This window comes from Kineococcus lubricus (assembly GCF_050871965.1).
Classification (GTDB): Bacteria; Actinomycetota; Actinomycetes; order Actinomycetales; family Kineococcaceae; genus Kineococcus.
Genome location: NZ_JBJLSK010000005.1, coordinates 1 through 54,755 on the forward strand (window position 1 = coordinate 1; position 54,755 = coordinate 54,755).

Annotated in this window: 63 protein-coding genes; 32 read left to right on the top strand and 31 right to left on the bottom strand. The window is 74.4% G+C overall.

What is annotated here, in order from left to right; genetic code table 11:
• Positions 1–63: 63 nt before the first annotated feature.
• The 3 genes from gdhA to ACRYRX_RS04755 all read right to left on the bottom strand — a co-directional run bounded on the left by gdhA (position 64) and on the right by ACRYRX_RS04755 (position 3,301).
• Entirely contained in the window at positions 64–1,413 is a 1,350-nt protein-coding gene (gdhA, locus tag ACRYRX_RS04745) for an NADP-specific glutamate dehydrogenase (RefSeq protein WP_432510674.1), read from the bottom strand.
• 197 nt (positions 1,414–1,610) lie between these two features.
• Positions 1,611–2,141, bottom strand: coding sequence for an SRPBCC family protein (locus ACRYRX_RS04750; RefSeq protein WP_432510675.1), 531 nt, complete (start codon positions 2,139–2,141; stop codon positions 1,611–1,613).
• A 17-nt stretch (positions 2,142–2,158) separates the two neighbouring features.
• The gene (locus ACRYRX_RS04755; RefSeq protein ID WP_432510869.1) at positions 2,159–3,301 is read right to left on the bottom strand and encodes an MFS transporter; all 1,143 of its coding nucleotides are present in this window, start codon (positions 3,299–3,301) and stop codon (positions 2,159–2,161) included.
• A gap of 98 nt (positions 3,302–3,399) precedes the next feature.
• Here ACRYRX_RS04755 and ACRYRX_RS04760 point away from each other — a divergent pair, with 98 nt between their 5' ends.
• The gene (locus ACRYRX_RS04760) at positions 3,400–4,080 is read left to right on the top strand and encodes a GntR family transcriptional regulator (protein ID WP_432510676.1); all 681 of its coding nucleotides are present in this window, start codon (positions 3,400–3,402) and stop codon (positions 4,078–4,080) included.
• 6 nt (positions 4,081–4,086) lie between these two features.
• Here ACRYRX_RS04760 and ACRYRX_RS04765 read toward each other — a convergent pair whose 3' ends face one another.
• Complete coding sequence (locus ACRYRX_RS04765) at positions 4,087–4,524, bottom strand: acyl-CoA thioesterase (RefSeq protein WP_432510677.1); 438 nt, start codon at positions 4,522–4,524, stop codon at positions 4,087–4,089.
• A gap of 663 nt (positions 4,525–5,187) precedes the next feature.
• Between ACRYRX_RS04765 and ACRYRX_RS04770 the strand changes: the two genes are divergently transcribed.
• On the top strand, positions 5,188–5,823 hold the full coding sequence (locus tag ACRYRX_RS04770) for a hypothetical protein (RefSeq protein WP_432510678.1): 636 nt from the start codon (positions 5,188–5,190) through the stop codon (positions 5,821–5,823).
• A gap of 371 nt (positions 5,824–6,194) precedes the next feature.
• Here ACRYRX_RS04770 and ACRYRX_RS04775 read toward each other — a convergent pair whose 3' ends face one another.
• On the bottom strand, positions 6,195–7,934 hold the full coding sequence (locus ACRYRX_RS04775) for a putative bifunctional diguanylate cyclase/phosphodiesterase (RefSeq protein WP_432510679.1): 1,740 nt from the start codon (positions 7,932–7,934) through the stop codon (positions 6,195–6,197).
• 108 nt (positions 7,935–8,042) lie between these two features.
• Positions 8,043–9,554, bottom strand: coding sequence for a CYTH and CHAD domain-containing protein (locus ACRYRX_RS04780; protein ID WP_432510680.1), 1,512 nt, complete (start codon positions 9,552–9,554; stop codon positions 8,043–8,045).
• A 132-nt stretch (positions 9,555–9,686) separates the two neighbouring features.
• Between ACRYRX_RS04780 and ppk2 the strand changes: the two genes are divergently transcribed.
• From ppk2 to nhaA, 7 genes are all read left to right on the top strand, one after another.
• Complete coding sequence (ppk2, locus tag ACRYRX_RS04785; protein WP_432510870.1) at positions 9,687–10,553, top strand: polyphosphate kinase 2; 867 nt, start codon at positions 9,687–9,689, stop codon at positions 10,551–10,553.
• Positions 10,554–10,771: 218 nt separating this feature from the next.
• Complete coding sequence (locus ACRYRX_RS04790; protein ID WP_432510681.1) at positions 10,772–11,989, top strand: inorganic phosphate transporter; 1,218 nt, start codon at positions 10,772–10,774, stop codon at positions 11,987–11,989.
• Between the two features lie 10 nt (positions 11,990–11,999).
• A complete protein-coding gene (locus tag ACRYRX_RS04795) occupies positions 12,000–12,299 on the top strand; it encodes a hypothetical protein (RefSeq protein WP_432510682.1) in 300 nt (99 codons plus the stop codon).
• 11 nt (positions 12,300–12,310) lie between these two features.
• Complete coding sequence (locus ACRYRX_RS04800; protein ID WP_432510683.1) at positions 12,311–12,616, top strand: DUF3349 domain-containing protein; 306 nt, start codon at positions 12,311–12,313, stop codon at positions 12,614–12,616.
• Positions 12,617–12,692: 76 nt separating this feature from the next.
• Positions 12,693–13,106, top strand: a complete 414-nt coding sequence (locus ACRYRX_RS04805; protein ID WP_432510684.1) for a fluoride efflux transporter FluC — start codon at positions 12,693–12,695, stop codon at positions 13,104–13,106.
• Positions 13,103–13,465 carry a fluoride efflux transporter CrcB gene (gene crcB, locus ACRYRX_RS04810; protein ID WP_432510685.1) on the top strand — a complete coding sequence of 121 codons (363 nt, stop codon included), beginning with the start codon at positions 13,103–13,105 and terminating at the stop codon, positions 13,463–13,465. Before ACRYRX_RS04805 ends, crcB begins: the two co-directional genes overlap by 4 nt.
• An 81-nt stretch (positions 13,466–13,546) precedes the next feature.
• Positions 13,547–14,851 (top strand): Na+/H+ antiporter NhaA, encoded by a 1,305-nt coding sequence (nhaA, locus tag ACRYRX_RS04815; RefSeq protein ID WP_432510686.1) that lies wholly within the window; start codon positions 13,547–13,549, stop codon positions 14,849–14,851.
• Between the two features lie 4 nt (positions 14,852–14,855).
• Here nhaA and ACRYRX_RS04820 read toward each other — a convergent pair whose 3' ends face one another.
• Positions 14,856–15,122 (bottom strand): hypothetical protein, encoded by a 267-nt coding sequence (locus ACRYRX_RS04820; protein ID WP_432510687.1) that lies wholly within the window; start codon positions 15,120–15,122, stop codon positions 14,856–14,858.
• Between the two features lie 255 nt (positions 15,123–15,377).
• On the opposite strand from ACRYRX_RS04820, the gene ACRYRX_RS04825 reads away from it, so the two are divergent.
• The 6 genes from ACRYRX_RS04825 to ACRYRX_RS04850 are packed head-to-tail and all read left to right on the top strand — an operon-like array spanning position 15,378 to position 21,400.
• On the top strand, positions 15,378–16,052 hold the full coding sequence (locus ACRYRX_RS04825; RefSeq protein ID WP_432510688.1) for a class I SAM-dependent methyltransferase: 675 nt from the start codon (positions 15,378–15,380) through the stop codon (positions 16,050–16,052).
• Between the two features lie 48 nt (positions 16,053–16,100).
• Complete coding sequence (locus tag ACRYRX_RS04830) at positions 16,101–17,687, top strand: CYTH and CHAD domain-containing protein (protein WP_432510689.1); 1,587 nt, start codon at positions 16,101–16,103, stop codon at positions 17,685–17,687.
• Between the two features lie 20 nt (positions 17,688–17,707).
• Positions 17,708–18,298 carry a GNAT family N-acetyltransferase gene (locus ACRYRX_RS04835; protein ID WP_432510690.1) on the top strand — a complete coding sequence of 197 codons (591 nt, stop codon included), beginning with the start codon at positions 17,708–17,710 and terminating at the stop codon, positions 18,296–18,298.
• On the top strand, positions 18,253–19,047 hold the full coding sequence (locus ACRYRX_RS04840) for an ABC transporter ATP-binding protein (RefSeq protein WP_432510691.1): 795 nt from the start codon (positions 18,253–18,255) through the stop codon (positions 19,045–19,047). The genes ACRYRX_RS04835 and ACRYRX_RS04840 overlap by 46 nt, the downstream gene beginning before the upstream one ends.
• Positions 19,044–20,636 carry a hypothetical protein gene (locus ACRYRX_RS04845; RefSeq protein WP_432510692.1) on the top strand — a complete coding sequence of 531 codons (1,593 nt, stop codon included), beginning with the start codon at positions 19,044–19,046 and terminating at the stop codon, positions 20,634–20,636. Before ACRYRX_RS04840 ends, ACRYRX_RS04845 begins: the two co-directional genes overlap by 4 nt.
• On the top strand, positions 20,633–21,400 hold the full coding sequence (locus ACRYRX_RS04850; RefSeq protein ID WP_432510693.1) for an ABC transporter permease: 768 nt from the start codon (positions 20,633–20,635) through the stop codon (positions 21,398–21,400). The genes ACRYRX_RS04845 and ACRYRX_RS04850 overlap by 4 nt, the downstream gene beginning before the upstream one ends.
• Before the next feature lie 72 nt (positions 21,401–21,472).
• Here the strand turns inward: ACRYRX_RS04850 and ACRYRX_RS04855 are convergent, their stop codons facing one another.
• From ACRYRX_RS04855 to ACRYRX_RS04865, 3 genes are all read right to left on the bottom strand, one after another.
• Entirely contained in the window at positions 21,473–21,676 is a 204-nt protein-coding gene (locus tag ACRYRX_RS04855; RefSeq protein WP_106211855.1) for a cold-shock protein, read from the bottom strand.
• A gap of 257 nt (positions 21,677–21,933) precedes the next feature.
• The gene (locus ACRYRX_RS04860) at positions 21,934–23,136 is read right to left on the bottom strand and encodes a glycoside hydrolase family 15 (protein ID WP_432510694.1); all 1,203 of its coding nucleotides are present in this window, start codon (positions 23,134–23,136) and stop codon (positions 21,934–21,936) included.
• Positions 23,137–23,209: 73 nt separating this feature from the next.
• Positions 23,210–24,196: an FAD-dependent oxidoreductase gene (locus ACRYRX_RS04865; protein ID WP_432510695.1), complete on the bottom strand. Its 987-nt coding sequence runs from the start codon at positions 24,194–24,196 to the stop codon at positions 23,210–23,212.
• A 77-nt stretch (positions 24,197–24,273) separates the two neighbouring features.
• On the opposite strand from ACRYRX_RS04865, the gene ACRYRX_RS04870 reads away from it, so the two are divergent.
• Positions 24,274–24,861, top strand: coding sequence for a helix-turn-helix domain-containing protein (locus ACRYRX_RS04870; protein ID WP_432510696.1), 588 nt, complete (start codon positions 24,274–24,276; stop codon positions 24,859–24,861).
• Here ACRYRX_RS04870 and ACRYRX_RS04875 read toward each other — a convergent pair.
• The 3 genes from ACRYRX_RS04875 to ACRYRX_RS04885 are packed head-to-tail and all read right to left on the bottom strand — an operon-like array spanning position 24,848 to position 27,115.
• A complete protein-coding gene (locus ACRYRX_RS04875; RefSeq protein WP_432510697.1) occupies positions 24,848–25,402 on the bottom strand; it encodes a GNAT family N-acetyltransferase in 555 nt (184 codons plus the stop codon). The genes ACRYRX_RS04870 and ACRYRX_RS04875 overlap by 14 nt on opposite strands.
• Before the next feature lie 34 nt (positions 25,403–25,436).
• Positions 25,437–26,198 (bottom strand): ABC transporter permease, encoded by a 762-nt coding sequence (locus ACRYRX_RS04880; RefSeq protein ID WP_432510698.1) that lies wholly within the window; start codon positions 26,196–26,198, stop codon positions 25,437–25,439.
• Positions 26,195–27,115: an ABC transporter ATP-binding protein gene (locus ACRYRX_RS04885; protein WP_432510699.1), complete on the bottom strand. Its 921-nt coding sequence runs from the start codon at positions 27,113–27,115 to the stop codon at positions 26,195–26,197. The genes ACRYRX_RS04880 and ACRYRX_RS04885 overlap by 4 nt, the downstream gene beginning before the upstream one ends.
• Positions 27,116–27,248: 133 nt before the next feature.
• On the opposite strand from ACRYRX_RS04885, the gene ACRYRX_RS04890 reads away from it, so the two are divergent.
• Positions 27,249–27,665: a phosphatase domain-containing protein gene (locus tag ACRYRX_RS04890; protein WP_432510700.1), complete on the top strand. Its 417-nt coding sequence runs from the start codon at positions 27,249–27,251 to the stop codon at positions 27,663–27,665.
• 88 nt (positions 27,666–27,753) lie between these two features.
• On the opposite strand, the gene ACRYRX_RS04895 is transcribed toward ACRYRX_RS04890, so the two are convergent.
• Positions 27,754–28,011, bottom strand: a complete 258-nt coding sequence (locus tag ACRYRX_RS04895; RefSeq protein ID WP_432510701.1) for a type B 50S ribosomal protein L31 — start codon at positions 28,009–28,011, stop codon at positions 27,754–27,756.
• 87 nt (positions 28,012–28,098) lie between these two features.
• On the opposite strand from ACRYRX_RS04895, the gene rpmB reads away from it, so the two are divergent.
• From rpmB to ACRYRX_RS04935, 8 genes are all read left to right on the top strand, one after another.
• Positions 28,099–28,335 (top strand): 50S ribosomal protein L28, encoded by a 237-nt coding sequence (gene rpmB, locus ACRYRX_RS04900; protein WP_432510702.1) that lies wholly within the window; start codon positions 28,099–28,101, stop codon positions 28,333–28,335.
• Complete coding sequence (gene rpmG, locus ACRYRX_RS04905) at positions 28,335–28,502, top strand: 50S ribosomal protein L33 (RefSeq protein ID WP_432510703.1); 168 nt, start codon at positions 28,335–28,337, stop codon at positions 28,500–28,502. The genes rpmB and rpmG overlap by 1 nt, the downstream gene beginning before the upstream one ends.
• Positions 28,502–28,807, top strand: a complete 306-nt coding sequence (rpsN, locus tag ACRYRX_RS04910) for a 30S ribosomal protein S14 (RefSeq protein WP_432510704.1) — start codon at positions 28,502–28,504, stop codon at positions 28,805–28,807. Before rpmG ends, rpsN begins: the two co-directional genes overlap by 1 nt.
• 10 nt (positions 28,808–28,817) lie before the next feature.
• Positions 28,818–28,940, top strand: coding sequence for a type B 50S ribosomal protein L36 (ykgO, locus tag ACRYRX_RS04915; RefSeq protein WP_432510705.1), 123 nt, complete (start codon positions 28,818–28,820; stop codon positions 28,938–28,940).
• 15 nt (positions 28,941–28,955) lie between these two features.
• Positions 28,956–29,435, top strand: a complete 480-nt coding sequence (locus ACRYRX_RS04920; RefSeq protein WP_432510706.1) for a GNAT family N-acetyltransferase — start codon at positions 28,956–28,958, stop codon at positions 29,433–29,435.
• Between the two features lie 91 nt (positions 29,436–29,526).
• A complete protein-coding gene (locus ACRYRX_RS04925) occupies positions 29,527–30,303 on the top strand; it encodes an SDR family NAD(P)-dependent oxidoreductase (RefSeq protein WP_432510707.1) in 777 nt (258 codons plus the stop codon).
• 77 nt (positions 30,304–30,380) lie between these two features.
• Complete coding sequence (locus ACRYRX_RS04930; protein ID WP_432510708.1) at positions 30,381–30,668, top strand: putative quinol monooxygenase; 288 nt, start codon at positions 30,381–30,383, stop codon at positions 30,666–30,668.
• Between the two features lie 336 nt (positions 30,669–31,004).
• Positions 31,005–31,148, top strand: coding sequence for a hypothetical protein (locus tag ACRYRX_RS04935; RefSeq protein WP_432510709.1), 144 nt, complete (start codon positions 31,005–31,007; stop codon positions 31,146–31,148).
• A gap of 1,076 nt (positions 31,149–32,224) precedes the next feature.
• Here ACRYRX_RS04935 and ACRYRX_RS04940 read toward each other — a convergent pair.
• The 7 genes from ACRYRX_RS04940 to ACRYRX_RS04970 all read right to left on the bottom strand — a co-directional run bounded on the left by ACRYRX_RS04940 (position 32,225) and on the right by ACRYRX_RS04970 (position 41,648).
• On the bottom strand, positions 32,225–34,108 hold the full coding sequence (locus ACRYRX_RS04940; RefSeq protein ID WP_432510710.1) for a type IV secretory system conjugative DNA transfer family protein: 1,884 nt from the start codon (positions 34,106–34,108) through the stop codon (positions 32,225–32,227).
• Positions 34,109–34,802: 694 nt separating this feature from the next.
• A complete protein-coding gene (locus ACRYRX_RS04945) occupies positions 34,803–35,576 on the bottom strand; it encodes a DUF3626 domain-containing protein (protein ID WP_432510871.1) in 774 nt (257 codons plus the stop codon).
• Between the two features lie 140 nt (positions 35,577–35,716).
• Positions 35,717–36,349: an FMN-dependent NADH-azoreductase gene (locus tag ACRYRX_RS04950; RefSeq protein ID WP_432510711.1), complete on the bottom strand. Its 633-nt coding sequence runs from the start codon at positions 36,347–36,349 to the stop codon at positions 35,717–35,719.
• Positions 36,350–36,684: 335 nt separating this feature from the next.
• On the bottom strand, positions 36,685–37,566 hold the full coding sequence (locus ACRYRX_RS04955; protein ID WP_432510712.1) for a metal ABC transporter permease: 882 nt from the start codon (positions 37,564–37,566) through the stop codon (positions 36,685–36,687).
• A complete protein-coding gene (locus ACRYRX_RS04960) occupies positions 37,563–38,366 on the bottom strand; it encodes a metal ABC transporter ATP-binding protein (RefSeq protein WP_432510713.1) in 804 nt (267 codons plus the stop codon). The genes ACRYRX_RS04955 and ACRYRX_RS04960 overlap by 4 nt, the downstream gene beginning before the upstream one ends.
• Positions 38,363–39,295 (bottom strand): metal ABC transporter solute-binding protein, Zn/Mn family, encoded by a 933-nt coding sequence (locus tag ACRYRX_RS04965; RefSeq protein WP_432510714.1) that lies wholly within the window; start codon positions 39,293–39,295, stop codon positions 38,363–38,365. The genes ACRYRX_RS04960 and ACRYRX_RS04965 overlap by 4 nt, the downstream gene beginning before the upstream one ends.
• A gap of 67 nt (positions 39,296–39,362) precedes the next feature.
• Positions 39,363–41,648, bottom strand: a complete 2,286-nt coding sequence (locus tag ACRYRX_RS04970) for a hypothetical protein (RefSeq protein WP_432510715.1) — start codon at positions 41,646–41,648, stop codon at positions 39,363–39,365.
• 60 nt (positions 41,649–41,708) lie between these two features.
• On the opposite strand from ACRYRX_RS04970, the gene ACRYRX_RS04975 reads away from it, so the two are divergent.
• The 3 genes from ACRYRX_RS04975 to pheA are packed head-to-tail and all read left to right on the top strand — an operon-like array spanning position 41,709 to position 44,300.
• The gene (locus ACRYRX_RS04975; RefSeq protein WP_432510716.1) at positions 41,709–42,956 is read left to right on the top strand and encodes a glycosyltransferase 87 family protein; all 1,248 of its coding nucleotides are present in this window, start codon (positions 41,709–41,711) and stop codon (positions 42,954–42,956) included.
• 54 nt (positions 42,957–43,010) lie between these two features.
• Positions 43,011–43,316: a WhiB family transcriptional regulator gene (locus tag ACRYRX_RS04980; RefSeq protein ID WP_432510717.1), complete on the top strand. Its 306-nt coding sequence runs from the start codon at positions 43,011–43,013 to the stop codon at positions 43,314–43,316.
• 39 nt (positions 43,317–43,355) lie between these two features.
• The gene (gene pheA, locus ACRYRX_RS04985) at positions 43,356–44,300 is read left to right on the top strand and encodes a prephenate dehydratase (protein ID WP_432510718.1); all 945 of its coding nucleotides are present in this window, start codon (positions 43,356–43,358) and stop codon (positions 44,298–44,300) included.
• 10 nt (positions 44,301–44,310) lie between these two features.
• On the opposite strand, the gene ACRYRX_RS04990 is transcribed toward pheA, so the two are convergent.
• A complete protein-coding gene (locus ACRYRX_RS04990; RefSeq protein ID WP_432510719.1) occupies positions 44,311–45,411 on the bottom strand; it encodes a diacylglycerol/lipid kinase family protein in 1,101 nt (366 codons plus the stop codon).
• Between the two features lie 183 nt (positions 45,412–45,594).
• Here ACRYRX_RS04990 and serS point away from each other — a divergent pair, with 183 nt between their 5' ends.
• Genes serS through ACRYRX_RS05005 form a run of 3 tightly spaced genes read left to right on the top strand, consistent with a single transcriptional unit; the run spans position 45,595 to position 48,640 of the window.
• The gene (serS, locus tag ACRYRX_RS04995) at positions 45,595–46,869 is read left to right on the top strand and encodes a serine--tRNA ligase (protein WP_432510720.1); all 1,275 of its coding nucleotides are present in this window, start codon (positions 45,595–45,597) and stop codon (positions 46,867–46,869) included.
• Positions 46,870–46,929: 60 nt separating this feature from the next.
• Positions 46,930–47,745, top strand: a complete 816-nt coding sequence (locus tag ACRYRX_RS05000) for an HAD family hydrolase (RefSeq protein ID WP_432510721.1) — start codon at positions 46,930–46,932, stop codon at positions 47,743–47,745.
• A gap of 43 nt (positions 47,746–47,788) precedes the next feature.
• Entirely contained in the window at positions 47,789–48,640 is an 852-nt protein-coding gene (locus tag ACRYRX_RS05005; RefSeq protein WP_432510722.1) for an HAD family hydrolase, read from the top strand.
• On the opposite strand, the gene ACRYRX_RS05010 is transcribed toward ACRYRX_RS05005, so the two are convergent.
• The 6 genes from ACRYRX_RS05010 to ACRYRX_RS05035 all read right to left on the bottom strand — a co-directional run bounded on the left by ACRYRX_RS05010 (position 48,627) and on the right by ACRYRX_RS05035 (position 52,866).
• Positions 48,627–48,896: a hypothetical protein gene (locus tag ACRYRX_RS05010; protein WP_432510723.1), complete on the bottom strand. Its 270-nt coding sequence runs from the start codon at positions 48,894–48,896 to the stop codon at positions 48,627–48,629. The two genes, ACRYRX_RS05005 and ACRYRX_RS05010, sit on opposite strands and share 14 nt — an antisense overlap.
• Positions 48,893–49,876 carry a chymotrypsin family serine protease gene (locus ACRYRX_RS05015; protein WP_432510724.1) on the bottom strand — a complete coding sequence of 328 codons (984 nt, stop codon included), beginning with the start codon at positions 49,874–49,876 and terminating at the stop codon, positions 48,893–48,895. The genes ACRYRX_RS05010 and ACRYRX_RS05015 overlap by 4 nt, the downstream gene beginning before the upstream one ends.
• An 84-nt stretch (positions 49,877–49,960) precedes the next feature.
• Positions 49,961–50,338, bottom strand: coding sequence for a hypothetical protein (locus tag ACRYRX_RS05020; RefSeq protein WP_432510725.1), 378 nt, complete (start codon positions 50,336–50,338; stop codon positions 49,961–49,963).
• 44 nt (positions 50,339–50,382) lie between these two features.
• Complete coding sequence (locus ACRYRX_RS05025; RefSeq protein WP_432510726.1) at positions 50,383–50,979, bottom strand: bacterial proteasome activator family protein; 597 nt, start codon at positions 50,977–50,979, stop codon at positions 50,383–50,385.
• Between the two features lie 15 nt (positions 50,980–50,994).
• Entirely contained in the window at positions 50,995–51,837 is an 843-nt protein-coding gene (locus ACRYRX_RS05030) for a phosphatase PAP2 family protein (protein WP_432510727.1), read from the bottom strand.
• Positions 51,838–51,933: 96 nt separating this feature from the next.
• On the bottom strand, positions 51,934–52,866 hold the full coding sequence (locus ACRYRX_RS05035; protein ID WP_432510728.1) for an aldo/keto reductase: 933 nt from the start codon (positions 52,864–52,866) through the stop codon (positions 51,934–51,936).
• Positions 52,867–52,952: 86 nt separating this feature from the next.
• Here ACRYRX_RS05035 and ACRYRX_RS05040 point away from each other — a divergent pair, with 86 nt between their 5' ends.
• The gene (locus ACRYRX_RS05040) at positions 52,953–53,360 is read left to right on the top strand and encodes a hypothetical protein (RefSeq protein WP_432510729.1); all 408 of its coding nucleotides are present in this window, start codon (positions 52,953–52,955) and stop codon (positions 53,358–53,360) included.
• A gap of 4 nt (positions 53,361–53,364) precedes the next feature.
• On the opposite strand, the gene ACRYRX_RS05045 is transcribed toward ACRYRX_RS05040, so the two are convergent.
• The 3 genes from ACRYRX_RS05045 to ACRYRX_RS05055 are packed head-to-tail and all read right to left on the bottom strand — an operon-like array spanning position 53,365 to position 54,697.
• Positions 53,365–53,733, bottom strand: coding sequence for a DUF202 domain-containing protein (locus ACRYRX_RS05045; RefSeq protein ID WP_432510730.1), 369 nt, complete (start codon positions 53,731–53,733; stop codon positions 53,365–53,367).
• A complete protein-coding gene (locus tag ACRYRX_RS05050; protein WP_432510731.1) occupies positions 53,730–54,131 on the bottom strand; it encodes a YidH family protein in 402 nt (133 codons plus the stop codon). Before ACRYRX_RS05050 ends, ACRYRX_RS05045 begins: the two co-directional genes overlap by 4 nt.
• Entirely contained in the window at positions 54,128–54,697 is a 570-nt protein-coding gene (locus ACRYRX_RS05055; RefSeq protein ID WP_432510732.1) for an SUMF1/EgtB/PvdO family nonheme iron enzyme, read from the bottom strand. The genes ACRYRX_RS05050 and ACRYRX_RS05055 overlap by 4 nt, the downstream gene beginning before the upstream one ends.
• Positions 54,698–54,755: the final 58 nt, after the last annotated feature.

A 54,755-nucleotide genomic window follows, 5' to 3' on the forward strand; every position in this document is an offset into this window, starting at 1 on the left:
CCGCCCCGCCGCCACGGGGGGGAGCGGCCGGGGCGGGAACGGTGGGCAACGCTCCTGACGGTGTCAGACGACGCCGAGGTCGTGCATCGCGTCCGCCACCCGCACGAACCCGGCGCAGTTCGCGCCCAGGACGTAGTCACCCGGACGCCCGTACTCCTCGGCGGCCTCGAAGCACCGGGCGTGGATGTCGCGCATGATCTCCGCGAGCTTGGCCTCGGAGCGCTCGAACGTCCAGGAGTCGCGTGAAGCGTTCTGCTGCATCTCCAGGGCCGACGTCGCGACCCCGCCGGCGTTGGCGGCCTTGCCCGGGCCGAAGGCGGCACCCGCGGACCGCAGGACCTCCACGGCCGCAGCCGTCGTCGGCATGTTCGCGCCCTCGGCGACCAGCACGCACCCGTTCCGGACCAGCTCGGCGGCTGCGGCCTCGTCGAGTTCGTTCTGGGTCGCGCACGGCAGCGCGACCTCGCACGGGACGTCCCACACCGAGCCGCCGCTGACGTGGCGCGCCGAGGGCGAACGTTCGGCGTAGACGCTGAGCCGGGCGCGTTCCACCTCCTTGACCTGCCGCAGGAGGTCCACGTCCAGGCCCGACTCGTCCACCACGTAGCCCTCGGAGTCCGAGCAGGCCACCACCTGCGCGCCGTACTGCTGCGCCTTGGCGACGGCGTGCAGCGCGACGTTGCCCGAACCGGAGACCACCACGCGCCGACCGTCCAGGGAGCTGCCGCGGGCGGCCAGGACCTCCTGGACGAAGAAGATCAGGCCGTAGCCGGTGGCCTCGGGACGCACCTGCGCTCCACCCCAGGCCAGGCCCTTGCCGGTGAGCACCCCGGACTCGTACCGGTTGGTGATCCGCTTGTACTGGCCGAACATGTAGCCGATCTCCCGGCCCCCGACGCCGATGTCCCCGGCCGGTACGTCGGTGTACTCACCGAGGTGGCGGTACAGCTCGGTCATGAACGACTGGCAGAACCGCATGACCTCCGCGTCGCTGCGCCCCTTGGGGTCGAAGTCGGCCCCGCCCTTGCCGCCGCCGATCGGCATGCCCGTCAGGGCGTTCTTGAAGATCTGCTCGAAGCCGAGGAACTTGACGATGCCGAGGTTCACCGACGGGTGGAAGCGCAGACCACCCTTGTACGGTCCCAGCGCCGAGTTGAACTCCACCCGGAACCCGCGGTTGATGTGCACCTCTCCACGGTCGTCCTGCCACGGGACGCGGAAGATGATCTGACGCTCGGGTTCGCAGATGCGCTCGATCATCTTCATGTCGAGGTAGTGGGGACGCTTGGCCAGCACGGGAGCGAGGGTGTGGAGGACCTCCCGGGTCGCCTGGTGGAACTCCGCCTCACCCGGGTTGCGACGGATCACCTCCTCGTAGATCCGATCGATGTCGGTCTGGACGTCGTGCGCCATGATCGGTGGAGCCTCCTCGGCCGGTCGGTCCCGTCCGCGGGGTGCGAGACGCTCACGTCGAGGCTATCCAGACGGGGGCGGCCGGGGCGCTCGAGGGCGTTTCGGGACCGCTGGGCGCCCGGCACCGTCGGCGACCGGACGTCGTCCGGCCGTCGTCCGGCCGTGGTCCGGCAGCGGTCCGGGAACCGTCCGGCGGTTCAGGGCCGCGGCAGGTGCGCGGCGTAGGCGGCGCGCAGTTCCCGCAGCCGCAGGTTCGTCGCGGTGCCCCAGGCGCTCCAGTCGACGTTCCCGCCGTCGAGGGCGACCTCGAGCTGGTCCAGGTGCAGGTGCCAGGCCGCGAGCGACATCGGGACCCAGGCGTCCTCGCCCTCCAGGTCGTTGGTCAGCCGCAGCCGGGTGCGGGCCCGCAGCGCGCCCACGTCGAGGGGTTCGAGCTCCCAGCGCAGCAGGCCGTGCTCGGAGTTCGTGTGCTCCAGCAGCCGCGGCGGGTCGAACCCGGTGATCTGCCCGGGCCACCACTCCAGCTCCCCGGGCGGGCCGGTCAGCCACTCCAGGTCGAACCGCCCGCCCGGCCTCAGGTCGGCGCGCAGGTCCGCCCACCACAGCCGGGTCAGGGTGGGGTCGGTCAGGGCCGTCCACACCGCCGCCACCGAGTGCGGGTACTCGCGGGCCAGCCGCAGCGTCGCCCGTTCACCACCGTGCAGGACCGCGTCGCCCAGGAGTTCCACGGCCCCATCCTCCCCCGTCAGGAGTGCTGGTCGCGCCGCGGGACCAGCGGCAGCGCCGCGAGCGGGGCGAGCGCGACCAGGCCGATCGTCCAGCCGAAACCCACCGCCGTCACGAGCGCCCCCACGCCCGGCCCGACGGCCGAGGCGGCGATGAACTGGCCGGTGTTCTGCAGGCCCAGGGCCCGGCCGGACCAGCGCGGCCCGGCGGCCTCGGCCACCGACGTGAACGCCAGCCCGTTGTCGGCCACCGACACCGTCGTCGCCAGGACCAGGACGACCCCGACGGCGGCGGCCCAGCCGGTGCTGCCGGTCAGGGCCAGCGCGACGAGCACGACGACCCCCGCGGCGGACACCCAGCGCAGCACCCGCACCCGGCTGCCCACCCGGTCGCTGAGCGCGCCGACCCCGATGCGCCCCAGCGCCCCCACGAACTGCGACAACCCCATCAGCAGCCCCGCCGCGGTGCCGCCCCAGCCGAGCCCGACCGTCAGCCAGACCAGCCCGAAGGTGGACAGCGTGAACTGCGGGACCACCAGCAGGACCGACACGGCGTGCACGCGCCACAGGAAACCGTCGCGGCGGTAGGGGTTCGGCGCCTCGGCGCCGGCCCCGGCCGCGGTGCGCGGCGGGTTGCGGATCCCCGCGGCGCAGGCGACGGCGAGCACGGCCAGCACGACCGCCGACAGCAGCAGCGGGCCGCCGGGCCCGTACCGCGCGGCCATCGGCGGGACGACGACGGCGGCGACGGCCACGCCGAGCGGCTGGGACATCTGCCGCAGGCCCATGGCCAGGCCGCGGCGCTCGCGGGGGAACCAGCCGACGACGACGCGGCCGCTGGCGGCGTTGGTGCTGGCCGAGGCCGCCCCGCCGAGGCCGAGCAGGACGCCGAGGGCGACCAGGCCGTGCGCGGGGGCGGCGGCCAGGGCGAACGCGGCGGTCAGCCCGAGGCCGCCGACGATGACCCACCGCTCCCCGAACCGGTCGGCGAGCGCGCCCCACGCCACGAGGGTCAGGACCATCCCGAGGGTGGGGGCGGCGGCGAGGGTCCCCGCGCGGGACAGCGACAGGCCGTCGCGGACGTGCAGGAGGGGGATGAGGTACACCGGCGTGCTGACCAGGAGCGTGCCGGCGGCCTGCGCGGCGATCCCGAGGGTGAGCATCCGCCACGCGGCCGGGGGGATCGCGACGGGCGCGGTGTACGGTGGCACACCAGAACGGTATACCAATGCGGTGTACCAGTGCTGAGCGAGGAGGACGCGTGTCCGACGGGCCCTACGAAACCCTGCGCGCCGCCATCCTCGGGTTCGACCTCGTACCCGGCGAGAAGCTCAGCGAACGCGGCCTGGAGGAGTTCCTCGGCGTCTCCCGCACCCCCGTCCGCGCGGCCCTGGCCCGCCTGGAGAACGAGGGCCTCACCGGCCGCGACGGCCGCGGCTGGCGGGTCACCCCCCTCGACCTCACCGAGGTCCGCGCCATCGCCGAGTACCGCCTGGCCGTCGAGACCGCCGCCGTCGCCCTCGCCGTCGAGCGCGCCACCGAGGCGGAACTGCTGGCCCTGCGGACCGCCACCGAGGAGGCCTCCGCCGCCGACGAGGGCACCGGCCTGCGCGACGGCGCCGACTTCCACGTCGCGCTGGCCCGCCTGTCCCGCAACCCCTTCCTCGCCGACGCCGTGAGCGGGGCGCTGGTCCGCCTCGCCCGCACCCGCTGGCTGGAGGTCCGCTCGGCGCGCTCGCGGGCCGCGGCGCGCGCCGAGCACCTCGGCATCCTCGACGCCGTGCTGGCCCGGGACGCCGCCGCCGCCGCGGGCCTGGTCACCGCCCACGGCCGGGGGGCGGCCGACCGGGTGCTGAGCCACCTGGAGCGCGAGCGCCGGCGGTTGCGCGGGCGGGGTCTGGCGATCGTGGAGACGCCGACCGACCCCCGGCCCGCGGGGTGAGGGCCCTCAGCCCGCCTGCATCGAACTGGGGATGCGGTCGCGGTCGTACGTGATCGTCGTGTAGCCGTGCGGCAGTGGCTGGCCGTCCGGGCCGAGGTTCACGAACACGATCTTCTCGATCGTCAGGATGCTCTGACGGGTGATCATGTTCCGGACCTCGGCCCGCATGGTCAGCGACGTGCGGCCGAACGCCGTGGCGCGCAGGCCCATCTCGATGAGGTCGCCCTGCTGGGCGGAGGAGACGAAGTTGATCTCCGAGACGTACTTGGTGACGACCTTGCCGTTGCCGAGCTGGAGGATCGCGTAGATCGCGGCCTCCTCGTCGATCCAGCGCAGCAGGCTGCCGCCGAACAGCGTCCCGTTCGCGTTGAGGTCCTCGGGCCTCACCCACTTGCGAGTCCTGAAGTTGATCGAGTCCTCGCCGGGCGCCGTCAGGGGTTCCATGTCAGGACAATCTAGGTCATCCGGGGCGGTCCGGGAAGGTCAGCCGAACAGCTCCGCCGCCGGCGCCGGCCGCGCGATGTGGAACCCCTGCAACGCGTCCACGCCCAGGTCGCGCAGCCCCGAGCCTGCTTCGTGTCCTGCCCGCCCGCGTCGGTCACCGTGGTGGGTGGGTCGTGTCCGCGTGCTCGAACGTGTTCGACCGGGACGCCATCACAGCGCACTCGGCGCTCTTCCAGAGGCCAGTCGTCTGTCGCGAACGTGTGCTCTGTGCATCTGTTGCTCACCCTCGCGAAGACTCGCCCGCGGCGTTCGGGGTCCTGGTGCGGTGATCACCAGAGTAGTCCAGGGTGCTCATGGCGATGGTGGGGCCCGGACAACAATTCCCCGCGGGGGTGGACACCGGCGGTCGGGGCGAGTAAGACAGCATGCGGGCCCGTTGGGGCGAGTGATCAGCGGATCCCGCGTACCGAGGTTTTCTCCGCGCTATTCGGCAGTCATTCGTCCGGATGCAGGAGTTCGTCGACCTCGCTGACCGAGTTCACCCTGGTTCGTGCTCACACACTTGGAGAAGCGATGGGTTGCTGTGACTCCGGGACCACCGCCGCTGGAGAACGGGTTGGTGAAATCCTCCGGGAAACTGGATTCGGCGACGTGGTGCGGACCATGCACGTCGCCGTCGAGGCGAATTTTGAAGCCATCCGGCGGCTGAATCGGCGAGATCGGGCCCGCGTGACCGGGTTCGGCCCCGATTTGCAAGGCATGCACATGGCCGGCGCCGAGCGTTATCGACGTATCGCGCGCGCCCAGTACGGGGTTGCTGTCGAAGCGATTCGCGAGCGTCGATCTCGGAGTGACTGGCTGGATTTCGTGCAGGCATCGCGCCAGGAGGCTGAAAGGCGAGGTCTTGAAGATCTCCTGGGTGACGTGGACGACCAAATCCGCGAAGTCCTCTTGGAGCAGGACTCCCTCAGTCCTGTTGATGCCGAAGAGGTCTTGAGCATTGTGCGCCGGGTCGTCGGAGCCCTTCGTGAGGGCTGGGTCGATGGGGTGCTGAACCTTCTCGAAGAACGTCTCAGTCGCGCGGTGACCGATGTCGACGATCCTGAGATGGGCAGGCAGCCGGCCTCACCAGTGATGACCGCGCAGGAGATCTGCATCACTGTGATGATCGCCGAGACGATGATTTCTTTCGCCGCATGCTGGTTCATCCCTTTCTGTTGGTGCTGCGCGGCGCTCTGGATCCTGGGCACGCTCGCCCCGAAGATGGCCACCTGCGTCCTGCTCTTCCCCAATGGTTGATCTCGGGGGATCCAAGCGTCGTGCACGAATGGATGATCCGTGTTCCCGGCCGCTCGGCCTCGCGCTGCACAGCCTGAAGAGCTCGGCGCGGCGCCCGTCGTCGGTCGCCTCGCCGCGGCTGACGGCGGCGCGATCGTCTCACGGGCTGCACCAGGGGAACACCTCCAGCGTCGATCAGTACGTGTCGCGCCGGCAGCACGAGTACGCAGTGCTGATGCGGTCGAGCACCTCGATGACGACGGTGACGACTTGGCGGACAGGGGACCTTGCAGCGGCTCGATGGACGCCCTTGCGCTGTTGTCCGAAGGAAGTCGTGGCGACGTTGCCGCAACAGCCCTGCACGACTGAACGTTCTCTGCGTGGTCCAGGGGTCAGCCGAACAGCTCCGCCGCCGGCGCCGGCCGCGCGATGTGGAACCCCTGCAACGCGTCCACGCCCAGGTCGCGCAGTTCCCGGGCCTGCTCGGCCGTCTCCACGCCCTCCGCGGTGACGCGCAGCCCGAGCCCCGCGCCGAGGTTCACCAGGAGTTCCACCACCGCGCGGTCGCCGTCGCGGTCGAGCATCCCGGCGACGAACGAGCGGTCGATCTTCAGGCCCTGCACCGGGAACGCCGACAGGTGCCGCAGGCTCGACGCCCCGGCCCCCATGTCGTCCACCACCAGCGCGACGCCCTCCCCGGCGAGCCGCTGCAACTGCGGCGCCGCCGACCGCACGGCCGCCAGCGACGCCGTCTCGGGCAGTTCCAGCCGCAGCTCCCCGGGGTCGGTGCCGGTGTCCCGCAACAGGCCCAGCACACCCTCGGCGAACGTCGGCGAGGCCAGGCCGGTCGGGGAGACGTTCACGTTGACCAGGCCGGGCGCACCCGGCACGCCCCGCCAGCGGGCGTGCTGCTCCAGGGCCCGGCGCAGGACGTAGCGGTCCAGCTCCACCGACAGCCCCTCCTCGCGGGCCGCGCGCAGCACCCGGTCGGCGCCCAGCAGCCCGGCGCGCGGGTGCTGCCAGCGCACCAGGGCCTCGGCGCTGAGGACGCGGCCCGTCCGGGCGTCCACGATCGGCTGGTGGTGCAGGACGACCTCCCCGCGGCGCAGCGCCCGCGCGAACCCGCCGGCCTGCTCGGGCACCAGCCCGAGGGCGTGGACGCCGCTGACGCGGTCGCCCCCGGCCTGCTTGGCCGCGTACATCGCCGTGTCGGCCTCGCGCACGAGGGCGTCCACGCGCACCGCGCCGTCGACCGGGCCCGACAGCGCGGCCCCCACGCTGGCGCTGCTGCGGGCCGCGTCGTCCAGGTCGGGGTCGGGCGCGCGGACGGCCTCCAGGTGGCGGGTCGCGATGTCCTCCAGCGCCCGGCGCGCGCCGCCGGGGGTCGTCTCGGTGAGCCGGCACGCGACGGCGAACTCGTCGCCGCCGAGGCGGGCGACGACGTCCCCCGGGCGCGAGGCGGCCCGCAACCGCTCGGCGACCGAGCGGATCAGCGCGTCCCCCAGGGCGTGCCCGAGGGAGTCGTTGACGGCCTTGAGGCGGTCGAGGTCGACGTACACGACGCCGATCCGGGCGTCGCCGGCCCCGCGCGCGGCGGTGACGAGGTGCTCGAGGTGGCTGAAGAACGCCGCCCGGTTCGCCAGGCCCGTCAGCGGGTCGCGGCTGGCGTGCCAGGCCATCCGGGAGGCCGCGGCCTCCAGCACCGCCGTCACCGGCAACCGCCGCCACGCGTCGCCGCGGCGCAGCACGAGGTCGTCGTAGCGGCGTTCCTCGGGGCGGTCGAAGATCGTCGCGAGGGCGTCGCCCAGCGTCGCCGACGGCGGCAGCACCGGCTCGTCGAACACCGTCACCGCCGTGACCGACCGGCGGTGCAGCAGCGCGCGCCCGAACCCGAACGGGCCGCTCATGGCCCGCTCGAAGCGGGTCCGCTGCACCGAGCCGGTCCGGCCGTCGCGGGGGTCGCGGACCACGACGCTGGAGTGCGCCTCACCGCCTCCGCCGCGCAGCCGAGCGTCGAGCTGCCCGCAGGTCATGGTCGGGGGGACCACCCACGCGGGGGAGGACAGGTCCCACAACGAGACCGCGGACTGCGCGGGCAGGGAGCTGAGCCGCACGGCATCGGTGATCGTCACGTCCGCCCGTTCGGCACCGGGACCCGCCGACCCGAGCGCGGTCGGCGGCTGTTCACCTGGGGACACGTTGAACCACCTGATCGGCCGACGGGGCGCGCCGGCCCGGGGTCAGCCCAGCCAGGCGCGCAGCGACGGACGCGACGCTACCCGCCACGCGGCGTCGAAGCCGTCGCGGGTGACGACGCCGCGGGCCTCCTCCTGGGCGTGCAGGCGGCCGTAGGTGAACACCGCCACCCCGGCCTGCGGGGTCGCCAGCTCCCGCAGCAGGTCGCGGGTCACGACGGAGTCCTGGTGGTCGCCGAGGACCTCCTGCACGCCCTCGACGGCCTTGGCGTACTCCTTGGCCCGCTTCCCGAAGGCGGGGGTGAGCGCCTCGGCGGCGTACCGGACCTCCTTGGCCTTCTTGCGGACGTCGTGGAACGCCTCGTCCTCACCGGTGCCGACGGCGGTCCGCACCCGCTTGCGCAGGCCGCGGTGCGCCTTGCCGAGCAGCGGCGGCAGCACGTCGACGGCCCGCCCGCGCGCCGCGCGCGTCCAGGGCGCCCCGGCCGCCAGCTCGTCCAGCGCGGCCAGCAGCGCCTGGTAGCGCGGCCCGTCGAGCTCGGCCAGGACGCGGTCGTGCGCGGCCCGGTACCGGGCGTCCATCGTGCTGCTCAGCACCTCCCGCACCTCCCCGACCCGGGCGGCCCCGGGCTCGTCGTCGACGGCCGCCAGCAGCCGGTCGCGCATCACCTCGGCGTCGCGGGCCTCACCCAGCACCCCCGCCAGCCACGTCAGCTCCGCCCGCAGCGGCTCGGTCACGCCGGTGTCCAGCAGCGCCCGCCACGTCTTGAGCGCGCTGCGCAGCCGCCGGGTCGCCACCCGCATCTGGTGGACGGCGTCCTCGGCGTCCAGCCGCACCAGCGGGTCCTGCCGGACGATCGTGTGCACCTGCTCGGCCAGGTGCGCCTGCAGGACCCGGCGGGCCGAGGACTTGCGGTGCAGCCGTTCGGCGGTCTCGGCGCGGCCCAGGGCGCGGGACAGCTTCGAGGTGTGCCCGGCGCGCCGGACGCCGCCGTCGCGCAGCCGGGCGTCGATGGAGTCCAGCAGGTCCCGGTCGCCGCCGACGAGCTCGACCTCCAGCTCGCGCCACGCCGACGGCTCGCCCTCGCCGTTCAGCCGGACGGCGCGCACGCGGTCGTCGACGACCTCGGCCAGCACGGACCCGTCGTCCGCGCGGACCCGGCGCACGCTGCGCTCGGTGCGCAGCTCGGCGACCGGGGTGAGGGTGGCCCCGCGGGTCTGGGCCCGCAGGAGGTCGCGCAGCTTCGCCGGGACGGTGCCCGGGCGGCCCAGCGGCAGCCGGATCTCGCGGCGGGCGCCCTTGGCGCCGGGTAGCTTCGCGTGCCAGCCCGCGTCCTCACCGCCGGTCCGGCGGCGCAGCGTGGTCTGCGCGGCCCCCAGGCGGGAGTCGGCGGTGTCGAAGTACGTCGCGACGAGGTGCTGCACCTCCTCCGGCTCGGCGGGCAGCAGGCCGTCGAGGTCGGGGAGGGTGAAGTCGTCGTCGACCTCGTACTTCAGCTCGACCTCCTCGTGCTGCGTGCCGTGCCCACCGTTCCCACTGCCGTGCTGCGTGCTCATCCACCCGTCCTACCCGACCCCTCACCCGTTCGCCTGTTCAGGAGGTGTTCACCGCACGGCCATCCCGGGGACCTTCACAGACGGGGCGCCGGGGGTTCCCTGTCCACCGTGCAGCTGAACCCCGACCTGGGCATGTCCGTCCGAGACGACGAGGACGACCCCGAGCTCCTCTTCGCCGACGGGCGCGTGGCCGACACCTGGCGCGAGGACTACCCCTACGAGGAGCGGCTCAGCCGCGCGGACTACGAGCGCGAGAAGCGGCTCCTGCAGATCGAGCTGCTCAAGCTCCAGCGCTGGCTCAAGGACTCCGGCGAGCGGCTGGTCGTCCTGTGCGAGGGCCGCGACGCCGCCGGCAAGGGCGGCACCATCAAGCGATTCATGGAGCACCTCAACCCGCGCGGGGCCCGCGTCGTCGCGCTGGAGAAGCCCAGCGAGCGCGAGTCCACCCAGTGGTTCTTCCAGCGGTACGTGCAGCACCTGCCCGCGGCCGGGGAGTTCGTCCTGTTCGACCGGTCCTGGTACAACCGCGCCGGCGTCGAGCGGGTCATGGGTTTCGCGACCCCCGCCGAGTACGACCGGTTCATGAGCCAGGTCCCGCTGTTCGAGCGCATGCTCACCGACGACGGGATCCACCTGGTGAAGTTCTGGTTCTCGGTGACCCGCGCCGAGCAGCGCACCCGGTTCCTCATCCGGCAGATCGACCCCGTCCGGCAGTGGAAGCTGTCGCCGATGGACCTCGCCAGCCTCGACCGGTGGGACGACTACACCGCGGCCAAGGAGGCGATGTTCGAGCGGACCGACACCGGCTTCGCGCCCTGGACGGTCGTGAAGACCAACGACAAGAAGCGCGCCCGGCTGGCCGCCATGCGCCACGTCCTGGACCGCTTCGACTACACCGGCAAGGACGCCGGGGTCGTCGGGCAGCCCGACCCGCTGCTCGTCGTGCACGCCCGCACCATCCTCGAGGCCGACCGCCGGCCGGAGACCGCCGCCGGCTGACCCCTCACCCCCGCCCCCGGCGGTCGAGGACACGGGAGTCCTCGATCGCCGAGGGGTGAGTGAGGGTGGGGCGGTGGTGACGGTGCGGGGCCTCCCTGTCGCGCAGCGTGCGCTCAGGAGTCCGGGTTCCCGATCGTTGGTGAACGGCACATGAACATTGCTCCGGGAGGGGTCTTCCGGCCGTCCCGAGCCCCGTGACGGTGCGAGCCTTGTACTCCGTGGAGACTGCAACCGTCATCCTCGTGCTCGTCGTGGTGGTCGCCCTCTCGTTCGACTTCACCAACGGCTTCCACGACACCGCGAACGCGATGGCCACGTCCATCGCCACCGGAGCGCTCAAGCCCAAGACGGCCGTGGCGCTCTCCGGCATCCTCAACCTCGTCGGCGCCTTCCTCTCCGTGGAGGTCGCCCTCACCGTCACCAACGCCGTCGTCAAGATCCAGACCAAGGACGGCTCACCCAGACCCGAACTCCTCGACGGCGGCGGGTCGGCCCTGCTGCTCATCGTCCTGGCCGGGCTCGTCGGGGCCATCGCCTGGAACCTGCTGACCTGGCTCGTCGGCCTGCCCTCCAGCTCCTCGCACGCCCTGTTCGGCGGGCTCATCGGCGCCACCGTCGCCGGCCTCGGCTGGGCCGGGGTGAACTGGAACGGCGACGGCAGCAAGATCGACGGCGTCGTGGGGAAGGTCGTCGTCCCCGCGCTCGCCTCGCCCGTCCTGGCCTGCCTCGTCGCGACCGTCGGCACCTGGCTCGTCCACAAGGTCGTCTCCGGGGTCGCGCAGCGCTTCACCGACCAGGGCTTCCGCTGGGGCCAGATCGGCTCGGCCTCCCTCGTCTCCCTGGCCCACGGCACCAACGACGCGCAGAAGACGATGGGGGTCATCACCCTCGGCCTCATCGCCTCCGGGCACTGGACCGACACCGGGTCCGTCCCGTTCTGGGTCAAGGCCGCCTGCGCGGTCGCGATCGCCTCCGGCACCTACCTCGGCGGCTGGCGCATCATCCGCACCCTCGGCAAGGGACTCATCGAGATCACCCCGCCGCAGGGCATGGCCGCCGAGACGTCCTCCGGCGCCGTCATCCTCATCTCCAGCCACATGGGTTTCGCCCTCTCCACCACCCACGTCACCACCGGGTCGGTCCTGGGCGCCGGGCTGGGCAAACCCGGCGCCACCGTGCGCTGGCGGGTCGCCGGCCGCATGGTCGTCGCCTGGGTCACGACCATCCCGGCCGCCGGGCTCGTCGGGGCCCTCACGTGGTGGATCGGGCACAGCCTCGGCGGCGGCGTCCTCGGCGCCCTCGTCATCAGCCTCGCGCTGCTGGTGTTCACGCTGTTCGTCCTGCGCCACTCCCGCAAGAACCCCGTGCACGCCGGCAACGTCAACGACGAGTGGGACGCGACCGAGGGTGCCCAGCGCACCCCGGCCGCGGTCTGAGGGGGACACCGTGACCCAGAACCTGGTCCTCGTGGGCGAAGCCCTCTGGAAGATCCTGCTCGTCGCCCTCGTCCTCGGCGCCGGACTGCCCGTGCTGTTCTCCGCCGGGGTCCGCGCCCTGGCGTTCGGCGCCGGCGGCGACGCCGAGGACAGCCACGCCCCCGGCCACCCGGCCGGGAAGGTCCTGGCCGTGGTCTGCTTCGCGGTCGTCGTCGCGGCCGTCGCGCTGGGCATCACGTTCATCGTCGCCAGCGGCTTCGGCAAGGCGCTGAGCTTCGAGCACGTCTACCCCACCCTCGTGGACAAGTGACGGGAGCCCCCATGCCCTCCACCACCCTGGCCGGCCGCATCGTCGACTGGTTGCGCGCCGGGTACCCCGGCGGGGTGCCCCGGCAGGACTACGTCGCGCTGCTGGGCCTGCTGCGGCGCAAGCTGACCGACACCGAGGTCCACGAGATCGCGGCCGAGATCGCCGGCCTGGCCCGTCAGGGCGAGGTCATCACCGTCGCCGACGTCGAACGGCTCGTCGAGCAGGCGACGCTGGACGAACCGTCCGAGGCCGACATCGCCCGCGTCTCCTCCCACCTCGCCGCGGGGGGCTGGCCGCTGGCCGACCGCCCGCTCTGACCCCACCACCCGCACCGCCGGGGGCCGCGGTCCGCACCCGGACCGCGGCCCCCGGCCGTCGTGGGAGGGTGTCGCGGTGACGGCCCCGCACCGCGACCCCCGGCTGGTGCTGCTCGTCGCCGCCGGCGGTGCCGCGGGCACGCTCGTGCGCCGCCTCGTCGCGCAGGCCGTCCCCGCCCTCGACGGGTTCCCCGCCGCCACCCTCGCCGTGAACGTCACCGGCTCCTTCGTCCTGGGCCTGCTGCTGGAGGCGCTCGTGCGCCGCGGCCCGCAGACCCCCGCCACCGTGCGGTGGCGGCTCGGGCTCGGGACCGGGTTCTGCGGCGGCCTGACCACCTGGTCCAGCTTCGCCGTCGAGCTCGACCGGCTCGTCAGCACCGGCGCCCCCGCCACCGCCCTGGCCTACGCCGCGGCCTCCCTGGCCGCCGGGCTGCTCGCCGCCGCGGCCGGGATCGCGCTCGCCGCCCGCACCGCCCGCCGGCCGCGGTGACCGCGCTCATCGCGCTCGCCGGGGGGCTGGGAGCCGCCGCGCGGTTCTGGCTCGACGGCACCGTCCGCAGCCGCTGGCCCTCCCGGTTCCCCTGGGGCACCCTGCTCGTCAACGTCCTCGGCTCGCTGCTGCTGGGGTTCTGCACCGGCCTCGTCCTCGACGGCGCCGACGAGCGCTGGCTCCTGGTCCTCGGGGTGGGTTTCTGCGGAGGGTTCACCACGTTCAGCACGGCCGCGGTCGACACGGTGCAGCTGGCGCGCGAGCGCGAGTGGCGGCTCGCGGCGGGGAACGCGCTGGTGAACCTCGCGGCCACCGTGCTCGTCGCCGCGCTCGGGCTGGGCCTGGGGGTGCTCGGGTAGGCTGGGCCGCGGTGTGCCGGGAAGTCTGGTCGGCGGTCCCGTCAGGGATCCCGAACCCCGCCGACCCCGGAAGCAGGCCCCGTGCCCTCCACCCCCCAGCGTCCCCTCTTCTCCCGCGGCTCCTGGCCCGAGGCCCGCCGCATCGCCGACGTGCTGCGGCAGGAGACGACCGGCGGACTGCTGCTGCTGGTCTTCACCGTCATCGCCCTCGTGTGGGCGAACCTGCCCGGCGGCAGCTACGAGGACGTGCGGCAGTTCCACCTCGGACCGGCCTCGCTGCACCTGGACCTCTCCCTCGAGCACTGGGCCGCCGACGGCCTGCTCGCGATCTTCTTCTTCGTCACCGGCCTGGAGTTGAAGAAGGAGTTCGTCGCCGGGGACCTGCGCAGCCCCCGCGCGGCGGCGCTGCCCATCGCCGCGGCCGTCGGCGGGATGGCCGTCCCGGCGCTGCTGTTCGTGCTCGTCAACGTCCTGCACCCCGGCGCCCCCGAGGGCGCCCTCGTCGGCTGGGCCACCCCCACCGCCACCGACATCGCCTTCGCCCTGGGCATCCTCGCCGTCGTCGGGTCCCACCTGCCGTCCGCGCTGCGGACGTTCCTGCTGACCCTCGCCGTCGTCGACGACCTGCTCGGCATCACCGTCATCGCGGTCTTCTACACCGACCAGGTCCACTGGACGCCGCTGCTGCTGGCCCTGCTGACCCTCGTCGCGTTCACCGTCGCCGTCCAGCGCCGCATCCGCTCGTGGTGGCTGCTGATGCCGCTGGCGCTCGCGACGTGGGCCCTCGTGCACGCCTCCGGCATCCACGCCACCGTCGCCGGCGTGCTGCTCGGCCTCGTCGTCCCGGTGCTGCGCAGCCGGAGGAACGGCGGGCCCGAGGCCGGCCCGGGGCTCTCGGAGCACTTCGAGCACCGCTGGCGCCCGCTCTCGACGGGTTTCGCGGTCCCCGTCTTCGCGCTGTTCTCCGCCGGCGTCGCGATCGGCGGCGTGTCCGGCTTCACCTCCGCGATGCAGGACTCCGTCGCGCTCGGCGTCGTCGCCGGTCTCGTCCTCGGCAAGCCGATCGGCATCGTCGGCACCACCTGGCTCGTGGCGAAGCTCACGAGGGCCGAGCTCGACGAGAACCTGCGCTGGATCGACGTGCTGGGCATGTCGATGCTCGCGGGGATGGGGTTCACGGTGTCGCTGCTCATCGGCTCCCTCGCCTTCGGCGAGGGCACCGAGGCGGGCGAGCACGTCACCCTGGGCGTCCTGGTCGGGTCGTTCCTCTCGGCGGTCCTGGCCGCGATCGTGCTCGCGCGCCGCAACCGCGTCTACCGCCGGATCGAGGAGGAGGAAGGCGTCGACGCCGACGGCAACGGCATCCCCGACGTCTACGAGCGCTGACGCCTCAGGACTGCGGGGGCGTGTCCCCGGGGCGGCGTTCCACGAGGTAGCTGTGCCCGCCGCGGGTGACGCGCTCCCACTGCGCGTACCCCGCGCGGGCCTCCTCGTCGGTGCGGGGCCCGCGCTGGGGGCCCTCCTCGTGGGAGACCTGCGCCGGGCCGGTGAAGCTGAACGCGGCGTCGAGGAACAGGTCGAAGAACTTGTTCCTCGACCTCGGCCGACGCAGGTTGCGGGGGGTGCCGACCGGGTCCGGCGACGATTGTTCGTGCATGAATGGTTAGTGTACGCGCGGTCCCCGCACCCCTCAACGCGATCCACGTCACCCCACGGCGATCAAGGACTCCCGCTCCGCGATCAAGGACTCCCGCCCTGCGATCAAGGACAGGAGGGCTCGCGGGGCGACGGCTGTCCTTGATCGCCGGGGGCGTGTCCTTGATCGCCGTGGGCGTGTCCTCGATCGCCGGGGAGTTTTGCCGAGTCGGCAAGGGAGGTCGACGGTGGGGGAGCCCGTCCGCAGGATCGGGGCATGGCCCGTTTCGACCCCTCCGCCCGCGACGCCCGTGAACTCTGGGAAGGGGTGTACGCCGCCTCCGGCGGCCACGTCTGGAGCGGGCGCCCCAACGCCGCGCTCGTCGACGCCGTCGCCGACCTCACCCCCGGCACCGCCCTCGACCTCGGCTGCGGGGAGGGCGGGGACGCCCTGCACCTGGCCGCCCGGGGCTGGCGCGTCACCGGCGTCGACGTGTCCGACACCGCCGTCGACCGCGCCCGCGCGCACGCCGCCGACGCCGGCCTGGCCGAGCGGACCGCGTTCGAGCGGCACGACCTCGGCGTCTCCCTCCCCGAGGGGCGCTTCGACCTCGTGACGGCGTCCTTCCTGCACTCCTACGCCTTCCTCGACCGGGTCGCCGTCCTGCGCCGCGCCGCCGACGCCGTCGCCCCCGGCGGCTCCCTCCTGGTCGTCGGCCACGTCACCCGCCCCGAGCAGCTCGGCCCCCTGGTGTCCGAGGACTTCCCCGACGCCGTCGTCGACCTGCCCACCCCCGAGGAGCTGCGGGCCGCGCTGGACCTGCCGGCCGACGAGTGGACCGTCGCCCGCAGCGCCCTGGTCGAACGCACCACCACCTTCGACGACGGCTCCACCGGCGTCTGGCGCGACGGCGTCCTGCGGCTGGACCGCCGCCCCGCGCACCGCCCCTGACCTGGGACGATGCGTGATCGTTCAGCCAGTCGTGGTATTCCTGGCCCCATGCCGTCCCCTCGTCTGGCCCTCACCCGCACGTACCTCGCGCCCACCAGCGGGTCCGCGCCCGGCGGCGCGGACCTGCCCGGCGTCGCCGACGTCGGCGCCCCCGTCGAGGTGACCAGCGAGGAGACGCACTACGACACCAGCGACCTCGCGCTCGCGGCCGCCGGGGTGTCCGTGCGGCGGCAGACCGCCGAGCGCACCAGCCCCGCCCCGCGCGGCTGGGTCCTGGAACTGCCCGGCCGCGGCCCCCGCACCCACGAGGTCCGGCACGCCCTCGGCCGCGCCGTCCGCACCGCACCCGCCGCGCTGCAGCGCCTCACCTGGGCCGCGGCCCGCGGCCGCTCCCTCGGCCCCGTGCTCGCCCTCAGCACCACCGCCGCCCAGCGCGACCTCCTCGACGCCGACGGCTCCGTCGTCGCGCGGCTGACCACCCGCCGGGTCCAGGCCCGCGCCCTGGTCCCTGAGGACTCCTCCGCGCAGACGTGGGTCGAGTGGCAGGCCGAGGTCGTCGACGGCCGCCGCGACCTGCTCGACGCGGTCACCGACACCTGGGAGGCCCTCGGCGCCGAGGAGTCCGACCGCACCGCGCAGCTGCGCACCGTCCTCGACGGCCCCGACGACGAGGACGGCCTGGACGCCGTGTCCGTCGACGACAGCGCCGGGGCGGTCGTCCTGGGCCGGCTCGCGCAGGACGTCGGCTGGCTGCTGTCGCAGGACCCGCTGGCCCGCATCGACGCCCCCGACGCCGTCCGCTCCCTGCGGGTCGCGGCCCGCCGCCTGCACAACGTGCTGACGACGTTCGCACCGCTGTTCACCGAGGGGGCCACCGAGCCGCTGCGCGCCGAGCTGACCTGGATCGCCGACGTCACGCGCCCCTCCCGCGACCTCGACGTGCTGACCGACAAGCTGCTGGAGGACCTCGACGAGGAAGCCGCCGGGCACACCGCCGGCAGCGGCACCGGCGACCCCGCCGTCGTCGCCGAGACGGTCCGCGCGACCCTCGCCGAGCGCGCCGCCACCGCCCACGCCGCGGTGCTGGAGGCGCTGGACTCCCAGCGCTACCGCGACCTCGTCGCCGCCCTGGAGGCGTTCGTCGCCGACCCGCCCACCGTCAAGGCCGCCCGCCGCGAGGCGCGCAAGGCGCTGCTGCCGCTCGTCGCCGAGGCCCACCGCGCCGCCCGCGACGCCTACCGCGACGTCGACCTCGACGTCGACGGCGAGATCGACGCCGAGATCGGGCACGACGTCGAGAAGGCCACCGCCGAGGACGCCGCGGCCCTGGCCCGGCTGCGGACCGCCGTCGCCGTCGCGCGCGACGCCGCCGCCGTCGTCGCCCCCCGGGTCGGCGAGGACGCCGAGGAGTACGTCGACGTCCTCAAGGAACTGCTCGACCTGCTCGACGAGCACGCCGACACCGTCGTGACCCGCGAGTTCCTCGCCGGTCTCGTCGAGGGGGCCGGGTCCGGCGCGTTCGTGCTCGGCCGCCTGCACGCCCTCGAGGAGGTCCGTTCCGCCGTCGCGTTCCACGACGTCGAGACCGCCTGGGACGCCGCGAACCGCAAGAAGCTGCGCCGTTTCCTGAAGTGAGCGGTCGGTAGGGTCGCGGGGTGAGCGAGTTCGCCGACCCCGTGCCCCTGACCGGTGGGCGAGTGGCGCTGGAGCCGCTCGCCCACCGGCACGCCGACGAGCTGCGCGCCGTCGTCGCCGAGGGCGGCCTGCACCGCACCTGGTACACGAGGATCCCCGCGCCCGACGCCGTCGAGGCCGAGATCGAGCGCCGCCTGGGGTTGCAGCGGCAGGGCGTCATGGCCCCCTGGGCGGTCCGCCGCCTCGACACCGGTGCCCTGTGCGGGGCCACGACGTACATGAACATCCGCGCCGGCGTCCCCAAGCTGGAGATCGGCTCCACGTTCCACGCCCCCAGCGCCCAGCGCACCGGCATCAACGCCGAGGGCAAGCTCCTGCTCCTGACCCGCGCGTTCGAGGTCCTCGGCTGCGTGGCCGTGGAGTTCCGCACCCACTGGCACAACCACCAGTCCCGCGCCGCCATCGCCCGCCTCGGCGCGCGGCAGGACGGCGTGCTGCGCAACGACGACGTCATGCCCGACGGGTCGCTGCGCGACACCGTCGTGTTCTCCCTCACCGCCGCCGAGTGGCCCGCGGCCCGCAACGACCTGCGGCACCGGCTCACCCGGTGACCGCCGCGCTCGCCCTGCGCGGGCTCGTCAAGCGCTTCGGGCCCAAGGTCGCCGTCGACCACCTCGACCTCGACGTGCCCGCCGGGTCGTTCTACGGCGTCGTCGGCCCCAACGGCGCCGGGAAGACCACCACGCTGTCCATGGCCACCGGGTTGCTGCGCCCCGACGCCGGGCGCGCGTGGGTCGCCGGCGCCGACGTGTGGGCCGACCCCGTCGGCGCCAAACGCCTCCTCGGCGTCCTGCCCGACGGCGTGCGGTTGTTCGACCGCCTCTCGGGCCGCGAGCTCGTCCGCTACTCCGGGTTGCTGCGCGGCATGCCGCGCGACGTCGTGGAGGCGCGCGCCGCCGAGCTCCTCGACGCCCTCGGCCTGGCCGACGCCGCGAGCACCCTCGTCGTCGACTACTCCGCCGGCATGACGAAGAAGGTCGCGCTGGCCTGCGCCCTCGTCCACGCCCCCCGCGTCCTCGTCCTCGACGAGCCCTTCGAGGCCGTCGACCCCGTCAGCGGCGCCACCATCCGCGCCATCCTGGAGGGGTACGTGCGCGGCGGCGGGACCGTCGTCCTGTCCAGCCACGTCATGGACCTCGTCGAACGGCTGTGCAGCCACGTCGCCGTCATCGCCGGCGGCCGCGTCCTGGCCGCCGGGGAGCTCGCCGCCGTCCGCGGCGCCGGGACCCTGGAGGACCGTTTCGTCGACCTCGTCGGCGGGACCCGCGACGTCTCGGGGACCCTGGACTGGCTGCGGTGAACGACCCCTCGCTGGCCACCTTCGTCCGGCTGCGCGCGACGCTGCTGCGCAACGGGTTCCGCCGCAGCCCCTGGCAGGTCGTCGCGTTCGTCCTCGGTGCCGTCTGGGCCGCGGGCCTGGTCGCGGTCCTCGGCGGGGGACTGGTGGCGCTGCGGTTCTCCGCGCCCGACGTCGCCCGGCCCGTCGTCGTCGGCGCGGGGGCCCTCGTCGTCCTCGGGTGGGCGCTGCTGCCGCTCGTCGCGTTCGGCGTCGACGAGACCCTCGACCCGGCCCGGTTCGCGACCTTCGGCGTCCACCGCCGGCGCCTCGTCCCCGGCCTGCTGCTGGCCGGGCTGCTCGGCCTGCCCGGCACCGCGACCGCCCTGCTCGGCGCCGCCGCCGTCGTCACGTTCTCCCGGAGCGCGCCCGCGACGCTGTTCGCCGTCCCCGCCCTCGCCGTCGCCGTCCTCACCGCCGTCGCCGCCTCGCGCGCCACCACCACCGCCGCGGCCGCCCTGCTGCGCCGCCGCCGCACCCGCGACGCCCTCGTCGTGGTGGGGACCCTGCTGCTGGTGTCCACCGGCCCGCTGCTCAACGTCGCGGCCGCCCGCGCCGGGCAGGGCCTGGCCGACCTCGCCCGCACCGCCGCCACCGTCGCCGGGTGGACCCCGCCGGGGTTCGCGTTCGCCGCCGCGGCCGACGCCGCCGACGGGCAGTGGGCCCGCGCCGCGCTGCGGCTGGCCCTGGCCGTCGCCGTCCTGGCCCTCGTGCTCGCCGCCTGGTCCGCCGCCCTCGGCCCGGCCGGGACCGGGCCGTCCGCGCACGCCGTCGCCTCCGCCCGCGCCGACGAGCGCCACCACCCGCTGCTGGACCGGTCGCCGTCCACCCCCGCCGTGGCCGTCGCCGTCCGCTGCACCCGCTACTGGCGCCGCGACCCCCGGTACCTGATGAGCGCCGCCTCCCTGCTCGTCGTCCCGCTGCTGCTCGTCGTGCTGCCGCTGGCGCAGGGCGGGGGCGTGGGTGCGTGGCCGCTGGTCGCCGGGCCCGCCCTCGCGTTCGTCACGGGCTGGTCCCTGCACAACGACGTCGCCTACGACCACTCCGCGTTCGCGCTGCACCTGGCCACCGGGCTGCGCGGGCGCGACGACCGCGCCGGGCGCGTCCTGGCCGCCGCTCTCTGGCAGGTCCCCGTCCTGCTCGCCGCCGCCGTGGGCGGCACCCTCCTCGCCGGGCGCCCCGACCTGCTGCCCGCCGTCCTCGGCGCCAGCCTGGCCCTGTTCGGCGCCGCGGTGGGCGTGTCGTCCGTCGCGAGCGCCCTCGTGCCCTACCCGGCGCCCGCGCCCGGCGCGAACCCGTTCCAGACGCCCCGGGGCGCCTCCGCGGCCACCGTCGCCGTCCAGTTCGGCACCTCCGCGGTCACCACCGCCCTGTCCGCGCCGACGCTCGTGCCCGCCGTCGTCGCCGTCCTGGGGCCCGCGTGGGCCGGCTGGATCGCCCTGGGGCTCGGCGCGGCCAGCGCCGTGGCGTTCCCGTGGCTGGGCGTCGTGCAGGGCGGGGCCGTCCTGGACCGGAGGGGACCGGAGGTCCTGGCCCGGGTCGGCTCGTCGTGAGCTGGGCGGCGGTGTCCTCGCTGTGGCCGGTCGCCGTCGCCGTCGTGGCGCTCGCGGCGCTCGCCGCGGGGGTCGGCGCCCTCGGCGGTCTGCGGCACGGCCGCGACGTCGTCACGGCCGTCGCCCGCGCCGTCGTCCAGATCGGGGCCGTGGGGCTGGTCCTGGGGGTCGTGCTGCGCACCCCCGCGCTGGCGCCGCTGTACCTGACCGCGGCCCTGGCCGTGGCGTCCTGGACGTCGGCGCGGCGGCTGCGGGTGCCGGGGGCCGCCTCGGTGTGGCCGTTGACGGCGCTGGCGATCGGGGCGGGGGCGGCCTCGGCGGCGGTGGTGGTCGTGGCGGTGGGGGCGCTGGAGCTGCGGGTCCTGCAGGTGGTGCCGTTCACCGCGCAGCTCATCGGGGGGTGCATGAGCGCGACGACGCTGGCCGGGCGGCGGATGCTCGACGACGTCGAGAGCGGCTGGGCCGAGGTCGAGGGGTGGCTGGCGATCGGGGCGCGCCCGGCGCAGGCCGTGGCGCCGCTGGGCCGGACGGCGGCGTCGCGGGCGCTGGCGCCGGCGCTGGACCAGACCCGGACGGTGGGGCTGGTGACGTTGCCGGGGGCGTTCGTGGGGTTGCTGCTGGGCGGTGCGACGCCGTGGGAGGCGGCGCGGGTGCAGCTGCTCGTGCTGGCCGGGCTGCTGGCCGCGGAGACGGTCGCGGCGGTGGTGGTGACGGGCGGTCTAGGGCGGCGGCTGCGGACGAAGCCCGTGCGCGGGAGTTCGTGAAACCGTTCACGAACGACGGAGGACCCCCGCCCGCGGGCGGGGGTCCTCCGGTGGGTTCACGAGCTCATCGGCTCAGAGCGCGACGACCTGCTCGGCCTGCGGGCCCTTCTGGCCCTGCGTCACCTCGAACTCCACGCGCTGGTTCTCCTCCAGCGAGCGGTAGCCGTTGCCGCCGATGGCGGAGTAGTGCACGAAGACGTCGGGACCGCCGCCGTCCTGTTCGATGAACCCGTAGCCCTTCTCGGCGTTGAACCACTTGACGGTGCCCTGAGCCATGCTTTCTCCACACGTTTCCAGTCGGTCAAGCCCCGCGCGTCTACGGGACTCGGGCTGAGTGGAACGTCACGCCGAACCGGTTCTCGGTCCGCGCGACGCCCGCAACACACTCCGCGGGCGTTCAGAACGATCGAGGAGCTGCCGTGACCTGCAGCCGTGGGGAAGCTAACACGCAACCTGCAACTGTGCGCAAGACCTCCACGGTTCCCGATCGCCTGCCCGCCAGGGTTCCCGGCGTTCCCGGGCGGTTCCCCCTCTCACCCGCGCTCGAGCGTGTCGACGGCCAGGACGGCGCAGGCGGCGGACCAGCCCAGCGGGGCCGGGCCGGCCGGGGAACCGTCGGCGAGGACCTTCTCGGGGATGCTGCCCCAGGCGGTTCGGTGGACGTTCAACCAGTCCAGCCGTTCGTTCGCCTGGTCGCGGCGGCCGATCCGCGCGCCGACCCACGCGACGAGGGCCGTCTGCGGCGTCCAGGACACCCCGTCGTCGCGCCACCCGGCCCCGGGGGCCAAACCCCCGGCGGGGCGGCGGGCCCGCTCCTGGTAGGTGTCGAACGCGGCCAGGACGGCGGGGCCGGCGCGGGCGGTGAACGGGGGCAGCAGGAACGCGGTGGCCGCGTCGACACCGGCGTCGGGGTTCTGCGCGTAGCGCGGGTACCCGGCCGGGGCGAACCGGTCGTGGACGAGTTCGGCCAGGCGCCCGGCGGCCGCGGACACCTCCCGGGCCCGGGTGCGCTCGCGCAGGCGGGACAGCACGGCGGCGGCGGCCTCCAGCCCGGCCAGCAGCGGCGCCACGGCCCCCAGCGTCAGGCTCGCCTCGCGGCGTTCCCAGTAGTCGGGGGAGGGGTCGGGCAGCCGGTGGCCCGAACGGGTGCGGTCGAGGGTGAAGTCGAGGGCCCCCTCCAGCAGGTCGCGCAGCTCCTCGGCGTGGGCGTGACCGCCGGGGCTGTCCAGGACGGCGCGCAACGCCCACAACGCCCACCCGGCGCCGTCGTCCTGGCGGCGGCGGTCGTCGGGGGGCCCGCTGCCGTCCAGCCGGTAGCGGGCCTCGAACCCGCCGTCGGGCAGCATGACGGCGGTGAGGAACCGCAGGACCCGCACGGCGTCGCCGAGGTGACCGGTGCGGGCCAGGGCGACCGCGGCGAAGGCCGAGTCGCGCGGCCAGGCGTGGTTCCAGGAGGGGGCGGGCCCGGCGGCGACGGCGCCGTTGGCGCGGCTGAGGGCCCGCAGGTCCAGCAGGGCCCGCCGGACCATGTCGCCGTGGGGGCCGCCGTCGCCGGGGACCGAACCCCGGGCCAGCCAGGCCGCCTCGGCGGCCGGGTCGGGGGTGTACCAGTCCGGCCCGGACAGCAGGTGCGGCACGGGGGCGGCCTCGGTGCGGTCGGCCAGCAGCGCCGTCCCGGTCACGGCGGCGCCCAGCAGGGACGTGCCCCCGGCAACCAGCACCCAGCGGCGACGCACCCCGCACCTCCCCGTCCGACGTCCCTCGACCGTAACCCGCCCCGGGCGGGGCCGGGGCGGGTTCCGCGGAGGCTCAGACGGGGGCGAGCCGGTACCGCGCCACCGCGGCGGCGGTCTCCTCGGCGATGAGGTCGGCGTTCACGGCGGCCCCGGCCACCAGCCCGGCACCGGCGGCGGTGACGACCTGCGCCTGCGGGTCGGTCACGTTGCCCGCCAGGTGGACCCCGGGCAGGGTCGTGGCCCCGCCGGGGCCGGAGGGGTAGCGCTCGCCGATCTCGACGCCGCCCAGGACGACGGGTTCGCGGGCCAGCCCCAGCGCGTCCAGGACGGGGGAGTGGACCCGCAGCGGGGCGCCGACGACGAGGACCCGGCGGGCGACGACGGTGCCGTCGGCCAGCCGCACCCCGGTCAGGGCGCCGTCCTCGGTCACGACCTCGACGACCTCGCCGTCGACGACGCGGACGCCGCGGGCGAGGAGTTCCTCGCGCCGTCCGGGGTCCAGCTCGGGGGCGGTGTGGGTGAAGTAGGTGACGTCCTCGCTCCACTGGCGGAACAGCCAGGCCTGGTGGCCGGACAGGGCGCTGGTGCCGAGGACCCCGATCGGCTGCCCGGCGACCTCGTACCCGTGGCAGTACGGGCAGTGGACGACGCCCTCGCCCCACTGCTCGCGCAGCCCGGGGACCGGCGGGAGGTCGTCGACGAGGCCGGTCGCGACGACGAGCCGCCGGGCGTCGAACCCGCCGAACGGGGTGTGCACGGTGAACCCGGTGGCGGTGCGGACGGCGCCGGTGGCGGTGGTGGTGAGCACGGTCCCGCCGTAGCGGCGGACCTCCTCGGCGCCCAGGCGCTGGAGTTCGCGCGGGTCGAGGCCGTCGCGGGTCAGGAAGTTGTGGACCCCGTGGGCGGGGGCGTTCCGCGGCTCCTGCGCGTCGAGGACGAGGACGGTGCGGCGGGCGCGGCCGAGGGCGACGGCGGCGGCCAGGCCGGCGGCCCCGCCGCCGACCACGACGACGTCGTGGGAGGGGTTCTCGGTCGGGTTCTCGGTCGTGTTCTCGGGCATGGCGGGAGCGTGCGCCGCGCCGGGCCCGCCGGGCCAGCGGAGTTGCCGGAACGGCAAACACGGGGTTGTCTGCCGGGGTGGACGTCGAGAGGACCGTCGCCGGGGTCGGGCCGCGGCTGCGCCGGTTGCGCACCACCGCCGGCGCGACCCTGGCCGAGGTGGGTGCGGCGACGGGGATCTCGGTGAGCACGTTGTCGCGGCTGGAGTCCGGGGGCCGCAAGGCCACCCTGGAACTCCTGCTCCCGCTCGCCGAGCACTTCGAGGTGGGGCTGGACGAACTCGTCCACCCCGACCGCCCGCCGACCCGTCGCCCGGCCCGGGCCCGCTCCGGCGGGACGGGCGCGACCTTCGTGCCGCTGTCGGCGGTGCCCGGCGGGTTGCGGGCCTACAAGCTGGTCCTCGAACCCGGGGCGGGGGAGGAGTCCGACGAGCAGAACGTCCACGAGGGGTACGAGTGGGTCTACGTCATGTCGGGGCGGCTGCGCCTGCGGCTGGGCGTGGACGACTTCCAGATCGCCGGGGGCGAGGCCGCCGAGTTCGACACCCGGCTGCCGCACCGGGTGAGCAACCCCGGCGCGGTCGTCACCGAGTGCCTGGTCCTGTTCGGCCGGCAGGGCGAGCGCATGCACGTCCGCGCCCGGCCCCGGGGGGTCAGGTCGCGGTGAGTTCGCGCACCGCGATCGCGCTCAGCGGCCGGTCGGCGTAGAGGAGCCGGACCGCGGCCGGGTCGGGGTTCCCGGCGTCGGGGCCGCGCCACACCAGGTCCAGCCCGGCGCGTTCGGCGGCGGCCCGCGACCGCGTGTTGTGCTCCAGCAGGTAGGCCGTGACGGCGACGTCGGGCCGGACCCGCGCCGCGGCGTCCAGCGCGGCGCGCACGACCTCCTGCGCCAGCCCCCGGCCCCACCGGTCCCGCGCCAGCCGGTACCCGAGGTTCCAGGCCAGTCCCAGCCGCAGGTCGCACCCGCCGGTCCCGACGAGGTCCCCGTCGTGGTCGCGGACGACCCAGCTGCCCAGGCCCATCAGCCGCCAGCCCTCCTCGACGTGGTCGAGCAGCCGCCGGGTCGTGGCCGGGTCGGTGTGCCGGCCGCTGGGCAGGTGTTCCCACACGGCCGGGTCGGAGTACAGCGCGAAGACGTCGTCGAGGTCGGCGGGGACGGGGCGGGTCAGGACGAGGCGTTCGGTGCGGACCAGTTCCTCGGGGTTCACCCGGCCACCCTGGCACGCGCGGTCGCCCACGGGCTCAACGGAACCGGCGGCCCTGGTCGCGCCGGATCGCCCACACCGCCACCGCGCCGAGCACGACGGTCCAGCCGGCCAGCACCGGCACCAGCCGCGCCCCCGGGTCCAGGCCCGTCGCGGCGCCGATGACGAGGTCGCGCCCGGCCCGCGTCGGGGTCCACACCGAGATCGCCTCCAGCCACCCGGGCATGGCCTCCGGCGGCAGGAACAACCCGCCCGCGAACGCCAGCGGCAGCAGCAGCACCTGGGCCAGGGCGAGCGCCGCCTTGGCCGGCATCGAGTACCCGAGGGCGAGGCCGAGGGCCAGCAGCGGGACCCCGGCGGCGAGCAGGGCGAGCAGGCCGCGCAGGAAACCTCCGGCGGTGATGGCGGCGTCGGTCAGCAGGGTGGACAGCAGGACGAGGGGGACGAGCCCGACGAGGGTGAAGAACGCGCCCGTGACGACGCGGGCGACGAACCGCGGCCCGGCGCCGACGGGCAGCGTCCGCAGGTGCGTGTCCCAGGGCAGGGCGCGGTCCTCGGCGATCCCGGCGCCGTGGGTGAACAGCGAGACGCTCATGGCGGAGAACACCGCGAGCTGCGCGGTGGCCCCGGTGGCCTGGGCCGGGCTCATCCCGCCGGCCTGCGGGACGACGAACACGACGAGGATCAGGGCGGGGAACACCGCGGTGCTGACGACGACGACGGGCACCCGCAGGGTTTCGAGGATCTGGTACCTGGTGTGCAGCAGGGTGAGCCGGGCGGTGCCGGCGGCGGCGCTCACGCGCGCACCCCGTCGTGGGTGGTGCCGTGGGTGGTGCCGTGGGAGGTGAGGGCGAGGAACGCCTCCTCCAGCGAGGCGGCCGAGACCTCCAGGTCGCGGAAACCCACGTCGGCGCGGACGAGGTCGCGCACGAACGCGTCGGCGTCGGGGACGAGAAGTTCCCACCGGCCGCCGGTCCCGGCGACGAGGACGTCGGCGTCGCCGGTGAGCGCGGCGGGCAGGTCGTCGGCGCCGAACCGGACGCGCCGCACCCGGGTCCGGCCGCGGATCTCCTCGACGGTGCCCTCGGCGATGACGCGGCCGTGGTCGACGACGACGACGCGGCTCGCCAGCGCCTCGACCTCCTCCAGGTGGTGCGAGGTCAGCAGCAGCGTCCCGCCGCGGGCGACGAAACCCCGCACGGCCTCCCACAGCGCCAGCCGGGCGGGGACGTCGAGGCCGGTGGTGGGTTCGTCGAGGAGCACGACGTCGGGGCGCCCGACGAAGGCGAGGGCCACCGCGACGCGGCGCTGCTGGCCGCCGGACAGGCCACCGCACTGGCGGCCGGCGAGCGCGGTGAGGTCGAAGCGCTCCAGGACCTCCCGCCGGGGCAGGGGGTCGCGGTGGTGGCCGGCGACGAAGTCGACGACCTCGCCGACGCGCAGGGTCTGCGGCAGCCCGGTGGCCTGCGGGGTGACGCCGAGGCGGGCGCGGGTGCGGGGTTCCCTGGGGTCGCCGCCGCCGACGCGGACGGTCCCGCGGTCGGGGCGGCGGAGCCCGGCGAGCAGGGAGAGCAGCGTCGACTTCCCGGCGCCGTTGGGGCCCAGGACGCCGACGGCCTCCCCGGGGGACACGCTCAGGCTCACGTCGTCGAGGGCGGTGACGGGGCCGAAGGTGCGGGTGACGCGGTCGACCTCGACCACGGGGGTCCCGTCCACGGTTCCTCCTGGTTCTCGCGGGTCCCCGGGGTGGTGCCCGGGTCGGCCGGGCGGGGTGCGCAGGGCACCGACGGTAGTCCCCGGGGGCCCGGCGGGGCGCGGACGCGGGCGCGGGGTGGGAGGGTCCGGGGGGGTGACGTGGTCCGCGGACGGCGAGGGGGTCGTGCGGCTGCCGTCGGGCCGGCTCGTGCGCGGGCGCGGCCTGCGCCGGCCGCTGCCGCCGGGACCCGCGCCGGAGTTCGGGGTGCTGCTGCTGGGGCGCCCGGTCGCGGTGGCGTGGCCGTCGCGGTGGGTGCGCTGGCCGGACTTCCGGCTGCCCGCCGACCCGGCGGACCTGCGGGCGGCGCTGCGGGAGGTCCTCGACCGCTCGTCGTCGCAGCGGGTGGAGCTGGCCTGCGGGGGTGGCCGGGGGCGCACGGGGACGGCGCTGGCGTGCCTGGCGGTCCTGGACGGGGTGCCCGCCGCGCAGGCGGTGGGGTGGGTGCGGGAGCACTACGGCCGGGGGGCCGTCGAGACGCCGTGGCAGCGGCGCTTCGTCACCCGGTCCTGAGGGGCTGAGGGGGCGCGGAGCACGGCCCGGGCCGGTCGAGGCCCCTCGGAGGGCCCGGTCCGTGCTCCGCGCGATCGGGGGGAGGGGGTCAGCCCTTCTGCGCGTAGCGGCGGCGGAACTTCTCGACGCGGCCCTCGGTGTCCAGGACGCGGCTGGTGCCGGTCCAGAAGGGGTGGCTGGCGGCGGAGACGTCGACGTCCACGACGGGGTAGGTGTTCCCGTCCTCCCACTCGATCGTCGGCAGGCCGGCGCGGGAGACCAGCGTCGACCGGGAGAGGAACGCGGTGCCGGCGGACTTGTCGCGGAAGACGACGTCGCCGTAGGCGGGGTGGATCTCGGTCTGCACGCGGGGCTCCTCGTCGTGTGGTTGTCAGGAATGATTATCGTTGGCACTAGTGTTGCACAGACCGTCCGACGACCACGAGGAGAGAACGTGTCGGCTCGATGCCAGGTGACGGGAGCGGAACCCGGGTTCGGGAAGTCCGTCTCGCACTCGCACCGCCGGACCAACCGGCGCTGGGACCCCAACCTCCAGCGCAAGGAGTACTTCGTGCCCTCGCTGGGGCGCACGGTCACCCTGACCGTGTCGGCGCGGGGCATCAAGACCATCGACCGCCAGGGCATCGAGTCCGTGGTGGCCCGGATCCGAGCACGAGGGGAAAGCATCTGATGGCCAAGTCCACCGACGTCCGTCCGGTGATCAAGCTGCGGTCGACCGCGGGGACCGGGTACACGTACGTGACCCGCAAGAACCGCCGCAACGACCCCGACCGCCTGGTGATCCGCAAGTTCGACCCGGTCGTCCGCCGGCACGTCGACTTCCGCGAGGAACGCTGATGGCCAAGACGTCGAAGATCGCCCGGAACGAGCAGCGCCGCGCCGTCGTCGAGCGCTGGGCCGAGCGCCGCGCCGACCTCAAGCGCCGGGCCGTGGACCCGGCCCTGAGCGCCGACGACCGCGCCGCGGCCCAGCTCGCGCTGCAGAAGCTGCCGCGCGACGCCAGCCCGACCCGGCTGCGCAACCGCGACGCCACCGACGGCCGCCCGCGCGGGTACCTGCGCAAGTTCGGCATCTCGCGCGTGACGCTGCGCGAGATGGCCCACGCCGGGGAACTGCCCGGCGTCACGAAGTCCAGCTGGTGAGGAGCGCGTCGTGAAGGTCGTCAAGTCGCTGAAGTCGCTCAAGGAGAAGGACGGCTCCATCGTCGTCCGGCGGCACGGCAAGGTGTTCGTGGTCAACAAGCGCAACCCCCGGTGGAAGGCCCGTCAGGGCTGAGGGCACCATGGCCGCGTGAGCGGGGTGCGGCTGCGCGAGGAACCGCCCGGCGGGGACGCCGGGCGGTTCCTGCGTTCGGCGTTCTGGTCGGAGGTCTCCCGGGTCGCCGGCCTGCCCGCGGACCTGCCCGCCGACGAGGACGGCGCGCCGCCGGGGGACCTGGTGGACCTCGTGCCGCCCGGTGGGGCGTTCGTCGTCGCCGTCCGCGACGGCGAACCCCTCGGCTGCGTCGGGGTGCGGGGACTGGCCGACGGGTCCGTCGAGGTCAAGCGCCTCTACGTCGCGGGCCGGGCGCGCGGCCTCGGGGTCGGCCGGCGGTTGCTGACCTGGTGCGAGGACTGGGCGCGGGCCCGTGGCGCCGCCCGGATCGTGCTGGACACCCACGGCGCCCTGGCCGCCGCGGTCGGGTTGTACCGGTCCGCGGGTTTCACCGAGGTCGCGCCGTACAACGACAACCCGCACGCCCAGTTGTGGTTCGCGAAGGCGCTGACCTGAGGGGACCGCTCCACCGAGAACGGTTCCCCGTCCGCACCGGCCTGACCGGCGACGAGGTGCCGGACCCGGCCCGGGCCGGTAGGAAGGGCGCGTGCGCATCGACCTGAACGGGAAGTCGGCCCTGGTCACCGGATCGAGCCAGGGCATCGGGCTGGCCATCGCCCGGGGCCTCGCCGCGTGCGGGGCGTCGGTGGTCCTGACCGGCCGCGACCAGGACAAGCTCGCGCGGGCGGCGGAGACGGTCGAGGGCGAGGTCCGCACGATCGCCGGGGACATCACCACCGTGTCGGGCCACTCCGACCTCGTGGCCGCCGTCCCCGAGGTCGACGTCCTCGTCAACAACCTCGGCATCTTCGGGTCGGCCGACCCGCTGCAGATCAGCGACGACGAGTGGCGCCGCTACTTCGAGACGAACGTCCTCACCGCCGTCCGGCTCACCCGGCACTACCTGCCGGGCATGACCGCCAAGGGCTGGGGGCGGGTCCAGTACGTCTCCAGCGACTCCGCCGTCGTCACCCCCGCCGAGATGATCCACTACGGCGTCTCCAAGACCGCGCTGCTCGGCGTGCACCGCGGGTTCGCCAAGGCCGCCGCCGGGACCGGCGTCACCGTGAACTCCGTCCTGGCCGGGCCCACTCACACCGGCGGCGTCGAGGACTTCGTCCGCGAGCTCGTCGGCGACGGCCCGTGGGAGGAGGCGCAGCGGGAGTTCATGACGAAGCACCGGCCGCAGTCGCTGCTGCGGCGGTTCATCGAACCCGAGGAGGTCGCGAACATGGTCTGCTACCTGGCCTCCCCGCTGGCCTCGGCGACCACGGGCGCGGCGGTGCGCGTCGACGGCGGGTACGTCGACGCGATCGTGCCCTGAGCGGTCGGGACCGATGAGGTTCGGCGACCCGCGCGGTCCCACCTCACGTCACGTCCGCCACCCCCGAGGAGTTCACCGTGGTCATCGTCGCCGGGCACCTCGTCGTCGACCCCGGGCAGCGCGAGGCGTACCTGGCGGGCTGCACCGACGTGGTGCAGCAGGCCCGGTGCGCCGAGGGCTGCCTGGACTTCAGCGTCACGGCGGACCTCCTGGACGCCGGCCGGATCGACGTCTTCGAGCGCTGGTCCTCGCGCGCCGCCGTGGAGGCCTTCCGCGGCAGCGGCCCGAGCGGTGAGCAGGCCGCCGCGATCCGCTCGGCGTCGGTGGCCGAGTACGACGTGTCCGGTGCGCGCCCCCTGACGTGAAGACGACCACCGACGTGCGCGGGAAGCGGAGGGCCGTGGAGCCGGTGACCCCGAGGTGTGCCGCCACGCCGACTGGGGACTGAACGCCCCAGCTCAGTCGCAGGCCTTCGAGGAGGTGCACGCGCCTCCGCTGTCGAACGACCCGATGCGGTGACGCAGGCGGAGACGGCTGCCGGGAACGTGGTCGGGGCGTGTTCGGTGACAGTCACCAGCCGGGAGCACCGGCACGGGGCGATGGGTCACGTCCTGGCCCGGGAGCACTCGGGCCAGGATAGCGCCACCGAAACCGCAGCGGCGGTGCTGTGCCTCGCGCGCGACGACTGAGGGCTGTGTCGGGTGGAGTCGATGCGCCGGTCGGGCAACGTGATCTACCACCGGGTGCTGCGCAAGATCGGGAGGCGGCAGGAAGGATCGCTGCGTTCGCACCTGCTCATCCGCGGTGGCCGCGAGGACAGCCTGCTGTTCGCCGCGGTCGGTTGAGCGAACGACCCGCAGCGCAGGACGACCCTACCGACCTCACAGCTCAGATCGCCGCGATCAGCGTGAGTTCGGCGTCTGGCGTCATTTCGCGGGTGGTTTCGTCACGGTCTTGGCGACGGTGGTTGAAGGCGTTGAGGGGGGACTCAGGCGAGGGTTGATCTTGCTTGCTTTGCGCAGGTCATCGACAGCCTTCTGTGCGCCGTCGGTTGCGGGGCGGGGCCGTCCCGCCCCGCCGGGGTGAGTCGTTGGTCCTAGGTTCCCGGTCCTCTGGGCTGCCTCGGGCGTAGCCCCGCCGCCGGACGGTCCGACATAGCTAGCCGCGCGGTACTCCGGCCTGCGGTACCCGCCCTCCAAGCGTGCGCCATTGTCTTGCCGGTTCGCCGGGCCCTTCCCATCGCGGGCCTGGCCTGCGATCGCGCGACTGGGTGCATCCACTTGGTTCGCCCGTGCTCGGCGACTTCTCGCCGCGACGTTGACGAGGTTCCGTTCGTAGGTTCTCCTGCTCTGCGCCTTCTTCTTGGCCATCCTGGCCTTGCTCTGCCGTAGGCTGCGGCTTCCTCGTCGAGTCAGCCCTTTGGCGCGTCCCTTGATCGGAGGACGCGAATCGGAAGGGCTGCCTGGCGTCTTGTAGCCAGGCTTGGCCTTGTTGCGAGACGGCTTGGTTCCTTGATTGAGTGCGTCTCGGACCTTGCGGAGTCCTTCTTCGACCGTGTCGGAGGGTGATCTGGGTGTCGTTCGTGCAGCGTCTCGTGGATTGATGGAGAAGTCCCTCGTCGATGCGGCCCGGAAGGCGTACTGTCCCGCTCTCGGTGCCTGCTGGACGGCGCACTCTTTGATCCTGCGTGTGTGTTCCAGTTGTTCGATGCGGGCCTGGGGCAGGGGCGCGGCTGAGGTCGGCAATTGCTGGGTCGCAGGACCTGGCGCTGGGGCCAGCATCAGGGCACCTGATGCTCCGATGCGTGCGAGAACTCCCGCAACGAGACGGGCTCTGCGACTGCGCGTTCCTCGGAAAGAAATCGGGACGCGGATCCGAGGGCCGGTCGACGACCGGGCTCGACGTTGCTGATCTTCTTCGCTCACGGCTCGTCGACCCGTCCGTCGCGGTGATCGATGGACGTGCTGTCGCTGTGTTCCTCGTCGGCCCGCACGTCTGTGAGTTCGTCGGCTGCACGGAGATCGATTTCGCGCGCAGATGCGGCGGCCGGCGGCTTTGTAGCGGAGAAGTTCCAGGCGCCACTCGTGCTCCCCCCGCCGAACAGCTTGCGTAGCCCCGGGAATCTGGGCTGACTCAGTTTCGGTCTCTTCGGCGTGGAGCTGTAGTGAGTGAGATAGGGATCGACGACTGCGCGGCGGGTCGGCGTGACAGCGATGGGCTCGTCGATGGCCGCCTGGGCGCGCTCCAGGAACTCGCCGGATGAAATGCTCTTCCAGGGTGAGTCCCGGTAGTAGGGCGTGCACTTGATCAGTCCCCAGTGACCGCTGCGGAGGGTCAAAGCGTTCCCGGCAGGGATGTTGGCCAAGGTTGCAGCGGTCAGCTGGCGTTCGCGCTGGACGCTGTGCGTGGTTGACTGGGAGGTGTTGGATCCGATGGTGCCGCCTAGTGGGAGGCCGAAACTGGTGCTGCGGCCGCTGGTGGAGTTGTAGACGACGTAAGGCCGGTCCCAGTCACCCGCAAGCGTGGACAGCGCGTCGAGCGTTTTCACGTCACCGATGCCCGGAAACACCACCTTGGTTCCGAAAAGGGTGAGGAATCCGTCCGCGGCTTCCTTCCATCGGACGCGGGCTTGCGACAGGTCTTGGAAGCACGCCATGACCTGCAAGCCTTGGCCACCGCTCTCGGAGACGATGTTGGGCAGTTTCTTGATGGGGGCGATGTTGGCGACCTCGTCCAGAGCCCAGAGCATCGGCGGACGTGGCTGCCGGTGGAGGTCCGCGGTGGCGTTGGCGCGGTATGTGGCGTGCCGAATCTCCTCGAGGAGGCCGACGACCAACGGCGCGGCCATGTTCTGCGCGTCCGACGGAGCCACGATGTAGATCGTGTCGCAAGAGGCTGCGAACTCGTCCGCCTTGAAGTTCTGCACTTGGCTGACTGCCGCCACCGCATCCGAGCCGTAAGCGTTCAAGACCATGCGGGTGGTGCTGCAGATGGAACTACGCTCGCGTTCTTCGGTCGATTTCAAGATGGCGGTGAGGTCGTCCGCGGCGGACTCCTGGCCGTGTTCGTCGAGAACAGTGGTGATCTTATCCCGGAAGTCATCAGGTTGAGACAACCACCGTCGAACCATGGTGATGGGGAGATCGGACAGGTGAGCTGCCCGCAGCATCGGGGCTAGCAGCGTCTTGGCCGACTCGGTCCAGTGCGAAGCATTCTCCACCCCGACACCAGCCTGCGAGGCGTCAACCATGGCGTCGGCGATGGCTCGGGCACCGTCCCACGTATCGGCGCTGGCCACTGGGCTCCAGTGCAGCGCGGTCGCCCCTTCGGGGATCGGGTACGACTGGGTCGGGTCGAACACCCAGATGCGCCCCATGCGTCCACGAGCCAACTTGGTCGCGTTGAGGACGTCGAGTTTTGTGGAGGTCACCACGGCGGGCCCGGAGGTGGACAGGATGGCCGGGATGATGAGCCCGCTGGTCTTCCCTGAGCGAGGTGGGCCCAACACGAGGACCGCCTGTTCTCGGGCCGCGGTGGACCATTCCCGACGGTCGGGGGTCAGGCCGAGGTAGATCCCACCCCCCTGGGATGCGGTCAGGCTCATCGCTGCCGCGTGCGGGTCCTGCGCTTTTGCGGCGACGCTGTCGGGGCGAGTCGCGAGCCAGGCTCGGTGTTGCTTGGCCGCGACGTCCTGGCGGACCTGTTGTTCGGTGCGTTCGCGCCCTGGCTTGGTCGCTAGGACGATGAAGTAGATGCCCGGGGGCGCGACGCCGATGAAGAGGACGAAGATTGCCAGGGCGGGCATCTGTAGACCCAGCGCAGTGAAGAAGTACAGTAGCCCGCCTACTGCCCAGACACTGAAGAAAGCCAGCGCGCATCCAGAGGGGCCAGTGCCCCTGGGAGGCGCAGGTTGCGTCGGTTGGCCTGCGGCCGGCCCCCACTGCTGTGCCATCCGTGATCCCCCTGGTCACCCTGCGGCATGTGGTCGGGCGACTCGGGGAGATGGTGATCGCGTCCTCCGAACAGACCCCCACCGAACGCCTTTGTTCACCTGGAGGTACAGAGCGTAGGGGACATGAACAGCCCGTGGGAGAGGTTGGGGCAAACGTGTGAAGATCCTTTGCCTCCCGGCCTCCTCGTGCTGTGAACCAGACGGGCACGAGTCGAGCGCCATGCCCAGACGCGATCCTGGCCAGGCCTCGGCCATCACAAGTTCGTGGCCAGGTCTGAGGGTCCTCGGATCAGTGTGTCGCTCGAGTCGGCGATCTTGGACGACAAGACCGAGATTCTCTCGAGCTGGGTGAGGGAAGCGCCCCTGCCGCTCCCGTCGTGGCCATCGCAGTGGTCAGGTCCTCGAGTACCTCTTGTCGCTGGTCAAGAGGTCAGCCCAGGTGGGGAACTCGACCACCTGGTCATCGACGTGCCGCGCCGCCGCGTGTCCGTGGTCGCGCACTGAACACGTGATGACCACGCGGCCGACGTCGTGACCGCCGGGCCGGTCAGGCGCGCGAGCCGAAGCGGGCGGTGCAGTGCCAGACGCGTTTGAGGACCTGCTCGTCCTCGGCACCGGCGCGGGCGGCGTCGCCGATGATCCGCGGGGTCAGGATCCCGTCGACGGCGATGCGGGCGGCGGCCTGCACGACGTCCGGGCCGCGGTAGCCGGGGTGCCGGGCGACGACGTCGGTGGTCGTGGCGAAACCCGGGTGCCACTCCACGGGCACGCCGAAGCGTTCGGTGAGCAGGCGGGCGTCGGTCTCGACGAAGCTGCCGCGGTGGCAGGGGTCCAGCACCAGTGCTTCGACGTCGCTCTCCAACCGGACCCCGCCGTGCACGTGGGCCTCGACGTAGTCGTCGAGGGGGTCGCGCTCACCGGAGGCCGCGTCGGCGTCGGCGAGGTCGGTCAGGCTCACGTGCTCGGCGGTGCCGACGTGGACGGGCTCGAAGACGCTGTCGGGGTAGCAGGAGGTCGAGCGCGCCAGCACCGGCGCGGCCAGCCTCAGGTGCGCGGAGCCGAAGCGGGGTGAGCCCCCGGTGGGGCGGTGGCGGTGGTTCAGGGAGCCGTACACGGGGCGGGCCTCGGCGGGTGCGGTGTCGTACGCGCCGGCGAACAGGCGCGACTCCCAGCGCCAGCGGTCCCCGCCGGGGTGGGCGGTCAGCCCGCCGCCGCTGGTGCCGGTCTCGAACTGGGTGCGGTAGCGCCCGTCGGCGGTCACGGCCCGCAGGACCGGGACGCCGGCGGCGGTGAGCCGGTCGGGGTGGAAGTGCACGGTGATCCGCCAGGTGGGGTCGACGGGCCCGCCGCGGGCGCGCCGCGCGACGTGGTCGAGGGCTCGCTCGGCGGGCGTCGCCGTCGGGCCGGTCCCGGCGCGGGACGCGGGACCCGCCGGGCCCCGCGTCCCGCGCCCGCCCGGGATCAGAGCGTCGCGCCGAGCTCGCGCGCCGCCGCCTTCGCCGCCTCGAACTCCGTCACCCCGCGGTCCTTCAGCTCCGCCAGTTCCGGCAGCCGGTCGGCCAGGGTCGCGCTGGTCTGCACGACGTGCACGTCCATCCCCAGGGAGTTGCCCAAGACGATCCGCAGCACCGGGACGCCGTGGTCCCAGCCCTCCGTCTCGGACCCCGCGTCGTACGTGGCGCCGCGCGAGCTGACGACGACGGCGGGCCGGCCCGCCAGCGGCTGCGTCCCCGCCCCGGCCAGGGCCCCGGGGATGTGGACGTGGTCCAGCCACACCTTCAGCGTCGAGGGGACCGTGTAGTTGTACAGCGGCGCCCCCACCAGCAGGACGTCCGCGGCGAGCAGCTCGGCGTGGATCCGCGCCGTCAGCTCGTCCTGCTCGGCGGGCACCTGCGCCCCCGGGAGCCGGTCGGCGGCGGGCCAGTGCTGCTCGTTCGTCGCGAAGTGCGGCAGCGGGTCGCGGTGCAGGTCGCGGTGGGTGACGGTGAAGTCGTCCCCGCGGGCGGTCCAGGCCTGCGCGAAGGCGGCGGTGATGGCCCGCGACCGCGACGTCGCGAGGTCGGCGGAGGAGTCCAGGTGCAACAGGTGCGGCATGGGCCGAGGCTACTGGCGGGGATCGGGGCGGGGGTCCGGGCGGGACCGCGACCATCGACGGACGCGGCTCGCGCCGGGCGGGCGAGGCGCCGTGCGGGCCACCCGGTCCAGGCTCGGGGCTGTGGACCCCCGACCCGCCGCGCGCCGGCGCGCCGACGCCCCCGGGGGTGTCCTGGACCGCTGGTGGGTCCTGGCGTGGGCGGCGCTCGCCCTCGCCTGGTGGAGCCTGGCGCTGCGCGGTGGCGGGGTCCTGGACCGGGTGGTCGCGGGGGCGTTCACCCTGGTCGCGCTCGGGCAGGGCGCCGCGGTGGCCCGCCGCCGGGCGCGGGGACGGGTCAGGCGACCTCGGCCACGACCGGCCGGGCCGGTTCGGGCCGGTCCGCGGGGCGCCGCAGGCGGGCGACGAGGCGGCACACGAGGTAGATCGTGAACGACACCGTCGTCACGTACGGGCTGATCGGCACCGACGAGCCGATCGCCAGCAGCATCCCGCCGACCATCGCCGTCAGCGCGAAACCCACCGACAGCAGCGGCACGACGAACGGGGAGGAACTCACCCGCGTCGCGGCGGCGGCGGGGGTCACCAGCAGCGCCAGCACGAGCAGCGCACCGACGATCTGCACGCTCATCGCGACGGCCAGGCCGAGGACCAGCATGAACGCCGGCGACAGGATGCGCACCGGCACGCCGCGCGCGGCGGCGACGTCGGGGTCCAGGCTCGCGAACAGCAGCGGCCGCCACATGACGACCAGCGCGACCAGCACGACGAGGGACAGCACCGCCAGGGAGACCAGCTGCGGGTTGTCGACGGCGACGATCTGACCGGTCAGCAGCCCGAACTTGTTGGCCGCGCGCCCCTCGTACAGGGCCAGGAACAGCACCCCGAGGCCGAGGCCGAACGGCATGAGGACGCCGATCGCGGAGTTGTGCTCACGGGCCCGGTTGCCCAGGACGCCGAACAGCCCCGCGGCCAGGACCGACCCCACCAGCGACCCGGCGACGACGTCGGCGCCGATGAGCAGCGCGAACGCGGCCCCGGCGAAGCTCAGCTCCGCGGTGCCGTGCACGGCGAACGGCAGGTCGCGGGCGACGATGAACACGCCGACGAGTCCGCCGATCAGCCCCAGCAGCGCCCCGGCGTACAGGGAGTTGTGGACCAGCGCCAGCAGGGCGCCGTAGTCGGAGAAGTCGAAGACCTTCTCCCAGGAGATGTTCACGAGGCTTCCTGTTCGTGCGCGTGCGGGTGGTCGCTGGGGGCCGCCCCGCCGGCGACGAGCAGCCGGCCGTTGGACCGGAGCACCTCGACGGGGGAGCCGTACAGGTCGCTGAGCGTCCTGGAGTTCATCACCTCGTCGGGCGTGCCGACGCGGAACCGCCCGGCGGCGAGGTACAGGACCCGGTCGGCGTAGGGCAGGACGGGGTTCACGTCGTGCGTCACGAAGACCACCGCGGCGCCGGTGCGGACGCGGGACTCGTGCAGCAGCGCGCTGACCGACGCCGCGTGGTGCAGGTCCAGGGACAGCAGCGGTTCGTCGGCCAGGACGACGTCGGGGTCCCCGACGATGCTCTGCGCGACCCGCAGCCGCTGCTGCTCACCGCCGGACAGGCGCCCGACGGGGGCGTCGGCGTAGGCCGTGGCCCCCACCGCGTCCAGGACGCGGTCGACCGCGCGCCGGGCGCGGCGCGAGGGCAGCAGCGGCCCCCACCGGTGGCCGTCGAGGCCGAGGCGGACGAAGTCGCGGGCGCGCAGCGGGGTGTCGGGGTCCAGGCCCTTCTGCTGCGGGACGTACCCGATGCGGCGGCTGCCGCGCTGGACGGGGCGCCCGCCGACCTCGACGGTGCCGCGTTCGAGGGGCTGCTGGCCGAGGAGGACCTTCAGGAGGCTGGACTTGCCGGCGCCGTTGGCGCCGAGGACGGCGATGAACTCGCCGGGCGCGACGTCGAGGTCGAGGCCGGACCACAGCCGCCGGTCGCCGTAGGCCAGCGAGGCGCCCGCCAGGCGCAGCGCGGGGGTCACGCGCTCAACGCCGCCGTGATCGCGTCGACGTTCCCCGTCATCCACGTCGTGTAGTCCTCACCCTCGGGGAGCGTCTCGGTCACCGGCACCGCGGCGATCCCGGCCTCCTTCGCCGCCTGCAGCACCTGCTCGGTCTGCGGGCTGGTGGTCTGCGCGTTGTACACGAGCGCGCGGACCTGCTGCTGGGTGAACAGTGCCAGGGTCTGCTGGAGGACGTCGACGGGGACGTCGCTCTCCTCCTCGATCGCCTCGGAGAACTCCTCGGGGGTCCGGTTCGTCGTGCCGAGGGCGTCGAGCAGGTACCCGGGGACGGGTTCGGTGATCGCGACGGGCCGGCCCTGCGTGGTGGCCCGGTCGGCGTCGACCTTCTGCTGGAGGGTGTCGAGGCCGGCCTCGAAGGTCTTCAGGTTCTCCGCGAAGGCCGGGGCGTCGTCGGGCGCGGCCTGCGCGAGGGTCGCCTCGAGCTGCTGCGCGACCTTCCGGACGGTCTCGACGTCGTACCAGACGTGCTCGTTGAGCTCCTCGCCCGCGGCGGCCGTCCTGCCGGAGATCTCCACGGCGTTCAGGACGGTGGCGTCCGAGCCGGCGCTGTCGAGCATGGTGTCGACGAAGTCGTCGTACCCGCCGCCGTTCTCGATGACGACGGTGGCCCGCGACAGCTCCAGCTGGGTGCGGGTGCTGGCCTCGTAGCTGTGCGGGTCGGCGCTGGGGTCGTCGATGATCGAGGTGACGGTGGCGGCGTCGCCCGCGATGGACTGCGCGACGGAGCCGTAGACGTTCGTGGAGGCGACGACGCTCAGGCCGTCGCCGGTGGCCGTGGCGCCCGCCGTGGCGGCCCCCGCGCCGGTGTCGTCGCCGCCGCAGGCGCCGAGGGTGAGGGCGGCGGTCAGGGCGGTGGCGAGGGCGAGGGACGAACGGCGCGACAGCATGCGACGGCTTCCTGACGATGGGAACGGTTCGCAACAACTGTAACCCCGGCGAACCACCGCCCCCGCCTCACACCCGCGCCGGCTCACCCGCCGTCTCCGGCGCCTCGTCGAGCACCCGGGTGACGCAGGCGATGAGCAGCGGCACCGCGAGCATCGCCCCCACCGCCGGCACCGCCGCCCCCGAGTCGTTCACGGCGAACCCCACCGCCAGCAGCACCAGCAGGCAGGCCAGCCCCGGCCGCAGCACCGGGTGCCGCTCGTAGGCCCGTTCGAGCACCGAGACGCCCAGCACCCTCGGGCGGGCCAGCACGAACGCGATGAACACCGCCGCCAGCGCCAGGACCAGGCTCAGCAGCCAGTTGCCGTACAGGATCCGCAGGTTCTGCGCGGCCTTGCGCTCCACGACCTGCCACGCCCCGCCGTCGAGGAGGGTCTGCACGAACCGGCCCAGGTGCGTCTGGTCGTCGACGGGCCGCATCCAGTCCGCCACGGAGATCGCCGCGAGCGCCAGGACCGTCGCGCCGCCGATGAGCAGGACCCGCCGCCAGGTGATCCGCACCCCGGCCACCACCAGGGCCAGCAGCCCGAACGCGGGCAGGATCGCCGGCGGGCCGCCGAAGTCCGAGCCCAGGACGCCGTCGACGTAGGTGGCGAGCAGTCCGGCGACGGCCACGACCACGACGGCGGCCCGGCGGCGGCGCCCGCGCACCAGCCGGTCGGCGACGGCGATCGTGAACAGCAGCGCCCCGGTGGCGAACAGGGCGAACTGCTGGTTGCCCAGGCCGTAGAAGCGGCCCGCGACGACCGGTTGCAGGCCGTTGAGGCTGGAGGTGATGAGCCGGGAGCCGGTGGCGCAGTCCACGGCCAGGACGGCGGCGGTGACGAACCCGACGAACCCCAGGGGGCCCAGCGCGGCGCGGCGCCACGGGCCGAGCAGCGCCAGCGCGGTGATGACGGCGACGTACAGCGCCACGGCCCCGGTCACGGCGAGCAGGTGGTCGCCGCTGGTGTCGCCGTAGCGCCACCAGGGGATCGTGTTGGCCAGGAAGGTGGAGGCGCACACGGCGCCGAACACGACGGTCACCGCGCGCAGCCAGGCCAGGACGCGGCGGCGGCCGGCCGGGCCGCCCCACGCCTTGCGCAGCGCGAGGGTCGCGACGGCGTACAGGACGATCTGCGAGGCGCCCCACACGGTGAAGAACGGCCCGACGAGGGGCTGGACGGCCTGGGCGGCGGCGTCGAGGTCGCGGACCTTCAGCTCCCGCGCGGCGGCGCCGGTGTCGGCGTCGGTGCTGGTCACAGGTGCGCCGACCAGCCCGGGGGTTCCGTGGTCGGAGCCGAGGGCCAGGGCCAGGACGGTGGGGGTGAGGTCGGTGGTCTGGACGATCGCGGTCTGCCGGGTGGAGCGGGAACCGAGGAAGCCCTCGTAGCCGCCGCCCCCCGGCTGCGGGCCGGTGGCGGCGCCGAACTGCAGGTGGGCGGTCCGGCCGGCGTCGGCGAGGGAGACGGCGAGCAGCGTGGTGGCGTCGGCGCCGGTGGAGTCGGCGACCGCCCGCTGGACGGCCGCGACGACCGCGTCGACGGCGGCGACCTGCTCGGCGCGGGAGGTCGCGGGCGGCGTCTCCTGCGCGGGCAGGTCGTCGGGGTCGCGGACGGTGCCCGCGTCGACGACGACGACCTGCGTGCCGGTCTCCAGCGCGTCCTGCACGTAGCCGCCGGTGGCCTGCGGCCGCAGCAGGTCGGGGACGTGCTCGCCCGCGTCGAGGCCGGTCCCGGCGGAGGGGTCGACGTAGCTGCCGACCGAGCCGTCCTCCTCGGCGAGCGCGACGGCGGCCCCGGGACCGACGGCCAGCGTCCGGGTGCCGGCGTCGGCGAGGGCCTGCCCGAGGGTGCCGGGGACGGCGCTGAACGTGTCGCCCTCGGCGATCCGCCGGTACTCCGCGAAGTCGGGCTGGACCCCGCCGGCGGGGTCGGCGATCGGCGCGCAGGCCGCGCCGACGTGCTGCGCGGACGTGCCGTCGAAGTCGGTGGCGCGCCGGCCGGCGGACAGGCCGAGCCAGCCGTCGGCGGGGCAGGCGGCGGTGAAGACGCTGCGGACGGCGACGGTGCCGATCGCACCGGACGTCATGGAGGCCAGCGCGGGGGTCGCCTCCTGCGAGACGTCGCTCCAGCGGACGCCGGAGAACCCGACGACGACCAGGGGGGCGCGCTCCGCGGTCGTCGTCGCGGCCCGCGCGGGCCCGACCCCGGCTCCGATCCCGAGGAGCACGCCCGCGACGGTCGCGACGGCCGCCAGGACGGTCACCCGCCGCAGGGCGTGGGCGGGCGGGGAGGACGCGCTGGGGTGGGGCACCGTCACAGGCTAGGGGCGGTGGTGGTCGGGACCTGTGTGCCGCTGGGGGAGGATCGGGGGGTGCTGAGCCAGGGGACCTCACGGACTGCTGCGTGGCGGTGGCTGGGGGTGGTGGTGCTGCTGGTGGCCGTCGCGCCGATCGTGCACCGCTACCTCGTCGCCTACCCGGACGACCAGTGGCAGGTCGACCTGGAGGTGTACCGGGAGGCCGGGCGGTCGCTGCTGCTGGGGCGGCCGGTGTACGCGTTCGAGACCGAGGTCCCGCAGCTCCTGCCGTTCACGTACCCGACGTTCTCGGCGGTCCTGTCGATCCCGCTGGCGCTGCTGCCGTGGACGGTCGCGGGCTGGGTGTGGACGGCGTTCCAGCTCCTGCTGCTCCACGTGATCGTCGGGCTGGCCTTCGGGCCGCTGCTGGCCCGCGCGGGCCGCTTCTCCGGCCTGGCCCACGGCCTCGTCGTCGCGGCGTGCGCGTGGATCTCGCCGGTGGGGGAGAACATCCGCTTCGGCCAGGTCAACGCGGTCCTCGTGACGCTGTGCCTGCTGGACCTGGTGAGGGGGTCCGAGGGGCTGCGGGTGGGGCGGTTCACGGTCCGCTGGCCGCGGGGGTCGCTCATCGGCGTCGCGGTCGCGATCAAGCTGACGCCGGGGGTCTTCCTCGTGCACCTGGCGGTCACCCGGCAGTGGCGGGAGCTGCGCAACGCGGTGCTGGCCGCGGCCGGGGTGACGGTCGCGACGTTCCTGGTGGCCCCGGAGGGGTCGCTGGAGTTCTGGACGTCGGCGCTGCTGAACTCCGACCGGCTCGGCCCGAACGCGGGCTCGTCCAACCAGTCGCTGCGCGGGTTCGTGCTGCGGCTGTACCTGTCGGACGGGGCGACGACGCTGGTGTGGGGGGTGCTGGCGCTGGCCGCCGCGGTCGCGGGCTTCGCGCTGGCGCGGGCGCTGCACCGGCGGGGGGACCTGGTGGGGGAGGTCGCGGCGTGCGGGGTGGTCGCGCTGCTGGTCTCGCCGGTGTCGTGGCTGCACCACTACCTGTGGGGGGTCGTGGTGCTGGGTGCGCTCGTGGGTGACGCTCGGGTGCGGGCCCGCGTGGTGGCGGCGATCGTGGGGTTGCTGCTGCTGTGGGTGGCGTGGCCGTGGTGGGGGGCGAACCTCCTCGCCGAGCGCAGCGTGCCGGTGGCGGTGGCGCGGTTCGTGCAGAACGGGAACCTGTGGTGGGCGTGTGCGTCGATAGTGGTGATGTGGCGGCTGGTGGCGCGACACACCCCCCGGCAATCACAGCTAGTGACGGATCGGTCGCATAGCGTTTAGATTTTTCCCCCTCAGGGCAAGACAGTTCCACGTGACCAACCGAGGGGGGCAACAGTGAGCGAGACGAGCAAGGGCCTTCGTCCCACGGTCGAGGCGTGGGAGTGGCAGCTCTCCGGCGCCTGCCGGGACGCCGACTCCGAGCTCTTCTTCCACCCCGAACTCGAACGGGGCGCAGCCCGCCAGCACCGCGACGCCGCGGCCCTGGCGATCTGCGCCGAGTGTCCCGTGCTGCGGCAGTGCCGCCAGCACGTCCTGACGCACCGGGAGAACTACGGGGTCTGGGGCGGGCTGACCGAGGACCAGCGCGACGCCATCTGGGCCGAGCGCACCGACAAGCGCAAGCTGCGCAAGGCGGGCTGACCGCCGAGGGCCCGACCGCCGGGGCTACTGTTCCTGACCGTGCTGCGCTACGCGTTCTTCGGTCCGGTCGGGACCTTCTCCGAAGCCGCCCTGCGGACCATCACCGGGGACGCCCCGGCGGTCGCGATGCCCAGCGTCGACGCCACCATCGACGCCGTGCGCACCGGAGCGGCCGACGTCGGGTGCGTGCCCATCGAGAACTCCGTCGAAGGCGGCGTCCCCGCCACCCTCGACGGCCTCGCCGTCGGGGACCCGCTGGTCGTCGTCGCCGAGGTCGTCATCCCCGTCACCTTCGTGCTCGCCGCCCGGCCCGGGGTGCGGCTGGAGGACGTCACCCGCGTCAGCACCCACTCGCACGCCTACGCGCAGGTGCGGCGCTGGCTGCACGCCAACCTGCCCGGCGCCTCCTACGTGCCCGCGACCTCCACCGCCGCCTCCGCGCAGTCCCTGGCCGACGAGCTCGCCGGCGGCGAACCCGCCGGGTTCGAGGGCGCCATCTGCGCACCCTTCGCCGCCGCCCGGCACGGCCTGGACGTCCTCGCCGAGCGGATCGAGGACCGCGAGGGCGCCCAGACCCGGTTCGTCCTGCTGTCCCGGCCCGGCGCCGAGGCCGTGCCCGCCGCCACCGGCGACGACAAGACGTCCCTCGTCGTGTTCCTGCGCGAGGAGCGCCCCGGCGCGCTCGTCGAGGCCCTGGAGCAGTTCGTCACCCGCGGCATCAACCTCACGCGCATCGAGTCGCGCCCCTCCGGCGACGCCCTGGGCCGGTACTGCTTCTCCATCGACTGCGACGGCCACGTCACCGACGCCCGCGTCGGGGAGGCCCTCATGGGGCTGCACCGCGTGTGCGAGCGCGTCCGCTTCGTCGGCAGCTACCCGCGCGCCGACGGCGGCCGCACCATCACCGGCTCCGGCCCCACCGAAGCCGACTTCGCCGACGCCCAGGACTGGCTCGACCGGCTGCGCGCCGGGGCCGCCTCCTGAGGCCGCGCCCTCAGGGGTGCAGCGGCGGGCACCGCACCAGCAGCACCCCCGGCTCCACGGACAGGGTGATCCGGCGGGCCGGCCCGATCGGGTCCCCGTCCAGCTCCACCTCCTGCGGCTCGCCGCACCGCACCTCGAAGCGCCTCCCGCGCAGGTGCTGCACCCGCCGCTGACCGCGCCGGTCCCGCGTCGCGATCGCCCACGCCACCTCGCCCCACCCGATCCCGCCGCGCGGGGACAGCACCACCGCGTCCAGGAACCCGTCGTCGATCTCGGCGTCCGGCATCAGCACCAGCTGCCGGGTGAGCTTGCCGCAGTTGCCCACGATGACCGCCCGCGTCCGCGACACCGCCGGCGCCCCGCCGTCCACCGCGATCTGCACCTTCGCCTGCGGCCCCCACAGCGCCCGGGCCCCCGAGACCACGTACGCCCCGTACCCCAGCCGCGCCTTCAGCCGGTCCTCGACCCCGGCCATCATCGCCGCGTCGAACCCCAGCCCCGCCATCACCAGGAACAGGTGCCGCTCCGGCTCGGCGTCCCGGCCGCTGCGGTCGACCTCCAGCCAGCCCACGTCGACCCGCTGGTCCTGCGCGGAGAACACCAGGTCCAGCGCCGCCGCCAGGTCCGTGTGCGGCACGTCCAGGTTGCGCGCCAGCAGGTTCGCCGTCCCCGCCGGCAGCAGCGCCATCGGCGTCGACGTGCCCGCCAGGCCCTCGCCCACGGCCCGCACCGTGCCGTCCCCACCGGCCGCGACCACGACCTCCACGCCGCGGTCCACCGCCTCCCGCGCCTGCCGCTGCCCGGGTTCGGTCGGCGTCGTCTCCAGCCACAGCGGGTCGTCCCAGCCGTGCGAGCGGAACACCGCGGCCACGTACGCCTGCCGCCGCCGCAGCGCGTTCTCGTCCAGGCCGGTGAACTTCGACGGGTTCACCACGATCGCCGCCCGCCGCTGCCGGCCGGGGTCGGAGTGCGGGGACGTCAGCGGGACCTGCTGCGTCCGCAGCCGGCGGGTCTCGCGGCGCTCGCGCGCCAGCAGCGCCAGGGTCACGACGCACAGCAGCGCGAGGACGACGGCGAGCAGGCCGGTGTCGAGGAGTCCGCCCGGCGTCATCCGGTCAAGCTACCGGCCCCCCACCCCCACCCCCGCCTCCCCGCCACCCTCGGCGATCAAGGACACCTGCTCGGCGATCAAGGACAGCGGTGTGGGAACCACGCGGGTGTCCTTGATCGCCGAGCGGGTGGGGCCGGGGGGAATCGGGTCGGAGGGGCGGGGACGACCGGTTAGTGTCGTGCCGTGATCGACCTGCGACTCCTTCGGGACGAACCGGACGTCGTCCGCGCCAGCCAGCGGGCCCGCGGCGAGGACGAGGCCGCCGTCGACCGGGTGCTGGACCTCGACGCGCGCCGCCGCGCCGCCATCGCCGAGTTCGAGCAGCTGCGCGCCGAGCAGAAGTCCCGCGGCAAGGAGGTCGCCGCCGCCAAGGGCGAGGAGAAGCAGAAGCTCCTCGCCGGCGTCAAGGAACTGGCCGAGCGGGTCAAGGCCGCCGAGGCCGCCTCCGTCGCCGTCGGCGCCGAGTTCGACACCGCCCTGCGCGCCATCCCCAACGTCGTCGAGGACGGCGTGCCGCCCGGCGGCGAGGACGACTACGTCGTCGTCGAGGAGGTCGGCGCCCCGCCGCAGCTGCCCGAGGGCCTGGACGCCTGGCGCGACCACCTCGAACTCGGCGAGCTGCTCGGCGCGATCGACACCGAGCGCGGGGCGAAGGTCTCGGGGTCGCGGTTCTACTTCCTCACCGGGGTGGGGGCGCGCCTGGAACTGGCGCTGCTGAACCTGGCCGTCGCCAAGGCCGTCGAGAACGGCTTCACCCCGATGATCACCCCGACTCTGGTGAAGCCGGAGGTCATGGCGGGCACCGGGTTCCTGGGCGCCCACGCCGCCGAGGTGTACCACCTCGAGGAGGACGACCTCTACCTCACCGGGACCAGCGAGGTCGCGCTCGCCGGGTACCACGCCGACGAGATCCTCGACCTGACCGCCGGGCCGAAGCGGTACGCGGGCTGGTCGGCGTGCTACCGCCGCGAGGCCGGCTCCTACGGCAAGGACACCCGCGGCATCATCCGCGTCCACCAGTTCCACAAGGTGGAGATGTTCTCGTACTGCCGCGCCGAGGACGCCGCCGCCGAGCACCGGCGGCTGCTGGCGCTGGAGAAGGAGGTGCTCGCCGCGATCGAGGTCCCGTACCGGGTCATCGACACCGCCGCAGGCGATCTGGGCACCTCGGCCGCCCGCAAGTTCGACTGCGAGGCGTGGGTCCCCTCGCAGGGCGCCTACCGCGAACTCACCTCCACCTCGAACTGCACCACGTTCCAGGCCCGCCGCCTCGGGGTGCGCGAGCGCCTGGAGGAGGGGTCGGGGACGCGCCCGGTCGCGACGCTGAACGGCACCCTGGCGACCACCCGCTGGATCGTGGCGATCCTGGAGAACCACCAGCAGCCCGACGGCTCGGTGCGGGTCCCCGCCGCGCTGCGCCCCTTCCTCGGCCTGGACGTCCTCACGCCGGTCGGCTGATCGGGTGCCGCTGCGGTGCCGGCGGGCCCGGTGCCCCGGTCACCCCGTAGGGTGCCGAGCGTGAGTGGGGGCCTTCAGGGCGTGCTGGTCGCGCTCGACGTCGACGGGACCGTGGTCGACCTGGACGAGTCGATGTCCGACCGCGTCCGCGACGCCGTGCGGCGCGTCGACGACGCCGGTGCGCACGTCGTCGTGGCGACCGGGCGTTCGCTGCACGGCACGCTGCCGGTCCTGCAGCGGCTCGACCTGCACCACGGTTTCGCGGTGTGCTCCAACGGGGCGGTGACGGTCCAGCTCGACCCGGCCGAACCCGAGGGGTACCGCGTCGTCTCGCTGCACACCTTCGACCCGTCGGGGGTCGCGGAGCTGCTGCGCGAGCACCTGCCGACGGGGTTGTTCGCCGTCGAGGTCCTCGGCCGCGGGTACAAGCTGACCGCCCCGTTCCCCGAGGGCGAGCTCACCGGCGAGATGACCGTCGTGCCGTTCGACGAGTTGTTCTCCGAACCCGTCATGCGCGTCATCATCCGCAGCCCCGAGCACACCTCGGCGGAGTTCTCCCGCCTCGTCGACGAGGTCGGCCTGCACGGCGTGGCCTACTCCGTGGGCTGGACCGCGTGGCTCGACCTGGCCCCCGACGGCGTCACCAAGGCCAGCGCGCTGGAGGAGGTGCGGATGCGGCTCGACGTCGCCCGGGGCCGCACCCTGGCCGTCGGCGACGGCCGCAACGACATCGAGATGCTCCGGTGGGCCGGTCGCGGCGTCGCCATGGGCAACGCGCCCGAGGAGGTCAAGGCCGCCGCCGACGACGTCACCGGGACCGTCGGCGAGGACGGGCTGGCGCAGGTCCTGGAGGCCGTCGCCGCCGCCGAGCGGTGAGCGCCCCGGCGGTGCCCGCCGCCCGGGGTGCGAGGATGGGCCGGTGACTTCCGAGGCGCTGACGCTGGACGCGGCCGAGAACGAGTTCGCCCGGACGTGGAAGCTCGTCGCCACCGACCTCGACGGCACCGTCATCCCGCGCGACCGCCCCCTCAGCGCCCGCACCCTGGCCGCGTTCGCCGCCTGCGACGCCGCGGGCATCCCCGTCGTCCCGGTCACGGGCCGCCCGCCGCGGTGGGTCACCCCGCTGGCCTCCGAGGCCGGTCTGCGCGGGCAGGTCGTCTGCGCCAACGGCGCCGTCGTGTTCGACCTCGACACCGACCGGGTCGTCCGGCAGCACACCATCGCGGTCGACGTGCTGCGGCAGGTCGTCGCGGCGCTGCGCCCGGCGCTGCCGGGCATCGGGTTCGCGCTGGAGGCCGTCGTCGGGTTCCGCCGCGAACCGGAGTACGCGACCCGGTTCGACACCGGGCTGGAGCAGCGGGTCGCCGCCTTCGAGGAGCTGCTCGTCGACTCCCCGCCGGTCGTGAAGATCCTCGCCAAGTGCCCGGGCGTCTCCTCCGACGACATGGTCGCCGTGGCCCGCGGCGCGGTCGGCGGCCTCGTCAACGTCACGCACTCCAACGCCGCCGACTCCCTCGTGGAGATCATGGCCGCGGGGGTCAGCAAGGCGTCGACGCTCGCGGAGGTCGCCGCCGACCGCGGCACCGCCGCCTCGCAGGTGGTGGCCTTCGGGGACATGCCGAACGACCTGGAGATGCTGCGCTGGGCGGGCCGCTCCTACGCGATGGCCGACGGGCACCCCGACGCGCTGGCCGCGGCGGACGCCGTCGCCCCCGACTGCGGGGACGACGGCGTGGCTCAGGTGCTGGAACGGCTGCTCAGCCGGCGCTGACGCCGAACGCGCTGATGCGGCCGACGCCGCGGACCACGACGGGGACGCCGTCGACGTCCTCGGGCAGCTCCGGGTAGTCCTGCTCGTCGACGACGTTCACCTTCACCGCCCAGGCCTGCCCGGCGTGGGTGAGGCCGATGCCGTTGACGCGCGGGTCGCCGCCGACGAGGCCCTGGACGTGGACCTTGGCCGCGCGGGCGGCGTCCCTGCCCGGGCCCGTGCCTGAACCTGATGTGCCAAGGGGAAGCTGGCTCACACCACCAGTGTCGCACCGAGCGCGGTCAGCACAAGGCCGATGGGGTTGCAGAACGTCAGCCCCGCACCGCCCGCGCCGCCCCGCTCGCTGCCCGCGAACAGCAGCCCCACGGCCTGCCGGGTGTCGGGCCGGTAGACCAGCGACCCCGAGTCGCCGCCGGCGGAGAACGCGCCGGCGTCGCCCTCGACCTCGATCTGCCCGTCGAAGCTGACGACGCCCACCGGGTACTGGACGGCGACGTCGTCGAGCTCGATGGCGGTGACGCGGCCCTTCGTCCAGCCCGTCGTGCGGCCCACCTTCTCCACCGCGATCTCGTCGTCGGGGTCGGTCCAGCCGGTGAGCCGGCCCACGGGGTACTCCAGGTCGACCTCGGACACGTCGTCCTCCAGCAGCGCGAGCGCGGCGTCGACGGCGTTGCCGCCGCCGGCTTCCAGCGGTACGGCCCGCGCGAGCCGTCCCACCCGGTCCGCGGCGCGGCCGCCGTCGTGCGGGCCGGGCTGCAGCACCGGGTCCTCCAGCGCGGCCTGGTCCGAGTTCGCGAGGACGTGGTTGTTGGACAGGACGTACAGCCCGTCGGACCCCTCCACGGTGACGAACCCGCCGAGGGTGCCGGCGGTCACGTCCCGCTGGGCGATGGACAGCCCCGGGCGCAGGGGACGGGTCTTGCGCTGCAACGTCTCCGGCGTCCAGGTGCCCGGTTCGGTGGGGGCGGTGAGGGCCGTCACCAGACCGATCTCGCGGATGTCCACCTCGTCCCCGGCGGTGCGGGCGGCCAGTTCCCGCGCGCTGTCGGCGAGGACCTCGCCGCGGTTCCCGGAGTACCGCACCGCCAGCCCGTAGCGGGGCCCGGCGGCGGCGCCGCCGGGCGGCAGGACGCTGATCCCGACGCTGGCGATCCCCGTCGGACGTTCGAGCGAGGAGGCCTGGACCACGCCCGACAGCAACCTGGACTTGAGTTCACGAGCGTTGTCGATGTGCACGAGACGTCCCCCTGATCGTGTCGTCCTCACCCGGTGGTGATCGGTACGAGCACACCGTGACACCTGCCTCCGACACGAGCCAGCTCACCGCAGGTCCGCGAGCGTCTCCGCCTTCTCGACCGCCCGCCGCACCGCGGCCAGCAGCTCCGGGTCGGCCTGCCCGCTGACCCGCACCATCGCCGCGGCCTCGGCGACCTGCGCGCACGCCGTCGCCGTCCGCGTCAGCCGGCGGTGGATCTCGGGGTGCTGCCCGTCGGGGCCGGAGGGGACCAGCAGGTCACCGGACGACGGCGCCACCTCCTGCGCCCGCAGGCACTGCGCCCGCACCGCGCGCGCGACGAGGTCGACCCGCGGCAGGAACTCCTCCAGCGCCGTGCGCCCCGGGCCGGCCGGCGTCCCGGCCACGACCATCTCCACCCGCCGCACGGCCCGGTCGACGGCGTGCTCGGCCCGCGCCCACACCCCGTTGCCGAGGGGGTCGGGCGCGGACCGCCAGAACGCGAGCCTCAGAGGTACTGCCCCGTCCCGCCGGGCTGCACGCGCGGCATCCCGTCACCGGCGCCCGGGCCCGGGCGGCCCGGGCGCGGCCCCACCCCGCCCGGCAGCGCGCGCCGCATCTCCTGCAGCTGCGCCTGCGCGGCCATCTGCTGCGCGACCAGCGCCGTCTGGATGCCGTGGAACAGCCCCTCCAGCCACCCCACCAGCTGGGCCTGCGCGATGCGCAGCTCGCTCTCGGACGGCGTCTGCCCCTCCGCGAACGGCAGCGCGATGCGCCGCAGCTCCTCCACGAGGTCGCCGGACAGGCCGTCCTCCAGCTCGAGCAGGGACCGCTCGTGGATCTCGGCGAGGCGGTTGCGGCCGGCCTCGTCCAGCGGCGCGGACCGGACCTCCTCCAGCAGCTGCTTGATCATGCTGCCGATCCGCATGACCTTCGCGGGCTCGGACACCATGTCCGCCGGGCCCGGGCCGCCGTCCTCGGGGGGTTCGGCGATGCCCATGCCCTGCGGGGTCACGACCACCACGCGGGGGTCCGGCCCGTCGGCGGTCTCCCGGGGCGCGTCGGGCGGAGTCGGGTCCTCGGTGAAGGGGTGCGTGTCGGACATGCGCCCATCCTGCCCTCAGGCCCTGCCGCGCACCTCCCGCGGGAGGGCCCGCGCGGCCAGCAGCACCGTCGCGGCGACCACCGCGCCGGTCACGACGTACGACGTGGTGAGCGGGGCGCCCGCCGCGTACACGACGACCAGCGCCGCCGCGCACGCCGCCGGGACCAGCAGCGCCAGCCGGACCAGCGGTCCGCGCGGTCGCCGGTCCCGGGTCGGCAGCGCCTGCACGCAGCACAGCACCAGCGACCCCACCAGCGCCGAGGCCAGCACGTCGCTGACCCGGTGCCACCCCTCGGCGACGACGAACGCGCCCATCACCCCCGCCGCCGCGGCCCCCGCGAGGGCCAGCGGCCACCGCAGCCAGCGCGGTCCGGCGACCAGCACCCCCAGCGCGACGCCCAGCACCGCGGCGGTGTGACCGCTGGGCAGGCTGTTCGCGCCGGAGGCGTGGTCGAGCAGGTCGGGCCGTTCCAGCAGCACCAGCTTCAGCAGTTCGGTCAGGGCCAGCGTCCCGCCGGCCACGACGATGCCCTGGACCGCCCGGCCCGGCCGGCCCCGCAGCAGGCCGACGACCCCGACCGCCGCGACCCCCAGCACCAGGTGGTGCGGTTCGAGCCGGTCGGCCAGGTCGAAGGTCCGGCGCAGCCAGCCCGGCTGCGACCCCCTCGCCGCGAGCGCGGCCTCGTGCAGCCGGTCCTCGTGCCGCTGGCCGGTCGCCGTCCGCACGCACACCCAGTACACGACGCCCAGGGCGAGCAGTTGCACCCACGCACCGGCCAGGGCCACCGGGGACCACGTCCGGCGGGGCGGCCCCGGGTGGGTGGGGGTGCGCTGCTGGTGGGCGGCTGTCGTGCTCACCCCTCCACTGTGCGGCACGCCCGCCGTCCGCGCGCCCCGCCGGACGTGCAGGGAGCGTGCGTTTCCTGTGGCCTCAGCGGGGGTCTCAGCGCGGCCTCAGCGGGAGGCGCGTTCCAGGGCGGCGAGCTCGTCGGCGCTCAGCTCCAGGTCCATCGAGGCCAGCAGCGCGGGCAGCTGCTCGACGGTGCGGGCGCTGGCGATGGGGGCCACGACGGTCGGCTGCTGCCGCAGCCAGGCCAGGGCCACGGACGCGACCTGCGCGTCGTGCGCGGCGGCCACGGCGTCCAGCGCCTCCAGGACCGCCAGCCCGCGCGGCTGGTCGAGGTACTTCGCGGCGGCGCCCTGGCGCGCGGACTCGGGGAGGTTCCCCGGGCGGTACTTGCCGGTGAGGAACCCCGAGGCCAGCGACCAGTACGGCAGGGAGGCCAGGCCGTTCGCCTCGGCGACCGGCCGCGCGTCGCGCTCGTACTCCTCGCGCTCGACGAGGTTGTAGTGGTTCTGCACCGCCACGTACGCGGCGAACCCCTCGCGGCGGGAGACCTCCAGGGACCGTTCCAGGCGCGGGCCGGTGAAGTTGGAGGCGCCGATCGCGCGGACCTTGCCGGCGGTGACGAGCTCGTCGAACGCGCCGAGGGTCTCCTCCAGCGGCGTCCCGGGGTCGTCCTGGTGGGCCCAGTACAGGTCGATGCGGTCGGTCTGGAGGCGCTGCAGCGACTCGTCGACGGCCTTGCGGATGTTCTCGGCGCCCAGCCCGGGGCGGTCGGCCTTCTTGGCGACCTTGGTGGCGAGGACGACCCGGTCGCGCTTGCCGCTCTTGGCCAGCCAGGTGCCGATGACGGTCTCGGAGATCCCCGCGCCGCCGTCGGACCAGGCCGAGTACACGTCGGCGGTGTCGATGAAGTCGCCGCCGCCGTCGACGAAGGCGTCCAGGACGGCGTGCGAGGTGGCTTCGTCGGCGGTCCAGCCGAAGACGTTCCCGCCGAGGTTCAGGGGGCGGACGTCGAGCTCCGAGTTCCCGATGCGTGTCATGTCGTCAGGCAACCACAGGTGCTCGCGGCCCGACAGCGGTGCCCGTTCGGCTGCGGGGCCGGGGGCCGCGGTGCTTGACTCCGCGGGTGACGACGCGACGCCTGCGCCGGACCGCGGTCCCGGCGGCCCTCCTCGCCCTGCTCGCCGCCGGGTGCTCGGCCGACGAGCCCCGGCCCACGCAGCGGGTGGTGGTCTGCTGGGGCACGCAGGACCCGCGACCGGCCGACGGCGCCGTGACGTTCTCCTTCCGGCAGCACGGCGAGGAGGTCGCCAGCGCGTCCGGGCCGGTGGACCTGGCCTTCGCGGCGACCGTCCCCGCCGGGGAGGTCACGACGGTCCTGGCCGACGGGGAACCGTTCGGTGAGATCGGCGTCGAGGCCGACGTCGCGGACGTCGCCGTCGACGAGGACGGCGCGACGCCGGGCTACTACGCCCTCACGAGGCCGGGGTGCCCGGACCCCGCGACGCTGGGCGAGGCGCCCGCCGCGGGGTGACCCGTCACCCCGCGACGACGCGGCCCAGGACCAGGGCCAGCGCCCCCAGGCCCAGCACCGTCACCGCGCCCGCGACGACGGCGAGCAGGGCACCGGCGGAGTGCGGGTGGGCCAGGTCCCCGGTGGCCAGCAGGCGGGCGGTGGTGCGGCGCGCGCGGCGCCCGGCCAGGACGTGCACGGCGACGCCGCCGGCGGCGCCCGCGACGCCGAGCACCACGGCCCCCGCCCCCAGTTGCGCGGGCAGCAGGCGCGCCGCGCCGAGCGAGACGACGACCAGGGACAGGGCGGTGCGGCGCCACGCGAGCGCGGTGCGCTCCGGTTGCAGGCCGGGGTCGTAGACCACCCGGCCCGGCGGCTCTGGTGGCGGGGTCACCGCAGGACGAGCCCGAGCAGGACGAGCACCCCGGCCACGACGGTGCCCACGGTCAGCGGTGACGCCAGGGCGGGGGAGGCCAGCGGCGTCCCGAGCCGCACGGCCCGCTCGTCGCGCGTCCAGCCGCGCCAGGCTTGCACCGGGGCCAGCAGCCCCAGCACGATCAGCACGATCGAGGCGGCCAGCCGCAGGTCCGGTTGCAGCGGCAGTCCCAGGCCCTCCAGCGCCACCCCGGCGGCCAGCAGGGCCAGGGAGGTGCGGATCCAGGCCAGGAAGGTGCGTTCGTTGGCCAGGGAGAACCGGGGGTCGGGTTCGGTGCCGTGCCGGTAGACCGAGGCGGGGAACCGCCTGTCCGGCAGTGGGCCGTCCCGGTCCTGCGAGGGTTCGGGGGTGCTCACCGGCCATTCCTGGGCACGTCGCGCACCGCGCGGAAACCGTTGTCGCCGCCGGCGAAGTCGAGGGCGTCCGCGGTGCGGGCGGCGACGTGGTACTGGTTGCAGCAGGAGGTGTGGCGCAGGTACGACCCCGCGCGCACGACGTAGGAGTCGCCGGTGTCCGAGCCGGCGGGATCGACCCGGTCGGCCGTGAGGTGGTGGATGAGGCAGGCGTGGTCCGCGGACCTCCACTCGGCCGCGGTGGGCAGTCGGCCCGCCTCCCGCGTGGCGCAGGCGAGGGCGTCGGCCCACCCCACGAGCGTGACGGAATGACCCTCGCGCCGCGTCCGTGTGCAGCCGGGATCCTCGGGGTGGTCCTCGGTGGTGCAGGCCACCGCGGTCCACCGGGAGGTGACCGCGAAGCGTGGGCTGATCCGGCGTAGCCCGGCGAGCAGGAACGCGGCGAAGCTGTAGGACCAGCCGATGCGCTCGGTCTTGGTGATGTGGCCGAGGGCGGTGGCTGCCGACCCGGCCGTCCGGCGCTCTGCCGCCGGTGCGCAGCAGCCGTGGTGGCCCCCGGTCGCGCTCACGTCTCGTCCTCCTCCGACGGTGCAGGGGCCAATCGTCTCCCGGCTCGGTGGACTCGGT

Excerpts from the sequence above, each read along its gene's own strand:
- ACRYRX_RS04755 (WP_432510869.1), bottom strand. The coding sequence starts at position 3,301 with ATGCTCACCCTCGGGATCGCCGCGCAGGCCGCCGGCACGCTCCTGGTC.
- ACRYRX_RS04780 (WP_432510680.1), bottom strand. The coding sequence starts at position 9,554 with ATGAGCACGCAGCACGGCAGTGGGAACGGTGGGCACGGCACGCAGCAC.
- ACRYRX_RS04865 (WP_432510695.1), bottom strand. The coding sequence starts at position 24,196 with ATGCCCGAGAACACGACCGAGAACCCGACCGAGAACCCCTCCCACGAC.
- ACRYRX_RS04965 (WP_432510714.1), bottom strand. The coding sequence starts at position 39,295 with ATGCTGTCGCGCCGTTCGTCCCTCGCCCTCGCCACCGCCCTGACCGCC.
- rpmG (WP_432510703.1), top strand. The coding sequence starts at position 28,335 with ATGGCCAAGTCCACCGACGTCCGTCCGGTGATCAAGCTGCGGTCGACC.
- ACRYRX_RS05035 (WP_432510728.1), bottom strand. The coding sequence starts at position 52,866 with ATGACACGCATCGGGAACTCGGAGCTCGACGTCCGCCCCCTGAACCTC.
- ACRYRX_RS04990 (WP_432510719.1), bottom strand. The coding sequence starts at position 45,411 with ATGACGCCGGGCGGACTCCTCGACACCGGCCTGCTCGCCGTCGTCCTC.
- ACRYRX_RS04950 (WP_432510711.1), bottom strand. The coding sequence starts at position 36,349 with ATGCCGCACCTGTTGCACCTGGACTCCTCCGCCGACCTCGCGACGTCG.
- ACRYRX_RS04820 (WP_432510687.1), bottom strand. The coding sequence starts at position 15,122 with ATGCACGAACAATCGTCGCCGGACCCGGTCGGCACCCCCCGCAACCTG.
- ACRYRX_RS04825 (WP_432510688.1), top strand. The coding sequence starts at position 15,378 with ATGGCCCGTTTCGACCCCTCCGCCCGCGACGCCCGTGAACTCTGGGAA.
- ACRYRX_RS04830 (WP_432510689.1), top strand. The coding sequence starts at position 16,101 with ATGCCGTCCCCTCGTCTGGCCCTCACCCGCACGTACCTCGCGCCCACC.
- ACRYRX_RS04800 (WP_432510683.1), top strand. The coding sequence starts at position 12,311 with ATGCCCTCCACCACCCTGGCCGGCCGCATCGTCGACTGGTTGCGCGCC.
- ACRYRX_RS04765 (WP_432510677.1), bottom strand. The coding sequence starts at position 4,524 with ATGGAACCCCTGACGGCGCCCGGCGAGGACTCGATCAACTTCAGGACT.
- ACRYRX_RS04770 (WP_432510678.1), top strand. The coding sequence starts at position 5,188 with ATGCACGTCGCCGTCGAGGCGAATTTTGAAGCCATCCGGCGGCTGAAT.
- ACRYRX_RS05025 (WP_432510726.1), bottom strand. The coding sequence starts at position 50,979 with ATGTCCGACACGCACCCCTTCACCGAGGACCCGACTCCGCCCGACGCG.
- gdhA (WP_432510674.1), bottom strand. The coding sequence starts at position 1,413 with ATGGCGCACGACGTCCAGACCGACATCGATCGGATCTACGAGGAGGTG.
- ACRYRX_RS04855 (WP_106211855.1), bottom strand. The coding sequence starts at position 21,676 with ATGGCTCAGGGCACCGTCAAGTGGTTCAACGCCGAGAAGGGCTACGGG.
- ppk2 (WP_432510870.1), top strand. The coding sequence starts at position 9,687 with ATGTCCGTCCGAGACGACGAGGACGACCCCGAGCTCCTCTTCGCCGAC.
- rpsN (WP_432510704.1), top strand. The coding sequence starts at position 28,502 with ATGGCCAAGACGTCGAAGATCGCCCGGAACGAGCAGCGCCGCGCCGTC.
- ACRYRX_RS04940 (WP_432510710.1), bottom strand. The coding sequence starts at position 34,108 with ATGCCCGCCCTGGCAATCTTCGTCCTCTTCATCGGCGTCGCGCCCCCG.